We start from the raw sequence: 57,144 nt of genomic DNA, 5'->3' as shown, positions 1-57,144 counted from the left end.
TTATCATTTCCCGATTTCTTTCATTTCTAAAAAATCCTCTTCTCGAATTTCCCTTTTTTCCGTTAGTAAAAGGGATTGGAAGGTTTCGAATAAGTCTTGAATTTCTTTTTGTTCGTTTATTAGTTCCATGCTTTTGTTATAGGTATCTTCATCTTTGTACCTTGTAATTTCTAACCATTTTGTTTCTTCAGTTTTGCTATTTAAATAGACTGTATGGAAATCTAAATAACGATTGTAAATTTCGGAGGCTTTTTCTTGAATGGCTAAATATTGCTCCACTTTATCCTTTTGAATATGGTACTCGTATATTTTGACAAACATTTATTTCCGCCCACTTCCCATCTTCTTGGCTTCCATTGATTTTTCATGCTCAAGTAGCCATTTTTTTCTCCATAGACCACCTGCATAACCGGTTAATGTTCCGTTCGAACCAATGACTCGATGGCATGGGATAACGATACTTAATTTGTTTTTACCGTTGGCGCTGCCGACTGCGCGAATCGCTTTTTCGTTTCCAATCGTAACGGCAAGCTCTTTATATGATTGGGTTTTGGCATATGGGATTTCTGTTAACGTATTCCATACTTCTCTTTGAAAATCCGTTCCTTTTAACTCATACGGGAAAGTAAACTCTTGGCGAATGCCTCGAAAATATTCATCTAGTTGGTTATAACAATCGATTAAAGAAGTAGGTGTTTCTGCTTGTCCCCATTCCGCGCTGCTTTCCTTTTCAATGAATAAAATGGATTGGACTGCTTGTTCTGTTCCAATAATTTCGATTACCCCAATTGGTGATTTGTATTCTACTTTAAACGTTGTCATATATTGACCTCCAAAGATAAAAGGTTGCATAGGCTTGCCAACCTGTCCAGCTAGCCGCATAGTCTTCTATTTCCTCGATTGTCGGTTTCCGCTCCAAGCCTAATTGCTCTTTTAAAGCGTTATGAAGCCCGACATCTGAGATTGGGAATGCAGATGGATCCCGCAAGCATTTCATCATGACATAATGGGCTGTCCATGCTCCAATTCCTCTTATTTGTTTTAATGAAGATTCGATTTGTTCCATGTCTTTTATCTGAAGCAATTTTTTCTTAGATAATTCCCCTTCTGCCATCATTTTTGCAATGCCAATCGTATATTCAGCCTTCCTCGTCGTAAATTGCAATTTCTTTAAATCGTCCACATTTAAAGCAGCGATTTTCTCGTAGGATGGAAATAACCAATACTGCTTACCTTCATAGGTTAAACATTCCCCAAATTGCTCCACAAAACGTTTCTTTAATGTGTAGGCAAAGGTTAAATTAATTTGCTGACCGATAACTGCCCAAACGAGGGCTTCGAATAAATCGGGGATCCCAATAATCCGTAAGCCCTTATATGTTGACACAACATTTTTTAAAATTTTGTCGTTGTTAGCCATTTGGTAAAAGCCTTCTAAATCTTTGTCTAAATCAAACCATTCTGAAACAAACTCCCCTATTTTTTCACGGGCAAACTTAGATGGAACGGTCATCGGAAATTCTACCTTTATGGCGCCGTCACTGAAATTGATTTTACATAAAACCAATTCATCATAGACTTTGATTAATTTATAGACCGCTTCCCCGTTTATTTGATGGAGAATTTCCTGGTCAGACCTACCTAAAAAAATGAGACATTCGTCAAAATGAAAATCAGTTGGTGGATATAACTCGATAGAAAATTCAGCATCAATCCATTTCATAGAGAAGTTCCTTTCGATATTCACTAGGTGAACAGTTTTTTAAAGCTCGAAATACTTTATAGAAATTAGAAGGACTTTGGAATCCAACTTCGTAACAGATTTCTAAATTTGTTAAGTTAGTATTTTTCAATAAATAAGCCGCTTTATCAATACGTATTTTTTCTAAATACGTACGGGGTGTCTCATTCGTTTCTTGTTTAAATAATCGTTCCAAATAGAACGGACTCAGTCCTACTTGCTCTGCTATATCCTTTAATCCAATCGGTTGTTTATAGTGATTTACTAAAAACGTTATAATTGCTCGAACTGTTTCGATATGTGGAGAGTGCACTACTTCCGGTTGACACCTTTTACAAGGACGGTAACCAGCGTTTTCAACTTCATTAATATCATGGTAAAATTCCACATTCACCTTCTTTGGCTTTTTTGATCTGCAAGAAGGACGACAATAAATTTTCGTTGTTTTCACAGCCGTAAAAAAGAGACCATCATACTTCCGATCACAGGCAATGATTTTTTCCCACATCTCTTCAAATGATAGATGAATACTCGTCACCATGTTCCCACCTCTTCCACTTTAGTATCTCCCGTAACCCCTTTGCCTTTAAGCATATTACAATTTACAAGTACTGGTAAAGATAATGTGCTTTTAAAGTTTACTGGATTCATTTTAACAAGGAATCCCCCTTTATTTCGTCCTCATTCTTGCTGTTATGATCTAGTTGAAAGTGGTTGTTTAACTATGGAAATAGAATCTATAATGGAAACAAATGAATAGATTTTTACTGTGGAGGTAGTTATTTGTTATATAGTCCTAAATGGAGTAAAGCAAAGAAACATTTGAAAAGTTTAGTTTGTGATACATTACGATCAAGGGTCGACTTTCAAGTAATCAATTACCGAAGAGCCCATGATCAATTAGGCAGAGCGGTTATTACTATCGATAAAGTAGAAAAACTTAGTATGTGTACAATTACAGCAGAACGAGCGGAACATTACAAAGAGTGGGAGATAAGAGCTCATTTTGATAATTACGATTTCGATGATGTGGAAAACAATATTTCGATTCAAGATGAGGCTCATCAACAATTAAAAAAAGAAGGAATCTATGGTCAATATGACTTCTTCTTTACATTAGAACAATATTTTAACTCATCTATTGAAGACTCATTACAATCTACAGATATTTTAATGAAAATATTATGTTTATTAGATCGCCGTGTCGGAAAAAGAACTTTACTTAAAATGAAAGATTCGATTTTAACGGAACACGAACTCGTTCAGGAGTTTTATAAACTCCGTTGCGAAGCAGAAAAGCTATCTATTACTGCGTAAAAAGTGGGGATACTACCCCACTTTTTTTGTTTTGCATTCAATTTTATTCTAAAAATTAAAACTTGATTTTCTTTATTATTTTCGTTATTATATATCTAAATGATACATATCTTTTAGATAGGTGGTCTGCTAGTGAAAGGTTATAATGAAACGACTTATGCCATTTTAGGAATTTTAACGACGGATTGCCGATCTGGCTATTCGATTAAACAATTTATCGATCGAAGTCTTAATCATTTCTGGAAGATTAGTTACGGACAAATTTATCCAACATTAAAATTCATCGTACAAGAAGGTTTAGCGGAAGTTCATACCGCTACCACTTCAGGTAAACCAGATAAAAACGAATACACTTTAACTCCAAAAGGAATTGAAACTTTAAGAAAATGGCTTGAGCATCCGATTGAACAACTTCCCGCCGAACGCAATGAGATTCTACTAAAATTATTTTTCGGACGATTCCAAACCCGTGAAACGACCATCTCCCTCCTTGAAAATTACAAACAAAAATTACAAACGCGCATGGAAACATATCAATCGATTGAACAGGCCATTATCGATTGTGCAGACGAAAATGATATGGACGCAATGTATTGGTTATTTACTTTAGACTATGGAAAGAGAGTCACGAGAGCTGCAATTGACTGGTGTAATGTTACCCTTGAGAAGTTCATAGCTGAGGAGGAGTCATAATGACCAAAGAGGTTTTCACTGGCCGTTATACGACGGAAAATACAGAGGATATCGTTGTATTCATCATTGGAATGCGAGTTAATAAACGTCTAGCTATTCACAAATGGTTACCAGTATTTAACGCGATGCCTGGGATGATTAAGGAACTTTATTCCCATAAAGATGAATTAGGCTTTTTATCGATGGAAAGTTATTTCGGTTTAAGAACGACGGTCATGATTCAATATTGGCGTTCAATGGATGATCTTCTTGCTTATGCAAAATCAGAAAAACATTTAACTGCATGGAAACATTTTAATCAAAAGGTCGGTAACAATAATGCCGTTGGAATTTACCATGAGACCTATCAACTAAAATCAGAACAATATGAAGCTTTTTATGGCAATATGCCCGCTTATGGCTTAGGAAAAGCATTGAACCCCGTTGCCGTAACTTCAAAACTGAATTCTGCCCGAGATCGACTTAATTTATAAAATTCACGTTAAAAACCTTTAATCTATTCGATTGAAGGTTTTTCCTTTTAATTGAAACAAATATTTTCCCAATATTGTATACAATAGACTACTCCATTATAATTTGTATCACAAGAACAATGAATGGAGGATGAGATGGGATGAATTATGATGTCATTATAATTGGTGCAGGTTCAATGGGTATGGCAGCGGGTTATTTTTTATCGACAAGTGGGAAAAAGACTTTATTATTAGATGCCTGTACCCCACCTCATAACAAAGGGAGTCATCACGGGGAAACTAGAATTATTCGATACGCTTATGGTGAAGGTGAAGAATATGTTCCCTTTGTCCTTAGAGCACAGGAATTATGGAATGACTTAGAAAAAGCAACTGGGAAGCAATTATTTCTCCAGACAGGAGTTTTAAATGTGGGCAAGGAACATTCGGATTTTATCCAAAATACGATTTCGAGTGCGAAAAAATATTCATTACCATTAGATATTCTGTCTTCAAAAGAAGTACATAATCGCTGGCCTGGCATAACACTACCGAATGATTTTATTGGCTGCTTTGAACCAACGTCTGGCGTGCTAAAATGCGAAGAAAGTATAAAAGCTTACCAAGAACTTGCCGAATTAAACGGTGCGACAATCTTAACAAATAGTCAGGTAAAAGACATTTTGATTAAGGATGACAGAGTAACGATAAAGACCGACAATCAGACCTTTTACTCGGATGCATTAGTCGTTTCAGCAGGTGCATGGTCAGGAAGCCTTCTTTCAATGTTAGACTTAGAGCTTCCCCTCTCACCAGTTAGAAAAACGTTTGCTTGGTTTCAGGCGGATGAAAAAATGTATCATCAAGATCATTTCCCTGCCTTTACCTTTGAAACACCAAATGGACAATATTATGGTTTTCCAAGTATTGATGGCGCCGGATTAAAGGTAGGTCGACATGATGGCGGAGATCAAATCCATCCAGATGAATCCATCCTTCCCTTTGGAGAATTACCAGAAGATAAAGGAGATTTAATTCATTTTTTACATCAATACATGCCTAAAATCAGTCAATTACAATATGGAAAAACGTGCATGTATACCCTTACTCCTGATGAGGATTTTATCATCGATTTACATCCTAACTACTCTAACGTGGCCATCGCAGCAGGTTTCTCTGGACACGGATTTAAATTTAGTAGTGCCGTTGGACAAGCATTAAGTCAATTAATCCTTTCTGGTCAATATGATATCGATTTATCGCCCTTTTCAATAAATCGTTTTAAAAATTAATAGATAAAAGCGAATCTTATAGAAAATGGAAGTAGATTCCTCTTATAAATCCATCAAAAAGGGAAACTTTTAAAGTATAATAAGAGTGGTAAAAAATTTTCGGGGGGCCGTAATATTATGGTTTCAGATAAAAAAAGCGCTCAAATATATGCCTATGAATACATTCGGGATCGTATGTTAGACGGCACTTATAAAGGTGGTATGAAGGTCGTTGAAGAACGGCTTGCCGATGAAATTGGGGTAAGTCGTACACCGATTCGCGAAGCAATTCGACGACTTGAACAAGAAGGATTAATTAAGGACAAGCATATTTATGATCCGACCGTTCAAGATTTGATCAACATATATGAAATGCGTATTTTAGTAGAAAGCTTTGCAGCCCAAAAAGCAGCAAAACATATGACTCCAGAAACACTAAAAGAACTTAAAAACACGTTAAAGGAATCTCGAAAAGCACAGTCAAAAAATATATACGCTGCCAATCAACGCTTCCATGATTTGATCGCTGGAGAATGCCGTAATCCAAAAATGATTGAAATATTGGAAAAGGTCCGTACGGTGTTCTATTTATTTAGTTTAAAGTTAGACATTTATAAACGTCCGCAATTACTTGATGAGCACGAAGAAATTTACAAAGCAATCGAGGAGCGAAATGAAGAACTTGCCGGTGAACTGATGGCAAATCATTTAAGAAATGACCGAGACTTTACCCTAGAAGAGCTATCAGCGGTAAGTGGTAAATAAGTTAATTGAAACATAACCTAACTATTCTCGTCTATCGAATAGTTAGGTTTTACTTATGGTCTGCATGTTGATTACTAATTTTCAAAGTCTTCTTTTAATAAGGAATACATATATAGGTTATCAAATTTCCCACTGGTAAACTCGTAATTTCTTAAAAGTCCTTCTTTTATAAACCCTTGTCTTTCCACTAGCTTTTGTGATGCTTCATTTGGTGGTTCGATTAATGCTTGTATCCGTTGTAAGTTAAGCTGTTCGAATCCATATTTAATCACGGCTTCGATTGATTCCTGTGCAATTCCTTGTCCCCAGTAATCCTTGCTTAGTTCAAAGCCAATATCTGAACGAAAATGTTGGGAAACTATATTTAGAAAGCCACAACTACCAATGACTTCGCCTTTGCCTTTTAACGTAATCCCCCATCGAATACCCGTATTGTTTTCTCTTATGGATTGATACCAAGCTATTTCATCTAAAGCTTCGTCTACTGATTGAAATGGTGCTAATCCATAGTATTTCATCACTTCTTTATCAGATAAATAGGTAAAAATATTTTCCGCATCTTCTGGCGTGATTTCCCTTAAAACTAAACGGTCCGTTTCAAGGATAGGAAATTTGTTTTCTATCACTTTCCCACTCCCTACTTTCTTTTGATTGTTTTTATTTGTTCCAATAATTTTTCTCAAAAAATTGAACGATTTCCTCTTTATAATGGTATGTATCATTTATCTTTTGCAATAAATCAAGATTATGAGTATGGGCTTTTCCTGTTTCAAGTAGTTCTCGATATAAATCAAGATACGGTAGTTTTTTCTGAATGGCCCTATTGAATTCTTTTTCTATGTCATAGGAAACTTTTTTAAATTTCACCTCTGCCATCCCTTTATCATCTATTTCAAGAATGGCATATTGGGCACGTTGGTCGGAATGTAAATTGTCCCATCTGTAAAACGGTTGTCCGATTGTTCCCGGGTTAATAATTAATTGATCATTGCTACTATAGCGTAACAATTGATGATGGGTATGCGCATAAATAGCAATATCATAATCTTGATCAAATAACTGATCAAAGTTTTCCTGATGGTTAGTCGGCCATAAATCCCCACCATAACTTTTATTTTGTAAATGATGATTAATACTAATAGATAGATGATTCACTTGTTTTGTTATATGTAATGGTAAATTTTTAAGGCGATTCATATTGTTTTCATTTAAATTTTCACACTGATATTGGGCTAACCGGGAAACATAAATATCCGTCGCGTTATCAAAATCAATTTCTTTATTAAGGACATCAAGGAAGCTGTCTTCCCAGTTCCCCTTTACATAAGTAGTAACTTTAAGCCGATCTAATATTTCAAATAACTCATTTGTCCCTGGCCCAGGCATGATTAAATCTCCTAAAAACCAATAGTCAGTGACACCTTCATGAACCGCATCTTCGACAACCGCCTCTAACGCCGTTGTATTTCCATGGACATCTGCTAATAATGCAATTCTATGTTTCATCTATATTTTCCTCCAGAATGATTAAAAAGATATTATATCCGGACAATGTGACAGTACAAATTTAATAAATGTTAAAATACAATAAAGTGATTTAATTTTAATATTTAAACAATTTTTTTAAAAATAGCACCCGACTGTTGAAAATCATTTTTGACGATTAAGAAAAATACCTTTTCAATAAAGTCTTTTTGTATAACTTTCCTGAAGTCTTTCAGCAATTACATCAACACTAGAGTTTGGAATCTTAGCGTGTTCAAATAAAATTTTAGCAGCAGTTGGTAATGTTTCTTTATTAGCCCAAGAGGACGGTTCCCATAATTTTGACCTCTTAAAGGCTTTTGCACAATGTATGAAACATTCCTCTACTTCCACTACAATACCTACAATAGGTTTTTGTCCTTTAACAGCCATCTTTTCAAGTAGTTCATCATCTTTTACCAAACAAGCCTTCCCGTTAACTCTGAGTGTTTCTCCTAATCCCGGAATAAAAAATAAAAGACCCACTTTCGGATTTAATAAAATATTACGCATAGAATCTATTCTTTTGTTTCCTGGTCTTTCTGGAATAATTAAATGCTTATTATCAAGTACATGAACAAAACCAGGCATATCCCCTCTTGGTGAAACATCACAGAAACCTAAATTATCAGAAGTTGAAATTACTAAAAAAGGTGACATAGAAATAAAATCATAACAATGATGGTCTAAATCTGTAATCATCTTTCTTATTACTAATTCACTCGGAAATCCAATAATAGAACGTAATTCTTCTTCAGTTTCAATAGTATTTTTAAATTTATTATTTTGTTCCAAACAGACTTCGCTCCTTCGATTTACGACTAATATAGGAACTGCTGATATAAATAAAGTGACAATAAGAATTATTTCTTACCTTTTCGTTCTAAAAATATAGGTGCTATATTTAGTAAGATAAAAACAATTGTCATAAACCATAATGCCCTTCCGTAATTAGGTACTTCACCCAAAAGTGACCAATCTTCCTTTTTTACCCACTCCGATACAAGACTGTATTCTGTACAAAGTGTTAATGCTGTAAATGATAACCCCATTGCCATCGCGAACTTGTAATCTTTACCTGTTGCATACATATAAAGATTTACAATAGTGGCTACTAAAGCAAAAAGACCTATTATTAGCCACATAATGATGTCTCCAATTCTTCCCTTTTTTATATAGACTTTAATTGTAATTATATGGTTCCCAATACGTCCTTTGACAACCTTTCATATAATGTTGTTCAACAATCTGACTCTTTAATCGAATAAAACACTTTCCTTATTCTAAAGTGACCCCCAAATGTTAGACACAAATTTATCATTTGGAGTGCAGTTCAATTCAAGGAAAGTGCCCGATTGTGGAAAATCGTTATTTAACAAGCCCCTCATTAGTTATACATAAAGACTTACATAGTAATTACATATCAATATATAATGGATTTCATTAACGTACAGTCACTTCCAATAGAGCATGTCAGCATTATTAGTCATTGAAATTAACTTCAATTACATTGCTTAATTACCTTGTAAAATATGTGACAAGTGAGATTGCCCAGGATATAACACAGAAAAATACTAGTATGACAACTAGATTAAAAAAGGAGAATGCAAATAGTGTAAAGCCTGTGAAAAGTGTTGAAAGAACTAAACTCCACAGTACCCTTCTTTTAATACTCACCATTGCTTGAAAGACAATAAAAACAATTGCAATTAATATCGGCCATCAATAGATGATGGAATTTACCAACATGACAAAAACCCCTTTTAATTCATTATATAGTGATATAAAATAGATAACTACCAAAATATGTATTTCGCTCTAGGTTTTTTTTACACTTCCCTACTTATAAGCACTTCTCAACAATATCGCCCTTTAATTTGAATAAAGCACTTTCCTTATTCAAGGAAAGCGCCCGATTGTGAAAGAACGAAAATTACACTTACTAAGCTTTTCTCCTTATTTAAAATCGCAACCGTTTGTTTAAGTCCATTTCTCACAAATATCTTCTATTCAGTTCATTCTACTTTAAATTTCTAGGGTTATTTCTTTTAAAAATTGTTTCCTCTTCTCATCTGTTGTTAAGTTAACTCCAGAAAAATGAATCCATTTAGTGTGTTCATTTTTAATTCCTAGGTCAGCTAGAGTTCGGTTAATGAAGACCCCCCAAATAGCATTTCCTCCTTCAGATTCAATATAATTTTTATCCGTTGTAGAAGTTGAAATGACAGTTGTTTTTTCTATATTTGTCAATAAACCTTTCAGAGTATTTGTTTTTTTATCCTCTTGGAAAGCAAAGCCACTCAGCATTACTTTATCAATAAATCCTTTTAAAATAGCAGGTAAATCCCACCACCAGACAGGAAAAATAAAAATCAACTCCGTTGCCTGGCTTAATTTTTTTTGATATTCCTTAACTAATTCGTAGGGGGTTTCTCCTCTATTAAATTGCGCCAATTCTTCAGCTGTAAATACGGGATTAAACCCATCTTTATAAAGATCGATCACTTGAACTTTTTCTTCCTTAGCTTCTAAGTCTTTCGTGATAGCGGTTAAGATTGCATGATTATAGCTTCCTTCCCATGGATGTGCATAGACAATGGTTTTCATTATTAATCACCCTTCTCCCTTATTTGCATCATATTTTGATGTACATTCATATTATTGTATGCTATAACATTCTACAAGTACGGTAATTTAAGTATGATACTAACCTAAAGGAGAGTGTTAAATGGAAAAAGAATCTTATGTATTAAAAGGTAATTTGAAGGATACTGGTTTTGGATATACTTTGTCATTAATTGGTGGAAAATACAAAATGACAGTTTTATATGCTTTATATTTAAACAATAACCCTATTCGCTATAACCAGTTGAAACGGATGCTTGGCAATATTTCTTTTAAAACATTAACCAATACACTAAAGGAACTTGAGGGTGATCAACTAATTAATCGAAAAGAATATCCTCAAGTGCCTCCAAAAGTAGAATATAGTTTATCGGAAAAGGGTTTATCACTAATTCCTGTATTAGATGCAATTTGCTATTGGGGAGAAGATCAATTGAATAAAAGAAGTAACGTTAAAAGTAGACAATAACTAAAGCAGGCTGCCTGTCAGCAGCCTGGATATACATACATATAAACTTCATGGTGGTACCTGTTAAATAAGAATCAATTATTTCTTCATTACTTATCTCTAATTTTACAAAGTAGAGTGTTGCGCCAATTTTGGAATAAGAAAATTCAGCAATATAGGATCATCCTTTTATAGTAAAACTCCCATTAGGGTTTATAATTTAATAATATTTTACAAATTAATATTTTCCTCTCACATTCAATGAATGTTCAATGATTAAGTCAAGTAGCTTATGATAAGGAATACCCGCTCCCTGTGCACTTTTGGGAAACAAACTATTTTTCGTCATCCCAGGTAATGTATTTACCTCCATCACATAGGGGATACCATCTTTCAATATCATGTCGACTCGGGCGTAAACACTACATTTCAATGATTTATAGCAAGTCATTGCAGATAAATCAACACGGCTCTGTATTTCGGGAGGGAGCTGGACCACCTCTTCAATGGTAGCCACATCATCATATTTGGACGTATAATCAAAAACTCACCCTGATGACGAATCGAAATCACCGGTAAAAGCTTTCCATCCAAAATGGAGCAAGTAATTTCCTCACCCGTAATTAGCTTTTCAATGATTACTTCGGAATCCCATTTGAACACTTCTTCAATAGCAGGCTTTAGCGTTTCTTTGTCATAAACAATTTTTACCCCTACACTCGAACCACCTGAATTAGGTTTTACGACTAGTGGGAAACCATTTTTTTCTAATTCTTCCAGTTTAAGGTCCTCCATATTTGGAAGGTGAATCCAATCGGGCGTTTGTACACCTTCAAATCGGATGATTTTTTTTGAGATATTTTTATCCATACATAAGCTACTAGATAGGATGCTGCTCCCTGTATATGGAATGCCCATGGTTTCAAAAGCACCTTGAATGGTACCGTCCTCACCGAATTTTCCATGCAACGCCAGTAGTGCAATCTCAATATCTTTTACCTTTTCCACTAGGCCATCTTTGTTCTCTAAGTAGATTGGGACAATTTCATATTTATTTTTATCTAAATGCTCGATTATCTCTTCACCTGTCATAATCGACACTTGCTTTTCGGAAGAAACTCCTCCCATAATTACGCCAACTCTCATTTTTCTAACCTCCATAATTATTTTTTAAGGTATCCCCTATAATTTTAATGCCATCTATAATCTCTCTTTCTGTCAGCCTAGAAAATCCTAATCGTAAGGTATGGTGTCCACTGTTGTCCGTGTGAAAAATATTACCTGGTAAGAAAACAACGCCCTTTTGATAACATTTTTCTAAAAGTTTTCGTGCATCGATGTGGTCTTCTAGTTCTATAAAAAGGTGCAGTCCACCGTCACCAGTTAATCGTTTGAATGGAATAAATTGCTGACAATAATGAACCGTTAATTCATGCTTTCTCTTATAAACGGATTTAGCTTTTTTTAAATACTTCTCAAAGTAACCATCATTCAAATATTGATATAACACGGCTTGATCTAATGTAGACGTATGAATTGTTCGGGCTCTTTTCATACTTTCTAAGAAATTAATTAACTCTTTATCTGCCAAAATCCAGCCAACCCGTAAGCCAGGAAAAAGAATTTTAGAGAAGCTGCTAATATAAATAACATTATTGCCCTGTCCAGCGAAGGATGCCAATGATGCAAGATGTGACCCTGAATAACGTAATTCTTCATTAAATCCATTTTCAATGATTGGTAACTGATATGCGGAAAACAAATCCATAATTTCTTTCCTTTTTTGTGAGGACGTTACTATACCCGTTGGATTATGATAAGACGGAATTAAGTATGCAAAATCATATTCTTTTTTTGATAGTAATGTTTCTAACTGACGAATATTGACGCCGTCATTATCCATTTCAATTCCATCGATTTCGAAGCCATGTAATCGAAAGAGTTTAAGTGCAGAATCATTGGTTGGATTTTCACAAAGAACACGCCCGTTCTTTTTAGTTAAAGAGGATAAAATGAGATCCAGACCTTCAGTAAATCCGTTAGTAATTAATATATCTTTATTTCTAGTGTCTACCCCTTTAATTTCCATATAGTGAAGTAAATATTCGATAAGTGGTTGATAGCCCTTTGCATATCCATAGTTAAGAACGATGTCTCCTTCCATAGACATCCGATTTAAAAAAGCCCTTTTAAAATTTCCCACATCAAAAAGTTTTTCATCTGGTGCGATGCTATTAAATGAAATAAATTCCTTATTCCAGCGCATACCATGCTTTTTAAGGTCCAACTCATCTGCCAACAAGGTTTGTTCATTGACTTTATCAGTCCAATTTAACTGGATAGATAGCGATTTGAATGTCTCAACACGACTTACAAAGTTTCCCTTCCCCTTTACAGCATAGATCAGTCCTTCTTGTTCCAAATCCGCATAAGCAGTTAGAACAGTGTTTCGGCTAATTGATAATAAAGAGCTAAGTTCACGAGTTGATGGAAGTTTTTGGTTCTCAATTAAATGCCCGTTTGTTATCATTCTTTTTAAATATTCCTTAAGTTGAATATATATAGGACGGTTTTCTGTAATCTTAAAATCGTTAAACACGCCATTCATCCCCTTGCTAACATTTTCACATTCCTGCACTCATTCCAAAAGGTCCACCCAAAATGTATTTTTAAGGTCTTGTGGATGGGTGTGGAACTACATCTGTATATGATTATTTCATTTTAATGTAATATTCAGGAAATTTATAGGCATCAAAATGAATTGGAGAAGCGATTAATAGTTCAGCAAGGTTGGACAGTATAAATGTGCTGGAATCATATTGTTTTCTCAACTAAACAATCTGTCCTTTTTTATGAAGAAAGACGCTATCCTTATTCAGGAAAGCGCCCGATAATTAAAGATCGTTACTAACAAATACCCAATTATACTTGTTTGTATATAAACTTTCCCTAATTGAAATGGAGGTACTGGTCATCCACGTTAAACCTATTTAAAATCCACCTGATCGTTTAATAAATTATTTAAGGTATTTCTTTTCTTATCTCATTTTTTCTAGAAGCTTCTTTTAAAAAACGCTTAATCACAATAGCTAATTCCATTGGTTTTTCTATATTTACTTCATGTCCCGCTTGTTCAATCACTGCATATTGAGCCTTCACTAAAGCCTTAATAAATTCTTTAGAAGCCTGTTGATTAACATAGTCTTTTTCCCCACAAATAGCAATGGCTGGACACTGTATTTGTTGAAGGTTTGTTTTTAAATTGAGATTTTTCAATGAGCGACATAATAACAATAATTGTTCTTTATTTAGATTGTGCTTTTCAAAATACGATTTAGGTAAAAGAGAGAAGATAAATTGTTGAAATTTTAATAAATACGGAGGTGGTTTCAGTTGTACTGCAATCAAGAGTAAAGATTTAACCTTCTTTGGATATTGAATCGCATACTGACAAGCCATCACAGCGCCGAGGGAAATGCCACCTAAATGGAAGGGTGCTGGATATTTTTCACATTCCTTTACAAATTCTTCATATAATTGGTTATATGTGGATGCTTCTTCAGTTTTGAATAATTCAGGACAATGAATCTGCCATTCATTTGGTAAATTTAAAATTGTTTCTTGCCAACTAGCTGCAGTTTGGCCCATACCATGTAACAACACTAACTGCATCACTATTCCCTCACACCGTTTTACTTTTAGCAAAATCGACTACTATGGAAATAAAAGATAATACTACCATTACTAATACATGATAAACACTAGAATTTATATCCATAGTAAAATAATTGAGGAAGTGCATACAACTATACAAAATACTAAAAACGAGTGGTATTGTTATTAAAAAAGTGATGCTCATCGCTCGATAGATTTGCTTTTTATACTTCATATAAATACGGTATACACACCATAAAAATAGGCAACTAATTACTGCAATACTACCACCAAGTGAAAAAATGAGCCTTTGTTGAAGTAACATACTTAATATAAATAAAAACGGTAAAATAAGTAATGTGATACTTACCAAACTATCTCTTAAAGGATGATTTGCTTTTAAAGCGACTGTAAACAACACCCCAAATGCTAGAAGCGATAGTAAAACAATAAGTGACCAGTCTAAATCTGTGCTTATCGTATAGTCACAAATTAAACAAACTATTGCTGCGGCAATCGATAGTATCCATAAAACTAAACCCGAAATACGTTTCATTACAATACCTCCTATCTTTTTCATACCTACTAAATGTATGTATAGTTGTAAAAATAAAATGCCTTTTATAAGACATTTTATTTTTCTGCAAGACGATGCAATTGTTGCTGAATAGTACTACTCACCATTTCTTCATCAAATAATGGTAGGCCCATCTTCGTCAACATATCGCTAATAAATATGAATTTATGAATCATTTCTTCTGGACTTGCAGGATAGACTGTTGGCATCAACCATATTTCTAATAATGGCAATAGTTCTGATAATTCTTTTGCATAAGCTGTTTGGATGGAACCATCTGCAATTCCTTCTTGCATTAACTCTAACCAAAGCGGGCTTAAGTTTCTTCGATTAGACTCAATCATCCCTGCCAAAATACGCGGGTTTTGAAGTAATGGCAGTGCCTGCTCTGATATTCGAATTCCTTCCTGATTAGATTGATTCAACGTAACAGCCAATTTCAATTTTTGTAAGCCATTAAGATCACTACGATTGCGTAATTCATCGAATGGATTATGCTCTAAAAACATTCGGTTGATTAACGCCTCCATAATCTCATCTTTAGATTTGAAGTGGTGATAAACCGCACCTCTTGTCATGCCCTCCAGTCCATCTACAATATCTTGAATTGTTGTTTGATCAAAGCCTTTCTCCAGGAAGAGCTTTTGTGCCACATTCAAAATTTTTTCTATTGTTTGCTCCGGATATTTATTGCGTGCCATCCTTGTTCCAACTCTTTTCATACATTCAGTATGTATCTATCATATAAAGAGATATTCTAATTGTCAATAATTTCAATCAGTATAGACTTCAAATCCCATTGTTACCATTACACAATGTTTATACCACAATCTGGCCCGATTGCTGAATCGTTTAAATCATTTTCAACCAATTTTATAATATAGAGTGTCCATTACATAAAATAGAGAAAAGCGATTGCACCGGGCATGCAATCGCTCTTATATTTTCATCGTCTTATCGTATTGTCACTGTAAAGCTTTCAAAGTTTATTTCAGGTCCTTCATATGTTTGGGATTTCGTTATTGCTGTTTCATTGCCTTGCAGGTCGACCTCGACACCCATTTCAGCCTCTGGGAAGATCATATACGGAGTTACTGTTAATTTTTCTACATCAACTTTTTTTGGATCAATTAAGATTGTACCTGTGATACGTTTCTTTTCATGATCGACGATGGCACCGCCTGAATGGGACGAAAGTTCATTCCCCTTCTCATCGATTACTTTAAAGTCGATTCTTCCATTTCCTAAATCTTTATCATAATCTGCTTGATAACTAAACAATAAACTAGCTGGACTGACCTTTACTTCTGATACTTTTAAATCTACGCCATTCGCTTTTTGTTGGTGATTGATAACTACATTTTGAACTTCGTTGTTTTGATTAACTTGAGTTGTGAACTCCCATTGTTTGCCGTCTACCCCAGTAAAAGTTACCCCTAGCGTAAAAGTATCAGGCAAATCTTCCATTGAATCCATATCGACGATTCCCATTTTATGAATAGAAGAAAGTTTCCTTTCGCTATAAGTGCTAGTACCTGAAAAGGCTTTTCCATTGATAGTGATTTCTGGTCCGGAAAATAGATAGAAATCGCCAATTGGTTTTTCTGATACAATGGAAAACCCTATCGTTAAACGAGTCTCATCATAAAACACTTCATCTAACGTCATCGAAGTGTTCCCTACCCTTTCCGAAGTTCCAATGAGTTGAGATAATCCCTGTTCATTTACCTGTTCTAAACCAGGGTCACCTGAATCACTAAACACAGAACCTAATATAGGAATCTTTGAAACGATATGGGCCATAGCTGGTGAGACTGAAGACGTACTAACTAATAGTAGAAAGGCAGCTGCAACAGCGGTTAAGCTATAGACGATTTTGTTGCCTTTTAACTTTTTCCTTTTCCCTTCATATTCGCCAATCGTATTCGAGATAATGGCATCTAGTTTTTCAGTCGGGACATGAATATGATTCATTTCTTCCTGAAACGACCGAGTTTTGTCTGTCATCAAAATAAACCCCCTTTAATTTTGAACGTAAAATTTCTAATCCGCGGCGTATATTCGTTTTCACTGTACCTTCTGGACAATCGAGAAACGTTGCAATTTGTTTAACGGTATAATCTTGATAAAACCGTAATAGTAAGACTGTCTTGTACTTTTCTTCAATGTCATCCATTGCTTGAAGAAGATCTAAATGTTCCTCCGATTGAAAATATGTAACATTCCCTATCTGTTCATAAAGTTCATTGTTCATCAAAACGAACTTTTGTTTCTTTTTTAATGCGGCGATGGCTGTATTTATTAAAATTCTCATTAGCCACGTTGAAAAATAGTCGTTCTGTTTCAATGTACGAATGGAATTTAAAGCTTTATAAAGGCTTTCTTGAAACACTTCGAGGGCATCTTCCTCATTTTTCATATACATATAAGCCATTCTGTACATTTTTTCTTTCTCTTCGTGAATGAGCAACTGAAATGCTTCTGTATCCCCCTTTTTCGCACGCTTTACTAGCTTTGATTTACTCTCCAACGTACAACCTCCTTTCGCTCATACTAATTAGAGAAATGACAACAACAAAACGATTCAACTTTTTATTAAAAAATAAAAAAATCGGCTCCCACTCTCTGGAAGCCGTTATCGATTAACCTTATTATATAGAAAACTTCTTTTATTTTTGTAGATTTTTCTTCATAAGAGAAGCTACTTGTATATTGTCGTGTTGGATGGTATTTTCTAGATTTTTTATAACGAGCCCTTGCCGTTCAACAGGATGATTTTGACTTAATTTCCCTTTCCCATCAATTTTCGTAATATGTATTTTAAACGCTACAATCCCTTTAGTCATTCCTTCGATAAAACTTGGCTCTACACTTTCTAAATTGTATGGACTATCGGGCGCTTCATATTTCTTTACTAAATCATTTAACGAGTTAAAAATGACTTCTTTATCTTCTATAATCTCAAGCTTTCCATATACATGGATTGATACATAATTCCAAGTTGGCACTGCCTTTGTTGTTTCGTACCAAGAAGGTGAAATATAGCAATGGGGACCTTGGAATATCGCAAGCACTTGCTGGTCTCCAGCATCCTTCCACTGTAAATTTGGCCGGGCAAAATGGCCATATAAAGCCTTTTCACCTTTATTTAACATTAGTGGTAGATGGGTTGCATAAGGTTCTCCTTTATGTTGGGAAACTAAAGTGGCAAATCCATATTGTTCGATCAAATCATAAATGACTTCTTCCTCTTCCAATTTGAAATATTTAGGAATATACATTCGAATCCCCCCTTTAATTAGCGAGCGTTTTCGTCATAATATAGTCGATTTGTTCCTCATCCCCCATATAAAACGAGTGGGCACCCGTTTGAACAAACCCCATTTTGTTATAAAAAGCGATGGCGTTTTCATTTTTTTCCCATACACCTAACCAAATTTTCTTTTTATTATATTCCATCGCAATGTCCATCGCTTTATTTAATAAATATTTACCAAGGCCATGTTTTTGAAATGATTCCTTTATATAGATTCGTTCAATTTCAAGGGAGTCATCACCCATTTCTTCCGATTGGGCATCACCAATATTCACCTTCAAATAGCCGGCGACTTCATTTTGAAAATAAACAAAATAATATTGGGAACCTTTATTGGATAATTCCTTTTCTAACTGTTTTAAGTTAAATGCCTTTTCTAAGTAAGTATTCATGTTTTCCGGCGAATTCTGGTCTTTAAATGTATCGTAGAACGTTTCGATACTTACTTCTTGCAACGTTTGTAAGTCTTCTAGCGTACATAATTTTATGTTCACAGTCATTTGCATAGCCCCCTCCTCCATCAATAACTTCTCTTGTTCCCCTTTTTAACAAATTCCCAATCGGTTTCCACATTTTTTCTTACTCGATAAAGGTAATCAAACAGTATTTCTGCTTCTTTTTCGGAAAATCCCTGTAATGCCACACTGTTGGAATAATCATTTTCTCGTTTAATAAAAGGATAAACTTTCTTACCCTTTTCTGTCGGGTAAAGTTTTTTTATTTTTTTGTTCTGTTCATCATCTTTCTTTTCAATAAAGCCATGTAACTCCAGCTTTTTTATTGCACGAGCGGCCGTTGTTCGATCTACCTTTATCATTTCAGCTAATTTTTCTTGAATGATTCCAGGGTTTTCATAGATTCGCACTAAATACAAATATTGTCCTTTTGTCAGGTCATATTCTTTAAATTCGATGTTGCTTATTGAATCCAATGCCCTTGCGATCATACCAATTTCACGAAGAATGTCTTTCATCGTTACCACTCCTACTTTATTGTTGCAAATACAATAAAAAATCATCTATATTTAATGTAGAGTAAATTTGTTGTATTTGCAACAAAAATGATGATAAAGAGGTCGAGTAAAGTGAAAATTGTTTTGTACGTATTCGGAATTTTAATTTTAACCTTTGGTATTTCTTTCACTTTACAATCGGACCTTGGCACTTCCCCTTTTGATGCCCTTTTAGTAGGACTATCAAATAATGTAGGACTAACAGTGGGAAGTTGGGAAATTATTATCGCCTTTTTATTAATCTGTTGTAATGCGTTATTAAAAAAAGAAAGACCTGAAGTTTTAGGATTGGTAACTGCCTTTATAACCGGTATTGGTATCGATCTATGGCTTTTTTTATTGCATGATTTGGTAACACCTGAACTTATGTTGAGCAAAGTTCTTTGCTTTAGCATTGGCTTGGTTACGATTGGATTAGGAACCGCAATTTATTTACATACAAATTTTGCACCGATTCCAATTGACCGACTTACTTTAATCATTCAAGAATTAACGAAAAAGACCCTATTCTTTTCGAGGACAGTTATTTACTTCGTCTTTTTAATACTGGCCATCATTTTTAAAGGACCAATTGGCGTCGGAACAATTTTAACCGTTTGTTTTGGCGGGCTCATACTGCATTTCTTTATGCCTTATACGAAAAAAGTGATAGATCGTTTAGTTTGTCACGATGCAAATGAAAAAGACCATTCGATATAGAATGGTTTTTACTTGTATTACATTATCCCGAATATATCCTTCGTTTCCTTGAACATCATTTTTGTCACATTTCCACTTCAAACAATTGCCTTCAAAGGTTTCAATAATTTTAATACAGCTACCATCACTCGTTAACACAAAAAAGAGCTGATGATCAATTTAACGACCTTCAGCCCTTCCACTCATCCAATTATCCCAATCCATTCCAATGCTTTTTCTTCTATTTCTTTTGCAAGCAATTCTTTTCCTTTTATATAGGAGTCAATATCATACGGAAATTGTTGAGCTAAACGTTCCTTTAACTCACTATAGCGCTCCATTATATCCGGATAACTTTTTAAGTAATCACGAAAAGCTAAATGTCGATGGATTTCTTTACTTCCAACTTGATAAATATGAACATGGTGGGAGCGATTGTCTCCACCTTTTTGAAAGTATCTCCGTCCAGGGATACCATTCTCCCCTTTAGGTTTATATCCAATGTTTTGCATCGCTTGATTGTATTGGTCAATGATGCAATGTCCTGAACGACGGGCATGATGTCGATTATTGGTTTCGCTTTTAGACCTGGAACAGATGTACTACCAATATGATGGATATCTACTATTTCATTTCCAAAAATAAGCTTCAGTTTTGCAGCCTCTTCCGCGAAATCGAAAGACCACTTTTCACTATAGGAACTTACTTCGACCTTTCGCAACGACCTTCCACCTTCCTTTTATTTTATAAGTAATTTTAATGGACGACACGCGAAACCCTCTTGTTCAAATAGTATTAGGAGAATGATGGGTAGTAACCTTTTTGACATTCCACTCATTCAAGGAATAGGCTTCGTACAATTTATGTTTGCTCCTTTCGTTTGAAAACGCTAGTATTGGCAAAGAATAAATATATCAATATGTTCTTTGGAGGTCAGCTATGGCGAAACATCAAATATTGCTTACATCTAGTGAGATTGGATCGATATGGACTAACTTTATGTATGATAGCATGTCTAAGTGTGTATTAGCATATTTCTTAAAAGATGTAGAAGATGAGGAGATTAGGACGATTGTTCAGTTCGCTTATGATAGTTCAGCTGCTCATATCGAAAAGTTAACAAGCCTATTTCAAGAGGAAGAAATGCCAACACCAACAGGGTTTACTACTGATGATGTAAATATGAACGCTCCTCGTATGTATACCGATACCTTTATGATTACTTATTTAAATCATATGGCTAAAATTGCAATGCTTCAATATAGTGGATTTATTTCAATGAGTGCTAGGGATGATGTAAGAAGTTATTTCATTGATAGTTTAGAAGGAGCAGTACAATTGTTTGAACAAAGTTCAAAAGTGCTACTCTCAAAAGGAATATTTGTAAGAGCACCTTATATTCCTTATCCAACTACAAAAGATTTTATCGACAGTAAAAAATATTTAAGTGGACTTAATCCTTTAAGTCATAAACGACCTTTAAATGTAGTGGAAATATCCCATTTATTTATGAACATACAAACGAATCTTTTAGGAAGTAAACTTGCCCTTAGTTTTGCCCAAGCTTCACCAGAACAGAAAATACAAAAATGGATGTTAAAAGGAAGAGATATATCAAAAAAACATATTCAAATCTTTACTAAAACGTTGCTTGAAAATGATGTACAAGCACCTTCCCCATCAGATGTTGTGATAACGGATTCAACTATACCGCCATTTTCGGACAAACTAACGATGTTTCATATGTCCTTAATAAGTGCAGCTGGTATAGGAAATTACGCAACAGCTGCTGCTGCTAGTCAAAGAAGTGATCTCATTCTAAATTATAATCGATTCTCCCTTGAAATTGCTCAATATACAAAAGATGGGGCCGACATCGTAATTGAACACGGATGGCTGGAGCAACCGCCAGGAACGGCAGATAAGGACAGATTAGCGAAGAATAAAGAGATGACCGATTGATAGTGGAAATTACCTATTTTAAAACAAAATATAAGAAGTGAATAAAATGTCAAAATCAGGACAAATCGAGAAAATCCTTTGGAGTATTGCTTTACCTGGTCTCGGCCAACTTTTAAATGGTCAACTTATCAAAGGATTATTTTTGATTATATTAGAATTTATCATCAACGTTCAATCAAATTTAAATACAGTAATTATTTATAGCTTTTATGGAGATATTCCATTAGCCATTGAGGAAACAAATTATCAATGGCTTATGTTTTACCCTTGTGTTTATATGTATTCGATTTGGGATGCTTATCGTTGGGCTGAAGGAAAATCGTCACCCTATTCCTTTTTACCCTTTGTCATTAGTGCTTATATAGGAACTATAGGCGTAATTTATTCCTCGAATTTTAAGCTGTTTGGCGTGCTAATCGGTCCTGTTTTTTTGCCGATATTATGTTTAATTTTAGGTGCAGGTATTGGTATCCTTATCAAAATCCCATTGGGGAATATGAAAATTAAGCAATAAAAAATGACAAGCTTTTTCAAAGAAATCCCTACTTTTATGTTGAAAGAAGGGATTTTACTTTGTATTCCCACTTTTTCAAAAGAACATTTCGTTTATGTAACTAGTGCTGTAATAAAAAGTTCATCGTCATATGAAAAGTTTCTTGTGTAGACTGGATATGATAATTGGAATTGTATGGATCAGTAAATCCGTGTTTCCCTTTTAATTTATGTATGTTTGGATTTGTTTTTTCGATGGATGCGATTAACTCGTCGACGTCAAAAGACTTTTCAGTTTCTGGAAAGAACAGCATTGTTGGACATATTGGTTCAATCTCTAAATGATTTCTAATTCGCGAACCGTAGTAACAAACCACACCATTGATCCCCTCTTCTTCACTACATACCCAAGCAACGGTAGCCCCAACACTAAAACCAACGATAAAAATCTCTTTATATCGATCTTTCACTTCTCGCAATACACTTTTGATTGTATTTGCCCCATTTAATAACCCGATATGCTTCATAAAATGTTGATACGCATCTTCCTCCGATGAATAGTCAAATGGTGTTTCTTTTTCTAATAAGTTTGGACAAATTACATTAAAGCCCCATTGGGACAAAGTAGCGCAAACATCTTTCATATGCTGATTAATCCCATAAATTTCATGAACTACGATCATTTTTATCGGAGTTCGTTTGTATGTTAATCAAATAAAACCTCCTAATCCCATCCATATTAAAAAAGCGACCGCTATTGTTTAGCAATCGCCCACCTCATTTATCGACTAATGTTTTATGAACATAAATTATCGTACACGCACCATAAGCAAGAATGATGGAAGGGGTAAACGAATCTTGATAAGGGATGTGAATAACACCATTTAAAAGTAGGAAAAACCCACTATTTAAAAAGAAAAATCCTGCAATTTCTGCTAGTCGATCCTTGTCCCTAATTCTTTCTTGATTAAAGCCTTTTAAAATCCAAGTTTGCTTTTTAACCCCAACATAATAAGCAACAAATATAAAAAGAATAGCAACCGTTATAGAAGTAACATTCAGTTCTAAATACATTTTGCGACCCCCTCTATCATATTTACGTTCTCTTTATATGAAAGGTTTCATTAACCTTAGCGCCAATTTTTCCTATACCCTCTCCATAATTAATTTAAACCCTTAAAGAGAAAATCACCTCTATTTTTCATATAGAGGTGATTTGTTGAATGTTTTAAATATCCCCATCTTTTACATGATAACGCCCTTTTGGAATGACTAATGGCGTATCAGAAACGGGATCTGGAATGACAACACAGTTTAAGTCGAAAACCGATTCGACTAAATCACTCGTTAGCACTTCTGTCGGTTTTCCCTCTGCAATCAGCTTTCCTTCTTTTACCGCAAAAATATAGTCTGCATACCGGGCTGATAAGTTAATATCGTGCAATACCATAACAATCGTCGTACCATATTTACGGTTTAAATTTGTAAGTAAATCTAAAATTTCAACTTGATACGTAATATCTAAAAAGGTAGTCGGTTCATCTAGCAGTAAAATATCGGTTTGTTGGGCAAGGGCCATCGCAATCCAAACCCGTTGTCTTTGACCACCTGAAAGTTCGTCGATATCGCGATTCGCAAATTCAATAATATTCATAAATTCCATCGCTTCTTCTACCGCTTCATAATCTTGTTTCGACCATCCACTAAATAATGATTGGTGCGGAAATCTTCCCCGACCGACTAAATCGGCCACCGTAATCCCATCCGGAACGACTGGTGATTGCGGGAGAAGGCCTAACATACGGGCCAATTGCTTCGGCGGATATTTGTTAATCACTTTCCCATCTAGCGTGACATCACCTTCTGTCGGTTTAATCAGTTTGGCCATCGTTTTTAAAAGGGTTGATTTCCCACTACCATTTGCACCGATAATGACACTGATTTTATTTTGTGGAATGTCGAGATCAATTCCATGAATGATCGTCTTATGATCATAGCCAGAAACAAGACGTTCTGCTCGAAAAACATGTGTGTTGCTCATTATAATTCTCCTTTTCGGTTCATTCGAATTAGCAGATAAATTAAATAAGGTGCTCCGAGTAATCCGGTAATCACCCCTACTGGGAATCGATATTCAAATGCAAACTGTCCTATTAAATCTGCAAATAATACGAGATTCGCTCCGACTAGACCTGCTGGGAGAATATTTGACACACTAGCACCAACTAGTCGATTCGCAATTGGTCCTGCTAAAAAGGAAACAAAGGCAATTGGTCCCGTTGTTGCTGTCGCAATCGCAATGATAAATACGGCACTTACGATTAAAGTAATACGCAATTTATCGGTAGCGATGCCAAGAGAAGTTGCCATTTGCTCCCCTAATTCTAGCATGTTTAACTGTTTACCAAGGGCAAGTAGTATAGGTGTGAAAATAACGACAATTAAAATTAACGGAAGTACTTCACTCATTTTGGAACCATTTAGACTCCCACTTAACCACCTTAAAGCTACCGTAATATCTTGTTGGGCACTTTTCAGAATCAAGTACGAAATGACCGCATCTAACATCGCTTGCATCCCAATCCCAATAATGATTAAACGACCAATTGAAAAGGAACGACCACGGGATAAAAGATACATCACAATGACTGTAATTACTCCCCCAACGACTGCCGCAATCGATACAACGGTATTACTTGTATGGAGGACGATTATACAAAATACAGCGGCCACACTGGAACCGGATGTAATACCTAAAATATTTGGATTCGCTAATGGGTTACGTAACATCGTTTGAAAAATGTAACCTGCTACCCCAAAGGCAAATCCTGCAAATAAGCCCGTAATCATTCGGGGAAGACGAATTGTATTGATGGCAAAATTAGCCCCTGCAATATCTTCCCCCATTAATGTACGAATAACGACATCTACTGGATAAATCGTGTTTCCTAATAAAAGCATCCCACCACAAAGGATGACTGCTAATATACTTAATAAACTCGTAACAAAAATCCAACGTCTTCTTCGTTGACGCATTCCTTTTACGATAAAATTCGTTTCAACCGTCTGATTTCTCATAATGACCTCACCTTCGATCTTTTTGCTAGTAAGATGAGGATAGGTGCGCCAATAAAGGCTGTCACAATACCAACTTCTAGTTCTCCAGGACTTCCAAGCAATCGACCAAACACATCAGAAATCGTTAAAATAATTGCCCCAGCTAAGGCTGACATCGGAATTAAGAAGCGTAAATCTGGTCCAATTACTAAACGCATCGCATGGGTAGCTAAAAGACCGATAAAACCGATAGGACCGGCTAAAGCAGTTGTTACGCCACATAAAATAACACCCGCACAAATCACAAATACTCGTAGCACACCCGGCCGTACACCAAGACCCGACGCCACATCGTCACCTAATGCTAAGGCATTTAATGCTGGTGCGGATACAAAGGCGATCAATACTCCCATTAGTAGAAAAGGAATGAAGAGCAGGATGGAATCCCATGATCCAGAGCCAACACTTCCTACTTGCCAATAGCGAAATTGATCCATCGCATACTGACTTGGAATCATAATCGCTGTGACAAGTGAAGAAAGAGCTGCAGTAGTTGCAGCTCCAGCTAACACTAATTTAATTGGCGTTGCACCACCACGCCCCATAGAGCCTATTCCAAATACGAAAACTGCTGTGACAGCAGCTCCGATTAAAGCTAACCATATATATTGGCTGGCTGTCGTAATATTAAAAAATGATATACCGACTACTACAAACAGTGCTGCACCAGTATTAACACCTAAAATACTCGGGTCTGCTAATGGATTGCGGGTCACTGTTTGCATCAGGACACCGGCAACCCCTAACGCAACACCACAGCACAAACTAAAAATTGTTCGCGATATTCGCCTTTGCACTACGTTGGCACCGTATGAATCTTGGTTTTGATAAAATAACCCATCCATTAATTCTTGGAAACTAACTACCCGTGCTCCTAATACTAGAGAAGCAATGATTGTGACGATTAATAAAATGAACCCAATCGTTAAAATAAGGGAAAAATATTTCGGCACATGCAAATCTAGTTTCTTTTTTTTAGAGTTGTATTGATTATTCTTCAATTTTATCAATTGCCCCACCAATTAATTTTAAATATTCATCAATTGTATATTCGATTGAAAGTGGATTTGGTGTACCCGCTGCGACTAATGGCGTGTCACTTGTAATGAATGCGACAGAACCTCTTTCAACAGCTGGAATTTTTCCAAGTAAAGGATCCGCTTTAATTGTTTCGTAAAGGGCATCATCGCCATAACCAACGATAATGTCTGCATCAAATAAGGCTTCAACGTTTTCAGCACTTAAATTTAATGAGTAGCTTGAAGGATCCGTAATCAGTTCCGTTACACTTTCTGGATACGTCAGACCTAACTCCTTTAAGAAGGATACACGGGAATCAATTGGCGTATAAATATGTAATTGGGATAAATCATCTGCTGAGAAGTTCACCCACACGACTTTTTTCCCTTCGATTTGAGGGTACGCAGATAATTTTTCATCAATTAAACTTTCGATATCTTGAATTAATTGCTCGCCTTCTTCTTTCATGCCCATACCTTGTGCATTAAGTTCCACTTGTTCACGCCAAGTTGTTGCCCATGGTGCATCTGGATAAGCGACTACTGGAGCAATTTGCGTTAATGTTTCATAATCTTCATCTGTAATACCAGAATATGCAGCAAGAATAACGTCCGGATCTGCATCGGAAATTGCTTCAAAATCTAAACCATCTGTATCTTGGAAAACGTTCGGGTCTGTTGCCCCTAGTTCATCTAACTTTTCTTTTGTCCATGGTAATAAACCGCTATCATCTTGAACACCAAAGTTTGCAGCTGAAAAACCGACTGGTACTACACCAAGGGCTAAAGCGACATCTTGATTTCCCCATTGAATCGTCACAACTCGTTCTGGTTTACTTTCAATCACAGCTTCCCCTAATGCATGTTTAATCGTCATTGGATATTGGGAATCTGTTTCAGTTGAAGTTGTGGATTCTTTTTCTTCTGTCTCCTCTTTTGAAGAATCGCTCGAACAGCCTACTAATGCAAAAATAGCCATAATAGCGAACGTTAACATGAATAAAAATGACTTTTTGTTTTTCATATGTATTCCAACCCTTCTAAACGATTATTTTCAATTGAAAATGATTATCATTATCAAGAATGTAACCCATTTTTTACTAACTGTCAACGAATTAAAATTATAATTCTGAAAAAAATAAAGCCTCTGAACTTTATCGTTACAGAGGCTTTGGTCATGTGTAGACATATAAAAAATAGCATAAGAGGGTGAAACTAAAAAGATAAAAGAGTATGATAATTGCCCTTTGTAGTGATATCTTTTAAATATTATAATACTAATTTTCCGTTTATTCTTATTGAATTAATGAGTTCAAATAATTGAGTATAACAATCTTGTATATTCTTATTTGTTTTTTCGTCATTTAATAGGCTTATACCGAAATAACTATCTTTATAGTAACCGGTAAAATAGTCTTTTGATGTGGAGTCGTGTGATTTTCGTAGGATAATTCTTCTTCTACAAAAGCTAAAAATAGTGAAAGCGACTTTAGCAATAGAAGGTTTGTATTTAACTCTTGAAATGGAAGAACTAGTCTTAGCAACAACAACTGGTAAATTATAATGGAAGAATTTATCAAGAATTATTTGTATGGTATGTTGAATTACTTTTCTTCCAATTTTTCTTTCCTCTTATTTAGTATAAAGAAAACAATTCTAAACAACACTATTAATAATAAAATGTCAATTATATATCTAATTGTCTCTCCCTCTTTGAAGCTTTTATAAAGGTCTGGAAACACTAATCCAATCAATCCGCAAATTACAAAAATTGCCAAAATTTTCATTTACTTACCAATTCTCCTTTTTATGTTATTATCTATATGTTAAATAATAACATATGGGGGTTTTTTTGTGAAAAAATTTATTAGTATAATCTTATCATTTATTTTGTTACTAACTTTTATATCACCTTCTATTAGTCATGCAGCAGAAGGGAATATAAATAATTCAAGATCAATAGAATTGACTGACTTCGAACCGACAATTGAGCCAGTATCTCCTGAAGGAAGAAGCGAGACTATAGAAACTTGTTTAAGACAAGAAATGAAATTACAACAAACTGATGAAGGATTTAACGGCGGCGTCTCTACTTATCAACTACCGGGAGATTTTACAAACCTATGTAAAATTGTATCATCAAAAAATATTGACAATGTAACTTATAATAATTATGAACAAAAAGTACTTCAATTCCTAATTAGTGGAGGAATAGGTATAATTAATTACTTTACGAAGGGCGTACTTGCAAAATTTGTAACTGCAGGTGCACTTGCTGTATTTCCTTCCAAAGTTCCTAAATCACAAAATACTTATGTAACTACTCAACGTAGGGAATGCAAAGATTCTACTGGCATCCATACTTATTTAATTATTAAATACTATAAAGATTCAAAAAGAACCAAACAACTTTATATTCAATACATGGAAGCTTAAATTATAGCTATGCAATTATAAAAATCACTCTAAAAAATAGGGTGATTTTTTATTTTATTTTTTGAGGTTATTAGAGAGGGATAAAATAGAACATGGCATTAGTCAATATAAAATAAGGTACTGACCGAGGGCGGATAAGGAGCAATTTTATATTGACTACCTAATCGCACCCAAACTCTCTTGGCACTGAAAAAATAAAAGGAATGCTATAATCTATATATATGTTTGCATAACGAGGTTCTGCTGCTTCAGCTAAATGTTCTTTTCCAATAAAAATTGCATCAAAATGTTTGAATTGATGATTTTTAATGTCGTCCATTGTTAGAGTAGTAAAATTAACGTTGTTTTCTTCAGATAAAGAAAGATACTTCTTCAATTCCATCACCTTTCGTTTTGAGCTTGCATCAGTTCATAAATTTTACGTGCGGTGTTCACATTCCGTACTGTCATTTGTTTGTATACCTTCGTTCCAATGATCTTTGACTTCCCACTTTTCGTTATATTTTTCTTGTCCACTGACCATAGAACGGCCCCAGGAGTATATTTTACCGTGTCTATATTCGGTTTTATAACGCAATGTTCAAGGACAGATGCATCATCGACTTCTTCCCATAAAAACATTACATCACTTGACATCTCTTTGTCATTTTTCCATGTATCCGGAATCGCGTTCATGATTTCTCTTACGTCATCGATACTTCGTACCATGACTTTAATTTGTAACCCGAAATCATTATGTATTGCTTCTTCCAAAACCATGGATAGTTCATCTTTTGACAAGCTTTCGTTTGAAAAAATAATATTACCTGTATTGATGTAAGTTACCACATTATTCATCCCGACTCGTTCAAAAGTTTGTCTAAGCAACTTCATATCAATTTTATTGTTCCCGCCGACGTTAATTCCCCGAAGAAGCGCAATATAAACCATCCCCATCTCCCTTTCATCCCTTTACATATATATCCATTATATTCTTTCACTTATATGGAAAGCTAACAGTTTCTCGAAAGCAACTCATTTTTTCCCTTTTACTTGATCACGGATTTTATTTAAATCTTCCAAAGTTAATTCACCTAAAGATGCGGCAATCTCATCTTCAATTTTTTTTCGGTTGTTTTCCTGATATTGCGTCCACCATTCTCGTAAACCTTGCGTACTATCGAAAAGATATCCAACATCGATTTCTTCGTTACTGTCATCAGACAAATATTCCAATACAGCTGCTAGCATCCGGGTAAGATCCTCTACTTCTCCTTGATTTTGTTGCGTGTTTGGTAGTGGTATCAATTCGTTTTCAGATTCTTCGTTACTTTGAGCAGATTTTCGTGGCATCGCTTCACACCTCTTTAATTCATTAGATAGGTTCAGTATTTGCTAAAATAAGTATGTTTAAACGGAAGCAGTATTTCTCAAGACAGTAAAAAAGTCGAACCCTCATCGAAGGATTCGACTTTTATTGTAAGGTGTTATTTAAATTAATGGACATTTCCTTTCGTTGCATTTTTCCCCTTCGTTAATTTTAACGTCGCTACGATAAGGAAGCTGACAATGACTAATAAAAGCCAAGAACTTACCTTTCCTAGATGAACAAGACTCCATGTGTCAGTTTGGTTAGGATATTGCCAAGCACCGAAGAATGTGGCAATATTTTCCGCTATCCATATAAAAAATCCAATGAGGACAAAAGAAAGAGCTAACGGCATACGGTAACGTGTTCCATTTACTTCGTATAAAACCCATGAACGACAAAAGACGATGAGAACAAGTGCTGATAACCACCAGCGTATATCAATCAAAAAATGATGGGTAAAAAAGTTTAAATAAATGGCCGCTGCCAATGGGACAACGATGAAAAATGGTGGCCATTTCACTAATTCAACCTTAATCCTTCTCCACGCCTGACATAAGTAACTCGCAACACTTGCGTACATAAATCCACTGTATAATGGAACTCCAAAAATTTTAAAATAGCCTTCTTCTGGATAAGACCAGGAGCCCATATGGACTTTAAAAATTTCAAGGGCAAGGCCTATCAGGTGGAATAATGTAATCACCTTTAATTCATCCTTCGTTTCAAGGCCGGAACGTAACATCCACCATTGCATCAACAAGCAAATGATAAGTAACCAGTCGTACCGTGGTAAAAAAGGTAATGGAATAAATTGGGTAATAGCTAAAGCAGAAAAAATGACGACCGGAAATAAACAAGATAGAGCCTGCTCCCAACCGAAGTGGGTAAGCTGTATGAAAGCTCTTATGACCTTACTTTCCCTTTCCAACTTAACGATTCCAACTTTAGTCATTGTCGTTTCCTTCATCCTTTCGATATTCTAAAATATCTCCAGGCTGACAATCCAACGCTTTACAAATCGCCTCTAACGTCGATAATCGAATTGCTTTTGCTTTGCCATTTTTCAAAATCGACAAGTTCGCCATTGTGATTCCAACCTTTTCAGAAAGCTCCGTTACGCTCATTTTCCGTTTCGCCAACATGACGTCAATATTAATAATAATTGCCATTGTTTTTCACCTCAGACCGTCAAATCATTTTCTAATTTCATATTGATCGCTTCTTGTAAAAGTCTTTGGAGCACAGCGGCAAAGACGGCAATGACCAATGGTGCAAAGATTAAACCTAATCCGACAAGGATAACCCCTGGAGCATCATCCCTCTCCGCAATGAGATAAAAGAGTGGCAATCCTAACACATAGATTACACTAATCGAAATGGCACTATATTTTATTTTCATTAAAGCCTCTACAGAAATTTGAGAAAAGGCATCGTTTTTATCAATATAACTAAGCAGTTTAAAAGCTTGGTACAGCGCAATGTAATACGGTATGGCTGCTGCATACATCACAAGAAAAACAAGATATTTTAAATACGTATGATCGGGATATAGTTCTGCTGCGAAGTTGGCAATCTCAGGCACTAAAAAAATGCACAAAAGAAGAACTGGGACTCCCATCAGAACAACGGCTGTCTTTAAAAAGAGTGTTGACCCTCTTTTCATAAAAAGCACCTCACTTCATGATTTGTCCACTTGAATTTAACATAGTATTTATCGTTTTACAATAAATTATTATTGAATTTAATAAAATAAATTACTACTCTCTATGATTAGAATGGGAGTGAACTATGGTAATTGAATCTGTCCCATTTTGTTCTGCAAACAAAAATGTCCCTAGGATCCGCAAAGGTTTCACTTAGCTTTTTTTAAATAAACTTGCTCATCTTAGTTATTTATTTTTCTCTTAGATCAATATGGAACACATTTTTAATTTTGCTTACCGAACAGGTTGGCCAACTACCCCCCCTCTACTCAAAGTTTTTGAACGAAAAAAAGCCTTATTGCAAGTTAAATTAAACGCAATTAAATGCGTTCACTAAATTGCTAAAGGCTAGTGCTGTTTAACTCCTAACGATATTGCAGTAACTATAAGTTCATATAAAAAATAAAAAATATACCAGACTTCTGCACAACAGCGAATCAGTTTTAACTTTTTAATCGTGAATAAAGACCTAATTTCCTTACTATTGTAGTTTAAGAGATTCATCGGTAACTTTTTACATAAAGCAAAATTACTTTTTTAAATTTTATTTTATATTTTATGTGCGAAATAGAGGGATTTGGATTTATATATAGAATTTAACTATTTTGAGGAACTAAATAAAGAATTACAAGTAATATCTCACATGTTAAGCCATAGGAAAAAGGAGTAAAGTATGTTATCTAGAAAATTGCTTGCAGCTTTTTTTACAACAGTTATTTGTTATTTTATTGTCCCATTTTTCTTTGATGATTTTTCTAATTCTTATTTCCTTATTGGATTAGGAGTAAGTATTATAGCTGTTCCTATTTTGTTTACAGTCGGTATCTTTTCATCAATAGCAATTGAATCATTAAGTAAAAATGAACATATCTTATTTTCTTATATTAAGCATTTGGTTTGCGGAATAATTTTTACACTTATATTTTTATTATTAACAGGGGAAATAAGTTCATTTTTAAGCTACATAGAAATAACAATCATTTATGTTACATTCTTCTTTATTATCGATTATATTATCAAACAAAAAAATAAGAAAAAGAACACATTCTAGGTAGCAATGGACTTACCCCTGTCAAGTAGACAACTTTAAAAAGACTAAGCAGCCATCTGGTGTCGATATTCTATCGGTGCCAAGTGGTTGAGTCTTTTTTGGAATCGTTGGAAGTTATAAAAGTAAATATATTGTTCAACAGCTTGTCTAATTTCTTCTTCGGAATTGTCGTTTATTAGATACAAACACTCGCTTTTAAAATGTGAGAAAAATGATTCAATACAAGAGTTGTCATGACAGTTACCTTTGCGTTGTTATATAAATCTTGTACTGCTGATAGGTATGGAAAGCCACTTTTAGTAGTAAATATGTAATATCCGTAACGAGTACCTCATTTTCTGTACGTTCTTTAAATTTACGGTCTAACACATTATCGAATACACGTGAAATACGATTTCCCCACACATTTACGGATAATCGATTGGATATCTAATTCGCTCATTAATCGATACACTTTTTTATTGAAACCTTTATCGCGTAAAGCCATTTTCATACGAGGACAGCCATACATTCTATGTGTTTGATGAATCGTTAAAATGTGCTCCTTTAATAACGCATCATCATATTTACGTAACGATACCTTGCCGTTTTTTCAACCATTTATAATACCCTGAACATTGTAATTCGCCATTTCAATTAGCCAAGTAATCGGATAACTGCTTTTCATTCCTTCAATAATTTGATAACGATCTGGATAGTGGGCATTCCTCCAATTACAGATTTGGATACTGTTTTTTTAAGTATTCAACCTGCGCTTTGTAATAGTCACGTTCTTCTTCTACATTTTTAAAATGGACACGTTTACCTTTTAACGGATTCTTCACACCCTTTGCCACTGAACCTGTAGATGGAAGACGGTTAAATGATTCAATCGATTCTACTTCTTTAAATTTCTTCACCCAAGCCTTTACCTGCGAAACATTGCGAATCTCGTATCTGTCCGCAATTTTTTGCATACTTTCTTCCCCGTTTAGATAGGCCTGTACGATTTCCAATTTCAATTCATTTGAATACGTATTATTTTTTCTCGACATAGAAAAATCCCCTTTAAGTAAAATGTTATCTACAGCGTACTGTAGTTTTTTTAACATTGTCTACTTAAAGGCGATAATATCAGAATATGTTCTTTTTCTAATTTGCATTATTTGGTTATATCAATAGTTTTATGTCCCAGTAATTCCCAAGCACCTCTATTTCCTTGATTATGAGTATAAATTGTTTTGTAACCTGAACCATCACTTCTGAAGATACCTAGTGAAGGGAATAATGAATGATATCCTCTTATTTTCGTAGTCCCATCTTTATAAATTTGTGAACGGAATTCATATTTGATAGCTGGAGCTGTCGAATGATAAGGATTTTTAGCAGAATGAATAAAATTAATATCAACCATTGAACTTGTTTTTTTAGTAGCCCCCAAATAAACATTGTTAGCCGATGCTTGTTTTCGATCAACAAATGTATATGTTCCATTGGAATTTTTAGTATAACGATTTGTCCAACCAATTGACTTTGTTTGACTAACTGCTAACGTTGACCAATTAATTGTAGCCTCCAATGATGAACGAGTGCTCCCTTGAGAAGTTATTGTAGTTCTTTTATCTGTTCCATAATAATATTTACTATTAGGTAAAGGCGACTTTATATATCCAGGATAACTGGACGTATTTAAAATCATTGTATTAATTTTCACCCATGTTTTACTTACTCCGGCTAAAGCACTGATTTGCGGAGTAACTATAAATTCTGTTAAGGTAGTTGATTTAGTATTCTCCCCTAAGGTTTTTACAGGTGTAGAAAGTTCAACTAAATTAGATAGTTCCTCTTCATCCTCTGTTAAAAAACTCTGAAAATCTTGTACTTGTTCATTTAATATTTTTATTTCATTTGAACTTAAAGGTACCTCAGTGGTAATAGTATATTGATATTTTGTATCATTCGATAAATCAAAGTCTTCGAAATTACTTTCTTCTGTTGTCCCGATAAACTGATTATCTCTATAAACAGTGTATTGATCAATGTTACCTACATCAGGCCAATCCAAAATAATGCTTGATGATGTAGAAAACGTATCTATACCTATTTCCTCACCATTTGATAATTTAGTGTATATCTTTAAATGTGCATTTGATAAAATTAAATCTTTATCGTCAATTGCGGCTATTTCATATTCATTTATACTACCCTCAAGAAGATTATTATCTTTAAATTGTGTTTCTGCTCCCTCATATATTATTTTGTCCCCATATTTCACTATATACTTTTGTGCGTTAGGTAACCCTTTCCAATTAACAATAACTTCATTTGCCCCATTTTTAATTACCTCAAAGTCCGAAAAATCAGAATCTTCGATTTCGTGATTTTCTGCAAAAGTAGTAATAGATGGTGACAATAAAATTGTTAAACAAATTGCTAATAGATACTTAAAAGAAGATTTAAATTTCATATTATTCCTCCCTAATTTGACTTATCTTAAACATAAACTAATATTATGGTAAATTCAAACTAAAATTACATTTTTTTGAATATCTTATATTGAGAGTATTTTAAATAGAACTTCATACCATAAGTAATTGTGTATGGCAAAATAAAAATGCAGAGCTTTGCAAAGGAAAAATGCAGAGTCCTTCACTAATTTTGTGCAAAAAAAATAGACTTGCCAGTCACCCCAAGTCCCCGCTACATTAATTGTGTCGAAGCAATTTTGTAGTGGAGGTTAAGAAAGGATGCTAGCAATGTCTGATATTAATTGTATCAAAAAGTTAAGAAATGAAAAAGGTCTTTCAATCTCTGAGATTCAAAGAACTATGAAAATAAATTGGAGAACCGCTAAGAAGTATGCGGATGAAGATCAAATACCGCAGGAAAAATTATTTAAAAAGAAAGGAATGATGTATGAAGAGAAATGGGGAGAGATTGTATCAGATTGGCTATTTGAGGATTCAAAATTAAAGAAAAAGTCCAGAAGGACAAAGAAGCAAATGTTTGAGGAATTAAAGGATTTAGGGTTTCAGGGATCTTATCGAACGGTTTGTTACTTTATCTCTGAATGGAAAAATACACATCAAGAGGAAAAGGACAACGGTTATGAAAGATTAGAACACCCTCCGGGTGAAGCACAAGTGGATTTCGGAGTTATGGAGGCAGTTCAAGATGGAGAAATTGTCGATATTCATGCTTTAGTGATGTCATTTCCGAATAGTAATGCAGGTTATTCAGTGCCTTTACCTTCTGAAAATCAAGAATGCTTTCTATACGGCCTTAACATTCTATTTAAACAAGTTGGAGGAGTACCAAAAAGGATAAGGATAGATAACTTAACTCCAGCAGTCAAAAAAACTAGAACAAAAATTGAAGAAGCCCAACTAACCGATGAATTTATACAATTTCAAAACTATTACGGCTTCGACGTTCAGGTATGTAATCCTCGCAGTGGGCATGAGAAGGGAAATGTAGAGAATAAGGTAGGGTATGTACGTTATAATTTCTTTACTTCGGCACCAATCATGGAAAGTTATGAAAGTTTGACAGATCAATTATTTCATAGATTGGAAGCTGATCGTAATAGAATCCATTACTCTAAAAACGTACGGATAGAAGATTTATGGCAAGAAGAAAAGAAATATCTACTCGCATTGCCTGAAAAGCCATACCCTGTGTTTAAAGAGGAATTTGTTAAAGTTAATAAATACAATGAAATAAAAGTTGATCAGTCGTTAATTCATGTACCAAAGGGTGCCAATTATAATCAGTTACAAATGATACTCACATGGGATCAATTAAAAATTGTTTCACCTAACGGTGAAATATTATTGGATGACTATCGCCCATATATGAAAAAACGTAAAGCTTTACCATGGCTATCCATCATTAAGACATGGATTCAAAAACCGCGAGTAGTGGAATATTCCCGCTACACTAAGTATCTACCAGGAAGAGTTAAGGAGTTTTTGTTAGTTGATAACTTGATTATTCGTCGAAAAAGATTAAATGGCTTAGCAAATTTATTAGTTACTCATGATATGAAGGGTATTAATGAAAATTTTTATGAATTAATTGCGGAGGAAAAGTTGCCTGGTGAAAATGATCCATATGAGGTAGATTGGATTAAATATGATTCATTAGCCCCTATAGAGGAGGTCGCCAATGAAACAAAATATTAGAGAAATCTGCAAAACTTTAAGACTAGCTTATGTTGCGGATGTATATGAAAAAATTAGTTTTGAAAATCCAGAGCAATTCCTGTATGGGGTACTTGATGAAGAATTAAAATTAAGAGAAAATGCCAAAATTAATCGGTTAATGAAAAAAGCTAAATTCTTAGATAAAAAAAGCCTACATACTTACGAGTGGACCGAACAGATTCGGTTCCCTCCCCATTTAACTAAAGAGGAATTGTGTAGTTTAAAATTTATTGAAAACCGACAAAATATAGTTTTAGTTGGTTCACCAGGAACAGGTAAGACTCATTTAGCTACAGGATTAGGTAGAAAAGCTTGTGAACGAGGGTACGAGGTCCGCTTTTATCGAATTGCACACTTGGTTGAGGAATTAGAACAAGCATTGCATAATCACCGTTTATCAGTATTTAGAAAGCGCATGGAGAAGGTAGATTTAGTTATTTTAGATGAAATGGGTTATTTACCATTTAGTAAAGAAGGAGCTGAATTATTATTTCAAATCATTTCGGAGTTTTACGAGCAAAAAAGCGTGATTATTACATCCAACTTGGAATTTAGTCAATGGAACAAAATATTTACAGACTCTCGATTAACAGCAGCGTTAGTGGACAGACTAATTCATCACGCTCATATTATTTCATTTCATGGTGAGAGTTATAGACTGTCCCACGCACTGTCAAAAAGAAACTAATTGGGTGGCAAACTTCTGCATTTTTAATTGCATTTTTCTGCACTTTTCTATTGCAAAATACAGTAATCTCATAATATATCTTTAATATTTTATTAATAGTATAAATAAAAGTGCAGCCAATTGACTGCTTACTTGAAAAGTGGAAGTATTTTTTTATTGCTATAATTACCATCTATTAAAATTTAACTAAAAGAAAAAAAGCATTTCTCATTACAAAAGAAATGCCCGCAAACTTCCTATAGTATTCTATAAATATAATTATTTAGAACTTAATTTATCATCAATGGATTTTAATAGTTGAATCTGTTCCTTTTGTAGTTTTATTACCGTTAGGGCAAACCAAATCACAAAAACAATCGGTACGACATAAATAATGAATAAAATAAGAAGTGGTATAATACCTGTTAATAACTCTAATGCTCCCATTTGTCATCCTCCTTCACCATTACTAATTCCAACATTAGACATTTATATCAATAAAAAGACAGATAAAAAATACTTGCAATGCTAAAAGTGAAAAAAATGGAGAGATTAACCATTTACTGTGGGGTTCTTATCGTTAAATAAAAAAGCCTATATTTCATGTTTAGTGAAATATAGGCGATTCGGTTAATCGGATTTAAGTTTCGAAAAGATTTTTAGATCAATATACTTCCCCTTTGACTTTTCTGTTTGTCTTAAGGTACCTTCCCATGTAAAGTTCAACTTTTCCAGAACTTTAATGGAATTTATATTTTCAGGTTCCACTTTCGCTTCCACCCTATTTAAGTTCAGCGTATTAAAAGCATTTTCAACAAGGGCACTAATTGCTTCTGGTGCATAGCCATTCCCCCAATGTTCTTTCGCAATATCATACCCTATTTCTGCCTTCTCATTTTCAAAATCTAAAAAGTTATAACCACAAGAACCAATCAATTCATTGGTGCTTAATTTAATAATTGAAAAACGAATCGCTTTGTTATCATGAGCTAGTTTATCAAGATGGGTAATCATATTTACAGCTTGGCTTTCCTCTGTGAATGGATCGATATTCATAAATTTAGCCACTTCTGGGTCCGACCAAATTTTAAATAAACTAGCGGAATCCGTAGTCCTCATTTTTCTTAAAAGTAATCTTTCTGTGTATAAATTTGTCATCAATATCCTTTCCTCCATTTCAATGATTGGGTGAGTTGGAAATATTGATATCTGCGCATAGTTCACTCCCTTCTAGTTACCATTCATATTATGAAAAACGTATTTTACAGTTAGAGTGCTCCCTTTTTAAATAGTTTTTTGAATTAACCTAATTATTAGGTTTCCCTGTTCCAAAATGAATGTAACGCTAAACCTAAAGTTATAATAGGAAATATGTACCATAAAGTATGTTTCTCAAAAATATATTTAAATTCAGGTATAAATACTAAATATTTATAAATAAACATAAACATAAAAAATGAACTGACCAATAAAATTGATTCGGAAACATTAATAACTTTTTTGTTATTCATTTGAATACCTAACCTCTCTTATAAATTTGGACAAAACCATTCATAGCAAAATTCATTTTCAGTTCTTCTGATTTTATATCATTATGAAGAAATACAATAATTTACAATTTAATTATAAATATTTTCTATAAGAATTAAATTAAAAAAAGGAGTGAAGCAAATGAAATTTAAAAAATATTATTTTTACTATTAACTGCTCTATTGTTTGCTATTAATCTTTTAGCACTTCAGTTGAAACTGTTAACTTTTATTCTTTTGGTTTACGACCAATAGTATTTAATACAAATCCAGTTATACACACTAATACGATTAATAAAAGTACTCTGATCATGTAATGAAGTTCAAAATCATCCAATATGCCCGAATAGATACCTGCCAAGATTGCTAATAAAATGATTTTATATGTTTTCATCAAGTCCCTCCTTAAAGTGTTAGTTGCAAAACTACTTCATATATTTTGCAACGAGCTCATAACATCTTTCCTTCGTAAGACTTGCTTGGGTTGCCACATATTCTAATGATTCCGTCGAACCCCCTTTATATTTAAGGGATGATTCTTTTGCAGTTGCATCTCTATGTTCAATCCATTTCCGCTGTTCTTCCCTTAATTGGTCCCTCTGTTTGGTATTAAGCTGTTCCATCAATACCCCATAAATCTCGTTTAATGATTCATCCCATTTTTTATATCTTTCCGCCTCTTGTTCTTCCATTTCAACCATCGTTGTTTTTGCTTCTTCATTTCGATCTGCTTCTTCCATCTCATTAAGTTGCTTAAGATATTCATCCTTTTGATTACTAGGCGTTGACCCTAGAGATGAATTAGAAGCATTGTCTTCTTGGTTATTTAACTCGCTGTTGTCCGCACTTTCCGTGACCGTTTCGGCATTCTCATTTGTATCTGCTGTATTATTATCTACACTTTGTGTCGAGTTACTATTGGATGACTCGTTGTTCGCTTCAACCTTTGACTCATCAGATGAATTGCCACAGGCAGCTAAAAGCGTGACTACTACAGTTAGTATTGCGATGAAATATTTTCGATTGGTTGTCATTATTAAAACTCCTTAAACTTACATAATTACGTCTAAATTTTTTTATGTTCTTATTTTTATACGATAATTTTTAAAATAAGTTTCAAGAAAATACCAAATCATTTATAGACTCCAGTTTAGAAAAGAAAATTGGCGCTTATCCTCGTTCCAAGGATAGCGCCAATCTTTAAATAACTATTCTTACTTAACGTCTTTTCCATTAGCAATTTTATTATCAATCCGTCTTTATATTTCTTTTATACATCCATTTTTGGTGGTTCTTCAAACCATCCTTTAGACACCATGAGCTTAACCCCGTCCATTTGATATTGATAGATGTCTTTACCAAACGTCATATTTTTGGCGTGTAGATCATTGCGTAAACTAAAGCCTGCACTAAAGCCACCGCCTCCGAGGGAAAATCCACTCAACAGGTAATTACAGAACATCATTAATTTTTCCGAAAAAGGAGCTATTGTTGAATTTGTAACGGTTCCTCCAGGTGTTGCAGGCGGTTGGATATTATCCTCAAGAAGAAAATTAGAAGTTTCGCCTATAATTTTTTTGGAAAGCTCTATTCCTTGCATAAAATACTTTTTAACATCTTCGTCCTCAGTAGTTTGGATGAAACCATTTAGTAGTTGCATACCCGTTATATTTGTTTCAATCATACGATATAAATTCCCAAACTCAACTGTATTTAATGTACGCTTATTCCCAAAATTGTTGGTACCTTTTAAGTAATCCTCACCCGATATATAATTGGTTGATGTTGGCATCACAACAAAAGTCGGGCGTGTATAAAGGTTTTTATCAAGCAAATACTGTGTAAAATGGCCATAAAAGTTTTCCGTTACTTCAGACATTTTCTTGTAAAGTTTGATAATGTCTTGACGGTATGCCATTGTTAAGTGGAGTACGTACATCCCCATGCTGATTTCCTTCAGTACTCGGCAAAGCATAATGTCAAAACCATTGTCCCATAACTTTGGTGCGTCTAAATTTACATCCTCTTTAGTAAAACCTTCTGGAATAACTGCCCCTTCATTTTCAAGCGTAGTCTTCATTTCCATAATGATTGGGTGAAGTTGATTCCAGAGATCCGACATGAGATCCTTTGCTCTTTGATCATCCGATTTCTCGATAAAATATTCCAATATACGCAAAATCATTGATTTTTTTGATAAGTCATCCATAGTGCTCCAAGCTCAGAGGAACTCATTTTCGGTTTTTCAATCATAAGATGATACACTCCTATTTTCCGCATTTTTCACTGAAAATAGTATTTGTATTTACATGTTGGTTATACAACTAAAGAGTAGAAAAATGAATATGTATTTACAATCTCCAATACACTGGAAGAGGCACATTTCTTAAAGAATTGCGCCAAATTGTTCATAGATTATTAATAGTTATAAGTGATTAAATATGCTTACCCTCAAGTAAATTTACTAATTTTTTCTTTCACCGATATATCTCCATTAAACTCGAGATAGCATAGTTCGACGTCATCAAGTACAAAAAAGCCTTTTAATCGTAAAAGTGCAAGTAGTTCATCTTCGGACATTCTTTCTTTTTCTAAAGCCTCCTTATTGATTTCACCATGCTTTATTAAAAGGAGAGGCTCCCCGATAAACATTTTTTCTGCCCTTTTTGACTTCGTTGTGATCCAATCAAATAGATAAATGGTTACTACTAATAGAATAAAAAGTACGATTGTAAACCATAAAGGATAATCTTGGTTAAGCGTTACGTCCCATCCGATACTTGTCATCAGTACCATAAACGCAAAGTCAATTGGAGTTGATTGATTTAACTCCTTATTCCCCATAAAACGAAAAACGATAAACATTAAAATGAGTACAAGCGGAAATTCAACTAAAATCTGACTCATTTTATCCATAGATTTCCCCTTTCAAAATATCGAAATTTATTTTTTATTTATATACCTCCTTAATTTATTTGATAAACTTTACGTTTATTGTAATTAAAATGGGCATAATTACTAATTTCCACAATCTTGCCGTCAATAAAAAAACCCTTTCCTTCCTCTAGGAAAGCGTTATGCACGTTTATTTAAATTGAACATAAACGTTAAAATAAAAAAATCGGCTTATCGAAGTTCAATAAGCCAATTTCAACATAGTGTACTATTTTGATAATGCAATTTTTATATGGGCTAAGTGATGCTCTTCGTGCCAAGCTAATTTTGCAACTTTTGTTGCGACGGTTATTTTACCGTTTTTTTGGTGGGTAAAAGCTCGATCTAATTGCTCTTCCGTTAAACTTTGTCCTAAAGATACGATGCGCTCATTTATACCTTCTAGCATTTTAATCGAACTTAGTACAGGGAGCTTTGTATCTGGTTGTATAGCCCATTTCTCTTCATCAAAAGCTGGTACTATTGGATTGTCATCTGTTAAAGCCAGCTTCAAACGTTGATACATATTCAGTTGAGAATCTGCAATGTGATGAACAAGTTGACGAACTGTCCAGCTTCCATCACGATACGTTTTGTTGAATTCCTCTTCACTTAATGAGCTAACCGTTTCCCTTAATCGAATCGTATAAGATTCAATTTCCTTTAGCCATTCTCGAACATTTTCTAGTGTCACTTTTTCAGGAACCTGCAATTGTCCAATCGGGTATTTTACGTCCATTTTCAATCCCCTTTTCCACTTATTAAATGAAGTTTGCAACTGCCCATCATTATGTTCTTAATTTCACATTAAGAAGAACAATCTCTCTATGTTACTTCTTCAAAAGAGATATATAATCCTTTGATTTTCTTGGATTTTCGTCAGTAAAATATATAAGCTGATGGGTTATAAAAATAACTCATCAGCTTTTTTAATTACTCTTCTGTCACAACGTGGGACTTTTTATTAATTAAATAAATACTTAGTATGATGAGGGCCATTCCTAAAATTAAAGATATGGTAAATGGTTCATCTAAGAAAATCGTACCGAGTAGCACTGCAATTAAAGGGACTAAAAATGTGAAAGAGCTGACTTTTCCCGCCTCTCCTTTACTCATTAATCGATTATATAAAACAAATGCTATAGCTACACCAAAAATTGCACCGTATATTAAACAAACGATAAATGACGCGTTCCATTCAATTGTCCGAATGTCTTCTGCTCCTAAACCATAAAACAACATACAAAAACCACCAATTATATTTTGTAAAGCAACTAACCAAAACCCATGTACGACATTGCTCTTGACTTTTACATAAATGGTGCCAATCGCCCAACCAATAGCGGTAATTAACGCAAATACAAATCCAATCGGTGCAACCTTCCCGCTAATTCCATCTAAACTTACCATCACAACCCCTAAAAATCCTATAAACACACCGATCATTTTGTTTCGAGTAAGCGGTTCTTTTAGGAAGGGCCATGCTAGCACAACAACAAGCACCGGTTGGAAATACACAATGACCGAGTATAAGCCAGCCGGTAAATATTGCAACCCAATCGACTGCATACCATAAAAGAGAATGACATTAAATATACTCGAAATCACATAAATGGACCAATTTTCTCTCCATTTTATTTGTCTCCATTGTGGTAGTAGGATTAAAGCAAATAACAATCCTGCGATTATTGAACGGATTCCTGAAAATAATACTGGTGGCGAAAACTGTAAAGCATATTTATAAATCGGCCATACCGATCCCCATATACAGACTAGTGAAATTAGACTAATGATCGTTTTACTATTACTATTTTTCACGTTATTTATTCCTTCCCCAAAAATGATACTTTACTATTTTCCTATAATTAAAATTTAAATGCAAAATGTTAGTAACAACGTTCCTCCTTGGAGAATCGAATAACCCCCTCCTTACTAGACAGACTAGTATTATGAGGGGGCTATAATTAAATTTTATTTTCTACGGTTTTCTTCTGAAAATTGCTATTTACAAGATAGATTCCAATAATAATAAACATGCCGCCTACGATAATGGAAGGGTATAATGGCTCCCCTAATAGTAACCAGCCAGATATGACACCAAAGAAAGGTGCTAAAAATAAATAAGCACTCGTTCTTCCAGGATCGCCTTTTTGTAAAAGATAATACCAGACGGCAAATTGAACAATTGAAGACATAATACTTAACCATAATAAAATAAGTAATGAATGACTGTTTAAAATAAAAAATGATTTTTCAAACATAAAGCTGCTAAGTAAAAGCAGTAATCCACCAAAAAGCATTTGATAGGCGGATAAAACCCACGTATCGAAATGTACTCCCCATTTATTCGCTAATAATGTGGCGATTGCCCAAAAAACTGCAGAAAGAATTCCATAAAAAATCCCAATCTTCAATTCTAGTTGTGCGCCCATTGTAATACTTACCCCTACTAATCCAAAAAGAACACCTATCCATTGATAAAATTTATAATGTGTTTTTAAAAAAATCGTACTGAATACAACAACAAGTAACGGATTCGTAAATGTAAGAATAGAAGATTCACTCGCTGTGATGGTCCGTAAACTTAAAAAAATACACCCCATAACACCAGCCGTTTGAAAAGCACCAATCGTAAACATTTTCATCCAATTTTTGATAGATGTCGGATGCGGTCTTTTTAAAATAAACACAATTACCGCCATAATAAGTCCGGCAAGGGTAAAGCGAAGTGCTGCTAATAACAACGGGGACGAGTATGGTAAACCAAACTTTACGACAGCAAAAGAAGAACCCATTAAAAATGTGGTTAAAAGTATTAACAGTGTAAATTTGAACGTATTCATTTTTTTATCTCCCTACTTCATTGAATGACCAATCTGTCTGTTCATTATAACAGCCCTATATTTCAACTATAATCGAAATATTGATGTAGATGGAAATAACTTTAAGAAGACAAGGAAAAAATTTACACCCTAACAAACTAACCCATGCAACGAGTAGGCCCACCGTTTGCCCTAGAAATATAAAAGGGTTAGACTTAACAATTGAATAGTGAAAATATGGAAGGTTGGATATGAATGATTAGAATGGCCACCCAAAACGATCGTATGGAAATTGCAAAACTGTTATGGGTAATCTTTGAGGATATGGAGTTACCTTTACTTAAGAAAATTTCTAAAAATAAATTACTTGAAATGGTAGCAGAATCCGTTGCCGACCCTACATATCGATTTGGTTTTAAAAGAGGCTTAGTATATGAGGTAAATGGCGAAATTGCTGGGATTATTTTTGGCTATCCCGCAGAAGACGAACCAATCATTGATGAGCCATTTAGAAACGTATTACTGAAAAACGGTTTTGATCCTAATGATAATTTATTTGTTGATAAAGAGACACTTCCAGATGAATGGTATATCGATTCCGTCGTCGTAAACGGAAAATTTAGAGGAATGGGGATTGGCTCTGCTTTACTGAACGAAATGAGTAAAACGGCGTTGGATGCCGGTTATCATACGATTGGTCTTAATGTTGATATGGCGAATCCGAAAGCGAGAAAATTATATGCTAATTTAGGATACAAGAAAGTTGCTGACTTAGTCATTAGTGATCATCAATATGAACATATGTGTAAAACTTTATCTGTTGATTCATTTAGAAAATAAGATACCCACCACCAAGAAACCAGAGTAGCCTGTACTGCTCTGGTTATTTTCATTTACAATAGGCCTACAACTTTACATTCCTTTAGTAATTCCCCTTCCTGAATCCGCCCTTCCACCTACATATAATGTCTTTGCTTGAATTTCCGAAAAAATATTTTTATAACCGAAAGGATAATTTTAAATAAAGTTAGATTTCTTTCCTCATTTATAAAGGGATTGTGAAATTATATAATATACTTTAGTAATAGCAGCTCAGTGTTATGTTCGGATTCATACAAGGAGGTTCACTAGTGAATATATTAATTTTAGGTGGAACTGGACGAGTTGGAAGCCAAATAGTTTCTTATGCCCTTCATGACGGACATCAGGTTACTGTACTAGTTCGCACTCCAGAGAAGATTCAAACAAATCAAGAAAATTTAACTATAATTGAAGGTAATGTTTTAAATAAAGATGATATCATACGTGCGATGCATGGGATTGATGTCATTATTAGTGCACTCAATACTGATGGAGGAAACACTTTATCAGAAAGTATGCCACTTATTATAGAAGCTATGGAAAAAGAAGGTATAAAACGAATTATCACTATAGGAACTGCCGGAATCCTGCAAAGTAGAATTAGCCCAAAATTATTGCGTTATCAGTCAAGTGAATCAAAACAAAAGTCCGTACGTGCTGCCGAAGAACATAATAAAGTGTACGATATGCTCCAACAATCAAACCTCGAATGGACAATCGTCTGTCCTACATATTTGCCGGATGGAGAAAGATTAGGTAACTATCGAATAGAACGCCATTTTTTACCGGAGGGTGGTAGTAAAGTTTCAGTCCCGGATACAGCAGAATTTGCATTTAGCCAAATACAAAGTAACGATTATATAAAAACGCGTGTAGGTATCGCCTACTAATATCATAGTTATTCCATTAAAGGGTTACTTTTAAGTAAATATATTCCACAATTGGGTGCGATTTTCATTAAAGAAAATCGCTTTTTTCCGTTATAGGGCAAATCGCTTTCCGTTCCATAAGGAAATCGGCTTTTTAGCTTGATTTCCCCTTGCTATCAAGCTTTTTACTTTAGTTTCTTTAATTATTTTTGAAATTTGTTGACTATTCAGTTGAACTGTATTATATTCTTATTAAGTTGAACTATATAGTCGAACTGAATAAAGGATGAGAAGATGAAACATAAATTATTACCATTGTCTGAAACGATGCATTATATTTTATTAGCTTTGCGTGAGCCACTCCATGGCTATGCCGTCATGCAAAAGATAGAACAGATGAGTAACGGTACTGTTATTTTAGCAGCTGGTACATTATACGGTGCAATTGAAAACTTAAACAAACATGGTTGGATCGAACCTGTTGGAGAGGAAGGGCGGAGAAAAGTTTATATGATAACTGAAGAAGGAAGCGCGATTTTGAAATTAGAACAAAACAGGTTACTGCATATTTTATCTCTGTACGAAGGAAGTGAATCGAATGAAGAGATTTAAGATGTTTTTTGATATCGAAAAAGAGGAACAATGGCTGAACGAGCAATTACAAAAAGGTTATCGATGTACAAATACTAGCGGATTCGGAGTATATACTTTCGAAAAAACCGACAAAAAATATGTGATGCGACTGGATTATCAAGATTATTTATCAAAGAAAAAGTACGAAGAGTACAAAGGAATATATGAAGATTTCGGTTGGCATTATATAAATGGCTCCTGGCTTGGTGGCATTCAATATTGGCAAAAAGAAGACGATAATCAAAATGAAATCTTCTCGGATCGCCAATCGAAGAGTAATTATTATAAAAGATTGATGGGTTATTCATCTAGTTTATGTGTACTGTTATTGTTTGTCTCTTATTTGCTTTTTAAAGATTCAGGTTTATATTTAACAGAAGGTCTTTGGAGCATGGAAGGTTCCTTATTCTGGAAAGCATTGTTATTTGAAACTCCATTTGCCCTTTTAAGATTGCTTCCTGCCCTTATGCTCGTTTTCTTTGGTTTCAGTTTTTATAAAGCATATCGTAAATATTCAATGTTAAAAGAATAATCCGAGGAGTTCATTTCGAACTTTTTTGATTCAAAGAAGTAGCCGAAGATAAAATAAACTACCCATGATGCGCTTTTCTAAAAATAGGAAAAGCGTTTTTTATTTTTCTCAAACTGAGGAAATATGAAAAGATATAAATCAATAAATTTTGGACATTTTAAGATAAGTACCAATAAATCAACAAGGAGGCTTTTCGATTGGCTGATAACAAAAACGAACATAGCCAAAAATCGAAACCAAAGTTGAAGAAAGAAGAAATTACCATCGTTGACACGAAATCAGCACGGAAGGCCGTTGTAGCAACTGCTGTTGGTAATGGAATGGAATGGTTTGATTTTGGTATTTACTCTTATCTCGCTGCAACAATTGGACAAGTATTTTTCCCTGAAGTAAGCGGTCCTATGCAATTAGTATTTTCTTTTGCAACCTTTGCCGTTGCCTTTGTTGCTCGCCCACTTGGTGGCATTTTCTTTGGGATGCTTGGGGACCGGTTAGGCCGTAAAAAGGTTTTAGCCATCACCTTAATCATGATGGCTCTGGCTACGTTAAGTATTGGTTTAATCCCAAGTCATGCATCGATTGGCTACACTGCTACTGTCCTTTTACTCATCGCTCGTTTAGTTCAAGGATTTTCATCGGGTGGTGAGTATTCAGGGGCTATGACATTTATTGCCGAATCCACTCCTGATAAGAAAAGAGGATTTATGTCTAGTGCTCTTGAGGTCGGTACCTTAGTTGGCTATATCGCAGGAGCTGGCCTGGTTACATTACTCACCTATATTTTAGGGGAAGAAACCATGTTAGATTGGGGTTGGCGTATTCCCTTCTTCTTATCTGCCCCAATTGGGTTAATTGGCTTTTATTTGCGAAATAATTTAGAAGAAACCCCTGCTTTTGAGGCAATGAAGGAAGAAAAATCAGAAGATGAAGATGTATCTGTAAAGGATATTTTACTGTTCCATTGGAGAGCTATCCTGATCGGTATGTTCGTTGTTTTCTTTTATATCGTTGTAAACTATACCGTTTTATCTTACATGCCGTCCCATTTAACGGCTGTTCTTGGCTATGGAGAAACAGAAGGACTTTTGTTAATTGTCATTGTGATGGTGATAATGATTCCAATAGTTCTATTAATGGGTTATTTTAGTGACCGGATTGGAGCAAAGAAAATCATTCAAGGCGGTTTAATTGGGTTGATCCTTTTAAGTATACCTGCCTTTAATTTGATTGCTAGTGATAACACCATACTTGTATTTTTAGGATTAATGATTCTCGGCATATTTTCCTCTTCTTTTCAAGGGACCATGCCAGCGTTATTACCTTCCCTATTTTTTACGAATGTACGCAATGGGGCATTAGCGATTACATTTAATATTTCCGCATCATTGTTCGGTGGTACGACACCATTACTTATTTCTTGGTTAATTAGCAAAACGATGAATGAAATGATACCTGCCTACTATCTCATTTTTGCATCGATTGTCGGAATTATTGTAGTAACCATCTTTCTAAAAGAGACTTCCGGTAAGGCTCTTCGAGGTTCACCGCCAGCGGTTGAAGAGAAAATTGAAATAAAAGAAATTTTAGAAGAACCAGAAGAAGCATTATGGTGGCACGATGAAAAGAAAGAACTAGATGAGCGTATTGAAAATCGTTCAGAAGATGAGAAGTAGCAGCATAACCCCCGTTCTACAATTTAGGACGGGGGTATGCTTATATTAGGTAAAAAAGCATACATCCTTTATGGATCAATGCTTTTTTGATGACATGCCATTAACTTTTACTGACTTAGGATGGCTATCTATGAATTATATTCCTAATAGTTGTTTCTTCTTTGCTTCAAATTCTTCTTGTGTAAGAATACCTGCATCTAATAACTTTTTAAATTTTAAAATCTCATCTGCAGCAGAAATGGATGGGTTTGTAGCCTGTGGAATATTTCCTTGAGAACTGGCAGATTTTAAGTTATCGAATACCTCGTGAATTTTGTTATTAATAGAAGTTGCACAACCGGCATCTAATCCAACATTAAATTTTTCTTGAGGCGTATCGATTGTTAGTATCCCGAACACTAACCCTTTTTGAAAAGTAATGTCATTGATTTTGTCGAACTGAACAGCTTTGAATTTCTCTCCAGTTAAAGACTTCTGACCAAAAAGGATTCTTTTATTCGTAATAGCATAGGCGTAGTTACTGTCGTGTTTGGTAGCTGATATATAATTATGTAATCCTATAAACGTCATTAATACCTTTTCGCCCCGTAAAAGATTGTCTTGTAATACTTTAAAATGTTTAACTCCCCACTTATCTGTAAATCCTGAGCCGAAATTATTGTCTTTACAATATTGGTACATATTTTCAGCTCGTGACATTGGATCGTCGCCTAGTTTGTCTTCTTTTTCTTGGATAATGTTTTGGATTTCTTCTGCTGTGATTTTATTTAAATTAACAACCGTAACACCACCAGCTTTTTTTAAGCAACTCGGACAGATCCAAGCATCGGATTTCTTAATTTTAAACCGATTTAACCCTACTTCTTCATTACATACCCCACAAATAGCCTTTAAGTCAAAGAACCCCATCAAAACATCTCCTCTAAATTTTTATTCTGTTAAAATATTCAATTTAAGTCTATCATAGGTATCATATTTTGAGAATAAATAGTCATACATTACCACTTACGTTTAGGTCATTTAGAATGTCCAAAATAAGCGAAAACAAAAAACCTATAAACAATCAATAGGATTGAATGTTTATAGGTTAATTAAAGGTTTACTTCTTACTATCCCCATATAGCGAGTCTTCTGCTAATTGGGCTAGTTCTAAAGCTTTTCTATTAATTTCTTGGATTGTAGCGGAAAATTCTTGAATTGAGCCTGATTGAGTATCTGTTAATGAATTAATCTCGGAAAAGGCTTGATTCAACGTTGTTAAAAGTTCGTGGATATCTTTTGTAATAACGTTAATTTGATTTACATTTTCCTTTGAATAGGTAGCAAGTTTACGGATTTCATCGGCTACTACGGAAAAGCCTTTTCCGACTTCCCCTGCTCTTGCTGCTTCAATCGCCGCATTTAACCCTAACAAGTTACTTTGGTCAGAAATTCCTTTTACAACGGCAGAGATTTCACTAATTTGTACAGCACTTGAGCTAACGTCTTTCATTTGTCCCGTAATGTCTGTTACACGACCTGAGAGTTGGGTAACCGAATCACTAATATCTTCAATCGATGCAGCCGTTTGTTCAACGATGGCAGAGAAGCTTTCCGCCATTTCAAATAGCTTGTTCGCCTTTTCTAAACTTGTTCCGATACCAACTCCGCCGATGACTTTCCCTCTCTCATCTCGCAATGGAATGGCACGAGCAACTAATGGGAATCCGAATAACTCTTTCGGAACAATCGCCGATAAACTAGAGTTTGTTCGAATTGCATCTGTTACAATATCCCCTTCTACTAATGGATCACCAGGGGTTACATTTAACGAGAATGTTTTTCCAGGAATATTTAACAGAAGTTTTTCAGTATCATAAATCCCTACCGTAATATCGTCTTGAATAAGGTCATTTAACAATGGTGCTACTTTTAAAAAGGCATTAATTAATTCATGTTGTGACATCAATTTTCACTCTTTTCCTCTTAATATGGTAAAACTCTTTGACCGTAGTTCACCGAAATCCATTTTAAAGTCGTAAATTCTTCTAGACTCCATTCACCGTTTAAACGGCCTAAACCGGATTGTTTCTCTCCACCAAAGGCAACGTTTGGTTCGTCATTGATTGTTAAATCATTAACATGGATCATTCCGGTATGTACTTTCTTCGCCATTTCCACTCCCCGCTCAACGTTGGACGTATGGATTGCACCACTTAAACCAAAACGGGTATTGTTGGCAATTTCAATTGCCTCTTCTTCCGTTTCAAATGGAATGACACATACGACTGGTCCGAATAACTCTTCTTGAGCTACCGTCATATCCGGCGTTACATCCGTTAAAATCGTTGGCTCTAGCAATCTTCCATTCACTTTTCCTTTAAGAAGTAGTGTTGCCCCTTCTGCCATTCCTTTTTCCACTAAAGCAACGAGATTGTTCACTTGGCGGTCGTTAATAATTGGTCCGATAATTGTTTCCGGATCTTTTGGATCGCCTACTTTCAACGAAGCAACTTTTTTCGCGTATCTTTCAATGAACTCGTTATAAATAGATTGTTGAACAAGAATTCGGTTAGCGGACATACAAATTTGCCCCTGATGAGTAAATCGGCTGAATGTAGCTGCATTGACCGCATATTCTAGATCAGCATCTTCTAATATAATAAAGGCACTGTTCCCGCCTAATTCGAGTAAAGGCTTTTTAAAGTTTTTCACAGCTAGCTGTCCGATGTAACTTCCTACTTGGGTTGAACCCGTAAAGGAAATAATTCGAGGAATTGGGTGTTCTACAAAGGCATCGCCAATTTCGTTAATATCCGTTACTACGACGTTGATTAACCCTTTAGGAACTCCCACTTCTTCAAAAATTTTCCCAATTAATGTTCCGCCCATAATTGGTGTATCTTCATGGGGTTTTAACACGACACCATTACCTGCACCAAGGGCTGGGGCAACAGATTTCATCGATAGGAAAAATGGGAAGTTAAATGGACTAATGACGCCTACTACTCCAGCAGGAATTCGATATAAGCGATTTTCCACATCATCGATTGTAGACGGTAAAATTTTGCCTTCCATTCTTAATGGGAACGTAGCCGCTTCTTTAATAATGTTCTTAACAAGACCAATTTCAAAGGCTGCTTTTAGTCTTGTTCCCCCTAGTTCGTCCATAATAATGGCCGTAATCTCTTCTTCATGATCTTCGATATACTGAACAGCCTTTTCAAGAATATCCCGTTTTTTATACGGGTTTACTTTATCCCACTTTAACTTTGCCTTTGCAGCGGCTTTGTAAGCTCCATCGATATCGTCAACATTTGCGATCTTGTAAGTTGTAATGATTTCATCGTTGTACGGATTAATATTGTTGAGCGTTCGACTACTTTGCCCGTCTCTCCATTCACCTGCAATAAACTGTTTGCCAAGCTGTTGAATGTCCATGTTAAAACCTCCCGAATGAGTATGTTTTTCAATAAGAATATCGACATAAGTAGAAAATACTTTACTAAAAGAGGAAAAAACGATTGATATTTAGCCCTATGCTATACCGAAAGGATAGTTCTTTTAGCATAAGAACAAAACAAAAAATCACCCCATCCCTATCGAAATGATAGAGTTGAGGTGATTTGTATCGTTTATATCAAATTAGCTATGAGATAATTCTTTATCGTTTAAACCAAGTACTTCTGCAGTAGATGATTGAACCTCTTGGATTAACTCTGGTTTGTCAGTTAAAGAAACGCCGTAAGTAGGAATCATTTCTTTAATTTTTGGCTCCCATTGTTTCACGTGTTGAGGGAAGCATTTTTCGATTACTTCAAGCATTACGTGAACAGCTGTTGATGCGCCCGGAGAAGCTCCAAGTAATGCAGCTACTGAACCGTCCGCAGCTGTTACAACTTCTGTACCGAATTGAAGTGTACCTTTACCGCCAGCTTCTGTATCTTTAATAACTTGAACACGTTGACCAGCTACTACAATATCCCAATCTTCCAGTTTCGCATTTGGAATAAACTCTCGTAACTCTTCTAAACGTTGTTCGTTTGATAACAATACTTGTTGGATCAAGTATTTTGTTAGAGACATTTCTTTCATACCTGCTGCTAACATTGTAAATACGTTGTTAGGTTTTACAGATGCGATTAAATCCATATAAGAACCTGTTTTTAAGAACTTCGGAGAGAAGCCTGCAAATGGTCCGAATAATAATGATTTTTTGTTATCAATATAACGAGTATCAAGATGCGGAACAGACATTGGTGGTGCACCCACTTTTGCTTTACCGTAAACTTTCGCATGGTGTTGTTCTACGATTTCTTGGTTGTTACATACCATGAATAATCCACTTACAGGGAAACCACCGATATGTTTTGACTCAGGAATACCTGTCATTTGTAGTAATGGTAAGCTTCCGCCACCAGCACCGATGAAGACGAATTTTGCTTTATGGTATTCCATACGGCAACCGTCAAGATCGTGTACTTTTACTTCCCACATACCGTCTTTTGTACGTTTAAGATCTGAAACCGAATGTCTGTAGTTTACTTCTACGTTTTGGTTTTGTAAGTGATCAAATAACATACGAGTTAAATTACCGAAGTTTACGTCCGTACCAGAGTCGATTTTCGTTGCAGCAATCGGTTCGTCTGTATTACGACCTTCCATAATAAGTGGAATCCATTGTTTTAGTTTTTCTGGATCCTCAGAATATTCCATGCCTTGGAATAACGGATTGTTCGAAAGTGCTTCAAAACGTTTTTTCAAGAACTCTACATTTTTATCTCCCATTACTAAGCTCATGTGTGGGATTGGCATAATGAAGTCTTGCGGATTGCTAATTAAGTTACTTTTTACAAGGTAAGACCAAAATTGTCTAGAAAGTTGGAACTGCTCATTAATTTTAATCGCTTTTGCAATATCGATAGAACCATCTGGTTTTTCAGTAGTATAGTTAAGCTCACATAATGCAGAGTGCCCTGTTCCCGCATTATTCCATTCGTTCGAGCTTTCTTCACCTGGTTTATCCAGTGCTTCGAACACTTTAATTTCCCAATCTGGTGCTAACTCTTTAAGTAAAGCTCCCAAAGTCGCGCTCATGACTCCGGCACCAATTAAGATAACGTCTGTTTTTTCATATCTAGTACTCATAATAACCTTCCTTATCTCCCCTATATTTGCAAAAAAGATGTAGGCGCTTTCGCTTTGGTGTTACAATTCCTAGGAAACCTAGAGACTCACCTTTTCTGTATTTATTATAATCATACCATAGTCTATTATAAATATTATGGTTAAAATATCTACTATTATCTAACAATAATAATACTCCTTTTATGTCAAATAAGTAAGAGAAAATTCCTTCCACTATCTCCAAAGAACGCTTAAAAACCAAAGATTTAGACGGGTTTTGCGGAAGGGGTTCCATCACATTTACGGTTATATGCTACTTAACGTAATTGAATTTCTCGTATAGATTCATTCCTTATTGAAAGCGGTTTATTTAGGAAGGGATTAAAATTTTTTTAGAAGTTGAAAAAATTTTTAAACAAGGAGATTTATTTTCGATAGATTCCATCTTTCCCACAAATGTACAAATAGTTCCCGCGCATGAATGTGTGGCCTAATACCCGTTTACCCGTTTCATCGACAAACTGAACTTTGTCTTTGGAAGCAAAGGTTTTCCCCTTTAAACGATAACGGATAAGCGTAGACTGATCTAATTGGCCGATGATTCCTTCTTCATCGACTAAAAATTGATGGATCATCGGGCTACCTTCTATACGGTTTCGTTGGACTTCTTTCAGATCGGACAGCTGAACGAACCAAAAATCATCATAATAATAGAAGTAAACTTCCTTTGAGCTCACGACATTCATCGCATAACAATCACAAATGTCATAGTGTTGGGCACCCCAAAATTTTTCTCCATTCTGAGTGTAAGCAATGAGTCCGTCACTTCCCATCGGTTCTTCCCAGCCAAAATTACCAAATACGCCTTCATCAAAATAGCTGACCCAAATTGTGTCCTTCTCATCGATTTGAACTTGATTGATGCCATCTCCTAATGTAAAGGCGTCGATTAATTGACCGTTTTGATTGTATCTGCGGGCATTTCTTTCAACGTAATCACCATCTTTTACACAGCGCCCTTGAACAAGTAAAAGTGTCCCATCAGAAAATAAATCAACTTCCGTCGGCATGAGTGGCACATGAGGTAATATCACCGTTTCAATCGTTTCTCCGTTTATAATGCGAATCGTCCAATCATTTTTAGGGACCGGGCGATTGAAAAAATCCAATTCTTCCAAACTACTTTCAATGAGCAATAATGTTCCATCATGGGCGATTTGACCACCTACAAAGTTGAATTGTGAATCGTATTCCATCCACTTATGTACAGTTATCTTTTCCATATGAATTCATTCCTATCATTCTTTTTTCGACTAGTTGATTCCTTTTCGATAATCATAAGATTGTTCAGGTAGTTCTAATGTCACATCGTTAATGCGAACCGTATCATCATCGATCCATTCGATTTCTGCGTCCTCTTCCCGATATTGCCAATAAATTTTTTTCGATTTCCTCTCTTCTTTATTAAAGATGAGTTCTCCAAGAACCGCATAGGAAATCGTCGCCCCTGAGTCTGATCGATAAGCATGAATAGTATAAGTGCCTTGAGGAGATGTGGATTCTGTGATGAAATCTTGTTTAAAACGGCTCCAATCAAAGAAAAGCCAGTAAACCCCATATCCAATTATCCCCGCTATTAGCAAACAGATAGTAAGTAATACGAGGAGCACCCGTTTTAAGATTCGTTTTTTTGTTTGGTTTGCGTTCTTCTTTGCTGTCACGCCTATCACCTTTCGTTATGTAGTTTATGCATCGGCCGTATTTTCGGGCATGAAAAAGGGAGTAGTAAGTAAAGAAAAAGTATTAGTTCTATTTGCGTATAGAGACGTTGTAGGAAGTTGGTAAGTTTCGGAATTTGGCTATTTTAACAATAAATAACAAACGCAGTTTTAATGGAGCTAAAAAACCCCAGGGAGACATAGGTTTCACTGCGCACTGACCTAAAAAAATGAGACAAATAAAAACACCTTTCGTTGAAAAACGGGTATTAAACCTATAAATCCAACGTGGAGGTGTTTTTTCTATGGGAACAAGAGTTAGTTATCCAGTAGAAATTAAAATGAAAGCAATCGAAATGAGATTAGCAGGAATACCTGTTAATCAAGTTTTAGAAGAATTGAATATTCGAAA

66 protein-coding genes and 4 pseudogenes (1 of these 70 running past the window's edge) are annotated in these 57,144 nt (G+C 34.9%); 19 read left to right on the top strand and 51 right to left on the bottom strand.

The genetic code is table 11. The annotated features are described in order from the left end of the window. Nucleotides 1-3: 3 nt before the first annotated feature. Genes MHH69_RS02665 through MHH69_RS02650 form a run of 4 tightly spaced genes read right to left on the bottom strand, consistent with a single transcriptional unit; the run spans nt 4 to nt 2,282 of the window. A complete protein-coding gene (locus tag MHH69_RS02665) occupies nt 4-321 on the bottom strand; it encodes a hypothetical protein (RefSeq protein ID WP_341361689.1) in 318 nt (105 codons plus the stop codon). Further along, nucleotides 322-822: a methylated-DNA--[protein]-cysteine S-methyltransferase gene (locus MHH69_RS02660; protein WP_341361688.1), complete on the bottom strand. Its 501-nt coding sequence runs from the start codon at nt 820-822 to the stop codon at nt 322-324. Next, nucleotides 809-1,723, bottom strand: a complete 915-nt coding sequence (locus MHH69_RS02655) for a DNA-3-methyladenine glycosylase family protein (RefSeq protein WP_341361687.1) — start codon at nt 1,721-1,723, stop codon at nt 809-811. The genes MHH69_RS02660 and MHH69_RS02655 overlap by 14 nt, the downstream gene beginning before the upstream one ends. After that, nucleotides 1,710-2,282 carry a bifunctional transcriptional activator/DNA repair enzyme AdaA gene (locus MHH69_RS02650; RefSeq protein WP_341361686.1) on the bottom strand — a complete coding sequence of 191 codons (573 nt, stop codon included), beginning with the start codon at nt 2,280-2,282 and terminating at the stop codon, nt 1,710-1,712. The genes MHH69_RS02655 and MHH69_RS02650 overlap by 14 nt, the downstream gene beginning before the upstream one ends. Nucleotides 2,283-2,524: 242 nt before the next feature. Between MHH69_RS02650 and MHH69_RS02645 the strand changes: the two genes are divergently transcribed. From MHH69_RS02645 to MHH69_RS02625, 5 genes are all read left to right on the top strand, one after another. Then, on the top strand, nt 2,525-3,058 hold the full coding sequence (locus MHH69_RS02645; RefSeq protein WP_122973178.1) for an SF0329 family protein: 534 nt from the start codon (nt 2,525-2,527) through the stop codon (nt 3,056-3,058). A 132-nt stretch (nt 3,059-3,190) separates the two neighbouring features. Further along, on the top strand, nt 3,191-3,751 hold the full coding sequence (locus MHH69_RS02640) for a PadR family transcriptional regulator (RefSeq protein WP_122973176.1): 561 nt from the start codon (nt 3,191-3,193) through the stop codon (nt 3,749-3,751). Then, complete coding sequence (locus MHH69_RS02635; protein ID WP_122973174.1) at nt 3,751-4,224, top strand: DUF4188 domain-containing protein; 474 nt, start codon at nt 3,751-3,753, stop codon at nt 4,222-4,224. The genes MHH69_RS02640 and MHH69_RS02635 overlap by 1 nt, the downstream gene beginning before the upstream one ends. Before the next feature lie 140 nt (nt 4,225-4,364). Further along, entirely contained in the window at nt 4,365-5,495 is a 1,131-nt protein-coding gene (solA, locus tag MHH69_RS02630; RefSeq protein ID WP_122973172.1) for an N-methyl-L-tryptophan oxidase, read from the top strand. 117 nt (nt 5,496-5,612) lie between these two features. Further along, a complete protein-coding gene (locus MHH69_RS02625) occupies nt 5,613-6,239 on the top strand; it encodes a GntR family transcriptional regulator (RefSeq protein WP_122973170.1) in 627 nt (208 codons plus the stop codon). A 74-nt stretch (nt 6,240-6,313) separates the two neighbouring features. Here the strand turns inward: MHH69_RS02625 and MHH69_RS02620 are convergent, their stop codons facing one another. The 5 genes from MHH69_RS02620 to MHH69_RS02600 form a co-directional block, all read right to left on the bottom strand. After that, nucleotides 6,314-6,862, bottom strand: coding sequence for a GNAT family N-acetyltransferase (locus MHH69_RS02620; protein ID WP_122973202.1), 549 nt, complete (start codon nt 6,860-6,862; stop codon nt 6,314-6,316). 34 nt (nt 6,863-6,896) lie between these two features. After that, on the bottom strand, nt 6,897-7,745 hold the full coding sequence (locus MHH69_RS02615) for a metallophosphoesterase family protein (RefSeq protein WP_341361685.1): 849 nt from the start codon (nt 7,743-7,745) through the stop codon (nt 6,897-6,899). 174 nt (nt 7,746-7,919) lie between these two features. Then, nucleotides 7,920-8,558, bottom strand: a complete 639-nt coding sequence (locus MHH69_RS02610; RefSeq protein WP_122973167.1) for a pyridoxamine 5'-phosphate oxidase family protein — start codon at nt 8,556-8,558, stop codon at nt 7,920-7,922. Between the two features lie 68 nt (nt 8,559-8,626). Next, nucleotides 8,627-8,908, bottom strand: coding sequence for a hypothetical protein (locus MHH69_RS02605; RefSeq protein WP_122973165.1), 282 nt, complete (start codon nt 8,906-8,908; stop codon nt 8,627-8,629). Between the two features lie 880 nt (nt 8,909-9,788). Next, nucleotides 9,789-10,370: an NAD(P)H-dependent oxidoreductase gene (locus tag MHH69_RS02600; protein ID WP_122973648.1), complete on the bottom strand. Its 582-nt coding sequence runs from the start codon at nt 10,368-10,370 to the stop codon at nt 9,789-9,791. Nucleotides 10,371-10,491: 121 nt separating this feature from the next. Between MHH69_RS02600 and MHH69_RS02595 the strand changes: the two genes are divergently transcribed. Beyond that, entirely contained in the window at nt 10,492-10,857 is a 366-nt protein-coding gene (locus tag MHH69_RS02595; protein ID WP_341361684.1) for a winged helix-turn-helix transcriptional regulator, read from the top strand. Nucleotides 10,858-11,074: 217 nt separating this feature from the next. Here the strand turns inward: MHH69_RS02595 and MHH69_RS02590 are convergent. The 10 genes and pseudogenes from MHH69_RS02590 to MHH69_RS02545 all read right to left on the bottom strand — a co-directional run bounded on the left by MHH69_RS02590 (nt 11,075) and on the right by MHH69_RS02545 (nt 19,356). Next, a pseudogene (locus MHH69_RS02590) lies at nt 11,075-11,982 on the bottom strand (D-alanine--D-alanine ligase). Between the two features lie 4 nt (nt 11,983-11,986). Then, nucleotides 11,987-13,435: a MocR-like pyridoxine biosynthesis transcription factor PdxR gene (gene pdxR, locus MHH69_RS02585; RefSeq protein WP_122973651.1), complete on the bottom strand. Its 1,449-nt coding sequence runs from the start codon at nt 13,433-13,435 to the stop codon at nt 11,987-11,989. 422 nt (nt 13,436-13,857) lie between these two features. Beyond that, on the bottom strand, nt 13,858-14,508 hold the full coding sequence (locus MHH69_RS02580) for an alpha/beta fold hydrolase (protein ID WP_122973652.1): 651 nt from the start codon (nt 14,506-14,508) through the stop codon (nt 13,858-13,860). 10 nt (nt 14,509-14,518) lie between these two features. After that, on the bottom strand, nt 14,519-15,046 hold the full coding sequence (locus MHH69_RS02575; RefSeq protein WP_122973653.1) for a hypothetical protein: 528 nt from the start codon (nt 15,044-15,046) through the stop codon (nt 14,519-14,521). A 77-nt stretch (nt 15,047-15,123) separates the two neighbouring features. Then, nucleotides 15,124-15,768 (bottom strand): TetR/AcrR family transcriptional regulator, encoded by a 645-nt coding sequence (locus MHH69_RS02570; RefSeq protein ID WP_122973654.1) that lies wholly within the window; start codon nt 15,766-15,768, stop codon nt 15,124-15,126. 253 nt (nt 15,769-16,021) lie between these two features. Further along, nucleotides 16,022-17,074 carry a DUF4179 domain-containing protein gene (locus MHH69_RS02565; protein ID WP_122973655.1) on the bottom strand — a complete coding sequence of 351 codons (1,053 nt, stop codon included), beginning with the start codon at nt 17,072-17,074 and terminating at the stop codon, nt 16,022-16,024. Continuing rightward, a complete protein-coding gene (locus MHH69_RS02560) occupies nt 17,016-17,597 on the bottom strand; it encodes a sigma-70 family RNA polymerase sigma factor (RefSeq protein WP_122973656.1) in 582 nt (193 codons plus the stop codon). The genes MHH69_RS02565 and MHH69_RS02560 overlap by 59 nt, the downstream gene beginning before the upstream one ends. A gap of 139 nt (nt 17,598-17,736) precedes the next feature. Further along, nucleotides 17,737-18,348 carry an FMN-binding negative transcriptional regulator gene (locus tag MHH69_RS02555; RefSeq protein ID WP_341361683.1) on the bottom strand — a complete coding sequence of 204 codons (612 nt, stop codon included), beginning with the start codon at nt 18,346-18,348 and terminating at the stop codon, nt 17,737-17,739. Nucleotides 18,349-18,361: 13 nt separating this feature from the next. Further along, nucleotides 18,362-18,883: a GNAT family N-acetyltransferase gene (locus MHH69_RS02550; protein ID WP_341361682.1), complete on the bottom strand. Its 522-nt coding sequence runs from the start codon at nt 18,881-18,883 to the stop codon at nt 18,362-18,364. Nucleotides 18,884-18,903: 20 nt separating this feature from the next. Continuing rightward, nucleotides 18,904-19,356: a MarR family winged helix-turn-helix transcriptional regulator gene (locus MHH69_RS02545; protein WP_341361681.1), complete on the bottom strand. Its 453-nt coding sequence runs from the start codon at nt 19,354-19,356 to the stop codon at nt 18,904-18,906. 111 nt (nt 19,357-19,467) lie between these two features. Here MHH69_RS02545 and MHH69_RS02540 point away from each other — a divergent pair, with 111 nt between their 5' ends. After that, nucleotides 19,468-20,094, top strand: a complete 627-nt coding sequence (locus MHH69_RS02540; RefSeq protein WP_122971695.1) for a YczE/YyaS/YitT family protein — start codon at nt 19,468-19,470, stop codon at nt 20,092-20,094. Between the two features lie 182 nt (nt 20,095-20,276). Here MHH69_RS02540 and MHH69_RS02535 read toward each other — a convergent pair. Beyond that, nucleotides 20,277-20,794: pseudogene (locus tag MHH69_RS02535) on the bottom strand (GrpB family protein). A 218-nt stretch (nt 20,795-21,012) separates the two neighbouring features. On the opposite strand from MHH69_RS02535, the gene MHH69_RS02530 reads away from it, so the two are divergent. Both MHH69_RS02530 and MHH69_RS02525 read left to right on the top strand, forming a co-directional pair. After that, nucleotides 21,013-22,035, top strand: coding sequence for a DUF3231 family protein (locus MHH69_RS02530; RefSeq protein WP_122971694.1), 1,023 nt, complete (start codon nt 21,013-21,015; stop codon nt 22,033-22,035). Between the two features lie 46 nt (nt 22,036-22,081). After that, the gene (locus tag MHH69_RS02525) at nt 22,082-22,549 is read left to right on the top strand and encodes a hypothetical protein (RefSeq protein ID WP_122971693.1); all 468 of its coding nucleotides are present in this window, start codon (nt 22,082-22,084) and stop codon (nt 22,547-22,549) included. Between the two features lie 100 nt (nt 22,550-22,649). On the opposite strand, the gene MHH69_RS02520 is transcribed toward MHH69_RS02525, so the two are convergent. The 6 genes from MHH69_RS02520 to MHH69_RS02495 all read right to left on the bottom strand — a co-directional run bounded on the left by MHH69_RS02520 (nt 22,650) and on the right by MHH69_RS02495 (nt 27,687). Further along, nucleotides 22,650-23,171 (bottom strand): dienelactone hydrolase family protein, encoded by a 522-nt coding sequence (locus MHH69_RS02520; RefSeq protein WP_241559299.1) that lies wholly within the window; start codon nt 23,169-23,171, stop codon nt 22,650-22,652. A 133-nt stretch (nt 23,172-23,304) separates the two neighbouring features. Then, on the bottom strand, nt 23,305-23,601 hold the full coding sequence (locus MHH69_RS02515) for a DUF3784 domain-containing protein (RefSeq protein ID WP_122971691.1): 297 nt from the start codon (nt 23,599-23,601) through the stop codon (nt 23,305-23,307). 154 nt (nt 23,602-23,755) lie between these two features. Continuing rightward, nucleotides 23,756-24,568: an ABC transporter ATP-binding protein gene (locus MHH69_RS02510; protein WP_122971690.1), complete on the bottom strand. Its 813-nt coding sequence runs from the start codon at nt 24,566-24,568 to the stop codon at nt 23,756-23,758. After that, the gene (locus tag MHH69_RS02505; protein WP_341361680.1) at nt 24,568-25,605 is read right to left on the bottom strand and encodes a FecCD family ABC transporter permease; all 1,038 of its coding nucleotides are present in this window, start codon (nt 25,603-25,605) and stop codon (nt 24,568-24,570) included. The genes MHH69_RS02510 and MHH69_RS02505 overlap by 1 nt, the downstream gene beginning before the upstream one ends. Next, the gene (locus tag MHH69_RS02500; protein WP_341361679.1) at nt 25,602-26,654 is read right to left on the bottom strand and encodes a FecCD family ABC transporter permease; all 1,053 of its coding nucleotides are present in this window, start codon (nt 26,652-26,654) and stop codon (nt 25,602-25,604) included. Before MHH69_RS02500 ends, MHH69_RS02505 begins: the two co-directional genes overlap by 4 nt. Then, complete coding sequence (locus MHH69_RS02495; protein ID WP_341361678.1) at nt 26,635-27,687, bottom strand: iron-siderophore ABC transporter substrate-binding protein; 1,053 nt, start codon at nt 27,685-27,687, stop codon at nt 26,635-26,637. Before MHH69_RS02495 ends, MHH69_RS02500 begins: the two co-directional genes overlap by 20 nt. Nucleotides 27,688-28,517: 830 nt before the next feature. On the opposite strand from MHH69_RS02495, the gene MHH69_RS02490 reads away from it, so the two are divergent. Beyond that, nucleotides 28,518-29,099, top strand: a complete 582-nt coding sequence (locus tag MHH69_RS02490; protein WP_341361677.1) for a hypothetical protein — start codon at nt 28,518-28,520, stop codon at nt 29,097-29,099. A 160-nt stretch (nt 29,100-29,259) separates the two neighbouring features. Here MHH69_RS02490 and MHH69_RS02485 read toward each other — a convergent pair whose 3' ends face one another. The 6 genes from MHH69_RS02485 to MHH69_RS02460 form a co-directional block, all read right to left on the bottom strand. Continuing rightward, nucleotides 29,260-29,475 (bottom strand): hypothetical protein, encoded by a 216-nt coding sequence (locus MHH69_RS02485; RefSeq protein WP_341361676.1) that lies wholly within the window; start codon nt 29,473-29,475, stop codon nt 29,260-29,262. A 5-nt stretch (nt 29,476-29,480) separates the two neighbouring features. Next, nucleotides 29,481-30,029 carry a DUF1697 domain-containing protein gene (locus tag MHH69_RS02480; protein ID WP_341362944.1) on the bottom strand — a complete coding sequence of 183 codons (549 nt, stop codon included), beginning with the start codon at nt 30,027-30,029 and terminating at the stop codon, nt 29,481-29,483. Nucleotides 30,030-30,113: 84 nt separating this feature from the next. Further along, a complete protein-coding gene (locus tag MHH69_RS02475) occupies nt 30,114-30,431 on the bottom strand; it encodes a hypothetical protein (RefSeq protein WP_341361675.1) in 318 nt (105 codons plus the stop codon). Nucleotides 30,432-30,574: 143 nt separating this feature from the next. After that, nucleotides 30,575-31,357 carry a DUF817 domain-containing protein gene (locus MHH69_RS02470; RefSeq protein ID WP_341362943.1) on the bottom strand — a complete coding sequence of 261 codons (783 nt, stop codon included), beginning with the start codon at nt 31,355-31,357 and terminating at the stop codon, nt 30,575-30,577. Between the two features lie 37 nt (nt 31,358-31,394). Further along, a complete protein-coding gene (locus MHH69_RS02465; protein ID WP_191708489.1) occupies nt 31,395-31,619 on the bottom strand; it encodes a helix-turn-helix domain-containing protein in 225 nt (74 codons plus the stop codon). Between the two features lie 11 nt (nt 31,620-31,630). Then, on the bottom strand, nt 31,631-32,113 hold the full coding sequence (locus MHH69_RS02460; RefSeq protein ID WP_122971684.1) for a DUF2975 domain-containing protein: 483 nt from the start codon (nt 32,111-32,113) through the stop codon (nt 31,631-31,633). Nucleotides 32,114-32,826: 713 nt separating this feature from the next. On the opposite strand from MHH69_RS02460, the gene MHH69_RS02455 reads away from it, so the two are divergent. Continuing rightward, nucleotides 32,827-33,204 carry a hypothetical protein gene (locus MHH69_RS02455; protein ID WP_341361674.1) on the top strand — a complete coding sequence of 126 codons (378 nt, stop codon included), beginning with the start codon at nt 32,827-32,829 and terminating at the stop codon, nt 33,202-33,204. Between the two features lie 44 nt (nt 33,205-33,248). On the opposite strand, the pseudogene MHH69_RS19305 reads toward MHH69_RS02455, so the two are convergent. The 4 genes and pseudogenes from MHH69_RS19305 to MHH69_RS02445 form a co-directional block, all read right to left on the bottom strand. Continuing rightward, nucleotides 33,249-33,440: pseudogene (locus MHH69_RS19305) on the bottom strand (IS3 family transposase); the annotation flags it as partial. Nucleotides 33,441-33,574: 134 nt separating this feature from the next. After that, a pseudogene (locus MHH69_RS19300) lies at nt 33,575-33,757 on the bottom strand (transposase); the annotation flags it as partial. A gap of 160 nt (nt 33,758-33,917) precedes the next feature. Continuing rightward, nucleotides 33,918-34,238, bottom strand: coding sequence for a transposase (locus tag MHH69_RS02450; protein ID WP_341361673.1), 321 nt, complete (start codon nt 34,236-34,238; stop codon nt 33,918-33,920). A gap of 107 nt (nt 34,239-34,345) precedes the next feature. Next, complete coding sequence (locus tag MHH69_RS02445; protein ID WP_341361672.1) at nt 34,346-35,650, bottom strand: DUF3238 domain-containing protein; 1,305 nt, start codon at nt 35,648-35,650, stop codon at nt 34,346-34,348. Nucleotides 35,651-35,939: 289 nt separating this feature from the next. Here MHH69_RS02445 and istA point away from each other — a divergent pair, with 289 nt between their 5' ends. Both istA and istB read left to right on the top strand, forming a co-directional pair. After that, nucleotides 35,940-37,367, top strand: coding sequence for an IS21 family transposase (gene istA, locus MHH69_RS02440; protein ID WP_338322908.1), 1,428 nt, complete (start codon nt 35,940-35,942; stop codon nt 37,365-37,367). Continuing rightward, nucleotides 37,351-38,076, top strand: a complete 726-nt coding sequence (istB, locus tag MHH69_RS02435) for an IS21-like element helper ATPase IstB (protein WP_122973751.1) — start codon at nt 37,351-37,353, stop codon at nt 38,074-38,076. Before istA ends, istB begins: the two co-directional genes overlap by 17 nt. Nucleotides 38,077-38,334: 258 nt before the next feature. Here the strand turns inward: istB and MHH69_RS02430 are convergent, their stop codons facing one another. The 9 genes from MHH69_RS02430 to MHH69_RS02390 form a co-directional block, all read right to left on the bottom strand. Next, nucleotides 38,335-38,502 carry a hypothetical protein gene (locus MHH69_RS02430; RefSeq protein WP_341361671.1) on the bottom strand — a complete coding sequence of 56 codons (168 nt, stop codon included), beginning with the start codon at nt 38,500-38,502 and terminating at the stop codon, nt 38,335-38,337. A gap of 183 nt (nt 38,503-38,685) precedes the next feature. After that, nucleotides 38,686-39,216, bottom strand: a complete 531-nt coding sequence (locus MHH69_RS02425) for a GNAT family N-acetyltransferase (protein ID WP_341361670.1) — start codon at nt 39,214-39,216, stop codon at nt 38,686-38,688. A gap of 597 nt (nt 39,217-39,813) precedes the next feature. Next, complete coding sequence (locus MHH69_RS02420) at nt 39,814-39,978, bottom strand: hypothetical protein (RefSeq protein WP_341361669.1); 165 nt, start codon at nt 39,976-39,978, stop codon at nt 39,814-39,816. 31 nt (nt 39,979-40,009) lie between these two features. After that, nucleotides 40,010-40,618 carry a lysozyme inhibitor LprI family protein gene (locus MHH69_RS02415; protein WP_341361668.1) on the bottom strand — a complete coding sequence of 203 codons (609 nt, stop codon included), beginning with the start codon at nt 40,616-40,618 and terminating at the stop codon, nt 40,010-40,012. 236 nt (nt 40,619-40,854) lie between these two features. Beyond that, the gene (locus tag MHH69_RS02410; protein WP_341361667.1) at nt 40,855-41,793 is read right to left on the bottom strand and encodes a DUF3231 family protein; all 939 of its coding nucleotides are present in this window, start codon (nt 41,791-41,793) and stop codon (nt 40,855-40,857) included. A 242-nt stretch (nt 41,794-42,035) separates the two neighbouring features. After that, on the bottom strand, nt 42,036-42,500 hold the full coding sequence (locus MHH69_RS02405) for a DUF421 domain-containing protein (RefSeq protein WP_122971670.1): 465 nt from the start codon (nt 42,498-42,500) through the stop codon (nt 42,036-42,038). Between the two features lie 247 nt (nt 42,501-42,747). Continuing rightward, nucleotides 42,748-43,257, bottom strand: a complete 510-nt coding sequence (locus MHH69_RS02400) for a YfiT family bacillithiol transferase (RefSeq protein WP_122971669.1) — start codon at nt 43,255-43,257, stop codon at nt 42,748-42,750. 194 nt (nt 43,258-43,451) lie between these two features. Further along, a complete protein-coding gene (locus MHH69_RS02395) occupies nt 43,452-44,336 on the bottom strand; it encodes a DMT family transporter (RefSeq protein ID WP_122971668.1) in 885 nt (294 codons plus the stop codon). Nucleotides 44,337-44,482: 146 nt separating this feature from the next. Further along, entirely contained in the window at nt 44,483-45,361 is an 879-nt protein-coding gene (locus tag MHH69_RS02390) for a DMT family transporter (protein ID WP_341361666.1), read from the bottom strand. A 234-nt stretch (nt 45,362-45,595) separates the two neighbouring features. Between MHH69_RS02390 and MHH69_RS02385 the strand changes: the two genes are divergently transcribed. From MHH69_RS02385 to MHH69_RS02365, 5 genes are all read left to right on the top strand, one after another. Then, a complete protein-coding gene (locus MHH69_RS02385; RefSeq protein WP_341361665.1) occupies nt 45,596-46,180 on the top strand; it encodes a GNAT family N-acetyltransferase in 585 nt (194 codons plus the stop codon). 290 nt (nt 46,181-46,470) lie between these two features. Beyond that, nucleotides 46,471-47,091 (top strand): NAD(P)-dependent oxidoreductase, encoded by a 621-nt coding sequence (locus MHH69_RS02380; RefSeq protein WP_341361664.1) that lies wholly within the window; start codon nt 46,471-46,473, stop codon nt 47,089-47,091. A gap of 273 nt (nt 47,092-47,364) precedes the next feature. Continuing rightward, complete coding sequence (locus MHH69_RS02375) at nt 47,365-47,682, top strand: PadR family transcriptional regulator (RefSeq protein WP_341361663.1); 318 nt, start codon at nt 47,365-47,367, stop codon at nt 47,680-47,682. Continuing rightward, nucleotides 47,669-48,235, top strand: coding sequence for a DUF2812 domain-containing protein (locus MHH69_RS02370; protein ID WP_341361662.1), 567 nt, complete (start codon nt 47,669-47,671; stop codon nt 48,233-48,235). Before MHH69_RS02375 ends, MHH69_RS02370 begins: the two co-directional genes overlap by 14 nt. 197 nt (nt 48,236-48,432) lie before the next feature. Then, nucleotides 48,433-49,908, top strand: a complete 1,476-nt coding sequence (locus MHH69_RS02365; protein WP_341361661.1) for an MFS transporter — start codon at nt 48,433-48,435, stop codon at nt 49,906-49,908. A 135-nt stretch (nt 49,909-50,043) separates the two neighbouring features. Here the strand turns inward: MHH69_RS02365 and MHH69_RS02360 are convergent, their stop codons facing one another. From MHH69_RS02360 to MHH69_RS02335, 6 genes are all read right to left on the bottom strand, one after another. Continuing rightward, a complete protein-coding gene (locus MHH69_RS02360; protein ID WP_341361660.1) occupies nt 50,044-50,817 on the bottom strand; it encodes a PH domain-containing protein in 774 nt (257 codons plus the stop codon). Between the two features lie 190 nt (nt 50,818-51,007). Continuing rightward, a complete protein-coding gene (locus MHH69_RS02355; protein WP_122971660.1) occupies nt 51,008-51,853 on the bottom strand; it encodes a methyl-accepting chemotaxis protein in 846 nt (281 codons plus the stop codon). Between the two features lie 20 nt (nt 51,854-51,873). Beyond that, nucleotides 51,874-53,328, bottom strand: a complete 1,455-nt coding sequence (locus tag MHH69_RS02350) for an aldehyde dehydrogenase family protein (RefSeq protein ID WP_122971659.1) — start codon at nt 53,326-53,328, stop codon at nt 51,874-51,876. A 204-nt stretch (nt 53,329-53,532) separates the two neighbouring features. Then, nucleotides 53,533-55,035 (bottom strand): malate:quinone oxidoreductase, encoded by a 1,503-nt coding sequence (locus MHH69_RS02345; protein WP_122971658.1) that lies wholly within the window; start codon nt 55,033-55,035, stop codon nt 53,533-53,535. A gap of 404 nt (nt 55,036-55,439) precedes the next feature. Further along, nucleotides 55,440-56,297, bottom strand: coding sequence for a hypothetical protein (locus MHH69_RS02340; protein WP_241559297.1), 858 nt, complete (start codon nt 56,295-56,297; stop codon nt 55,440-55,442). A gap of 30 nt (nt 56,298-56,327) precedes the next feature. Further along, nucleotides 56,328-56,735 carry a DUF5412 domain-containing protein gene (locus MHH69_RS02335; protein ID WP_241559296.1) on the bottom strand — a complete coding sequence of 136 codons (408 nt, stop codon included), beginning with the start codon at nt 56,733-56,735 and terminating at the stop codon, nt 56,328-56,330. A 302-nt stretch (nt 56,736-57,037) separates the two neighbouring features. Here MHH69_RS02335 and MHH69_RS02330 point away from each other — a divergent pair. Then, nucleotides 57,038-57,144 (top strand): IS3 family transposase gene (locus MHH69_RS02330; RefSeq protein ID WP_341361548.1); it runs 1,041 nt beyond the window's last position. Within the gene, nt 57,038-57,144 belong to an annotated coding region that runs on past the window's edge; the region does not span the whole gene.

The sequence above is a fragment of the Ureibacillus sp. FSL E2-3493 genome, from assembly GCF_038077515.1.
Taxonomy (GTDB): Bacteria; Bacillota; Bacilli; order Bacillales_A; family Planococcaceae; genus Ureibacillus; species Ureibacillus halotolerans.
The sequence above is the reverse complement of the archived record's forward strand: the minus strand, read 5'-3'. Positions and strand labels throughout refer to the sequence as shown.

Coding starts and splice junctions, on each gene's coding strand:
- MHH69_RS02665 (WP_341361689.1), bottom strand. CDS start 321: ATGTTTGTCAAAATATACGAGTACCATATTCAAAAGGATAAAGTGGAG.
- MHH69_RS02340 (WP_241559297.1), bottom strand. CDS start 56,297: ATGGAAAAGATAACTGTACATAAGTGGATGGAATACGATTCACAATTC.
- MHH69_RS02345 (WP_122971658.1), bottom strand. CDS start 55,035: ATGAGTACTAGATATGAAAAAACAGACGTTATCTTAATTGGTGCCGGA.
- MHH69_RS02650 (WP_341361686.1), bottom strand. CDS start 2,282: ATGGTGACGAGTATTCATCTATCATTTGAAGAGATGTGGGAAAAAATC.
- MHH69_RS02510 (WP_122971690.1), bottom strand. CDS start 24,568: ATGAGCAACACACATGTTTTTCGAGCAGAACGTCTTGTTTCTGGCTAT.
- MHH69_RS02475 (WP_341361675.1), bottom strand. CDS start 30,431: ATGCCACGAAAATCTGCTCAAAGTAACGAAGAATCTGAAAACGAATTG.
- MHH69_RS02415 (WP_341361668.1), bottom strand. CDS start 40,618: ATGACAACCAATCGAAAATATTTCATCGCAATACTAACTGTAGTAGTC.
- MHH69_RS02390 (WP_341361666.1), bottom strand. CDS start 45,361: ATGAATACGTTCAAATTTACACTGTTAATACTTTTAACCACATTTTTA.
- MHH69_RS02515 (WP_122971691.1), bottom strand. CDS start 23,601: ATGTATTTAGAACTGAATGTTACTTCTATAACGGTTGCTATTCTTTTT.
- MHH69_RS02400 (WP_122971669.1), bottom strand. CDS start 43,257: ATGGACGTAAAATACCCGATTGGACAATTGCAGGTTCCTGAAAAAGTG.
- MHH69_RS02660 (WP_341361688.1), bottom strand. CDS start 822: ATGACAACGTTTAAAGTAGAATACAAATCACCAATTGGGGTAATCGAA.
- MHH69_RS02545 (WP_341361681.1), bottom strand. CDS start 19,356: ATGAAAGACATTCTTCGTGAAATTGGTATGATCGCAAGGGCATTGGAT.
- MHH69_RS02410 (WP_341361667.1), bottom strand. CDS start 41,793: ATGGATGACTTATCAAAAAAATCAATGATTTTGCGTATATTGGAATAT.
- MHH69_RS02450 (WP_341361673.1), bottom strand. CDS start 34,238: ATGTCGAGAAAAAATAATACGTATTCAAATGAATTGAAATTGGAAATC.
- MHH69_RS02430 (WP_341361671.1), bottom strand. CDS start 38,502: ATGGGAGCATTAGAGTTATTAACAGGTATTATACCACTTCTTATTTTA.
- MHH69_RS02530 (WP_122971694.1), top strand. CDS start 21,013: ATGGCGAAACATCAAATATTGCTTACATCTAGTGAGATTGGATCGATA.
- MHH69_RS02385 (WP_341361665.1), top strand. CDS start 45,596: ATGATTAGAATGGCCACCCAAAACGATCGTATGGAAATTGCAAAACTG.
- MHH69_RS02505 (WP_341361680.1), bottom strand. CDS start 25,605: ATGAGAAATCAGACGGTTGAAACGAATTTTATCGTAAAAGGAATGCGT.
- MHH69_RS02465 (WP_191708489.1), bottom strand. CDS start 31,619: ATGGCAATTATTATTAATATTGACGTCATGTTGGCGAAACGGAAAATG.
- MHH69_RS02565 (WP_122973655.1), bottom strand. CDS start 17,074: ATGACAGACAAAACTCGGTCGTTTCAGGAAGAAATGAATCATATTCAT.
- MHH69_RS02550 (WP_341361682.1), bottom strand. CDS start 18,883: ATGACTGTGAACATAAAATTATGTACGCTAGAAGACTTACAAACGTTG.
- MHH69_RS02575 (WP_122973653.1), bottom strand. CDS start 15,046: ATGAAACGTATTTCGGGTTTAGTTTTATGGATACTATCGATTGCCGCA.
- MHH69_RS02520 (WP_241559299.1), bottom strand. CDS start 23,171: ATGAAAGATGTTTGCGCTACTTTGTCCCAATGGGGCTTTAATGTAATT.
- MHH69_RS02350 (WP_122971659.1), bottom strand. CDS start 53,328: ATGGACATTCAACAGCTTGGCAAACAGTTTATTGCAGGTGAATGGAGA.
- MHH69_RS02580 (WP_122973652.1), bottom strand. CDS start 14,508: ATGCAGTTAGTGTTGTTACATGGTATGGGCCAAACTGCAGCTAGTTGG.
- istB (WP_122973751.1), top strand. CDS start 37,351: ATGAAACAAAATATTAGAGAAATCTGCAAAACTTTAAGACTAGCTTAT.
- MHH69_RS02495 (WP_341361678.1), bottom strand. CDS start 27,687: ATGAAAAACAAAAAGTCATTTTTATTCATGTTAACGTTCGCTATTATG.
- MHH69_RS02595 (WP_341361684.1), top strand. CDS start 10,492: ATGGAAAAAGAATCTTATGTATTAAAAGGTAATTTGAAGGATACTGGT.
- MHH69_RS02480 (WP_341362944.1), bottom strand. CDS start 30,029: ATGGTTTATATTGCGCTTCTTCGGGGAATTAACGTCGGCGGGAACAAT.
- MHH69_RS02360 (WP_341361660.1), bottom strand. CDS start 50,817: ATGGGGTTCTTTGACTTAAAGGCTATTTGTGGGGTATGTAATGAAGAA.
- MHH69_RS02605 (WP_122973165.1), bottom strand. CDS start 8,908: ATGTGGCTAATAATAGGTCTTTTTGCTTTAGTAGCCACTATTGTAAAT.
- istA (WP_338322908.1), top strand. CDS start 35,940: ATGTCTGATATTAATTGTATCAAAAAGTTAAGAAATGAAAAAGGTCTT.
- MHH69_RS02555 (WP_341361683.1), bottom strand. CDS start 18,348: ATGTATATTCCTAAATATTTCAAATTGGAAGAGGAAGAAGTCATTTAT.
- MHH69_RS02420 (WP_341361669.1), bottom strand. CDS start 39,978: ATGAAAACATATAAAATCATTTTATTAGCAATCTTGGCAGGTATCTAT.
- MHH69_RS02600 (WP_122973648.1), bottom strand. CDS start 10,370: ATGAAAACCATTGTCTATGCACATCCATGGGAAGGAAGCTATAATCAT.
- MHH69_RS02635 (WP_122973174.1), top strand. CDS start 3,751: ATGACCAAAGAGGTTTTCACTGGCCGTTATACGACGGAAAATACAGAG.
- MHH69_RS02445 (WP_341361672.1), bottom strand. CDS start 35,650: ATGAAATTTAAATCTTCTTTTAAGTATCTATTAGCAATTTGTTTAACA.
- solA (WP_122973172.1), top strand. CDS start 4,365: ATGAATTATGATGTCATTATAATTGGTGCAGGTTCAATGGGTATGGCA.
- MHH69_RS02375 (WP_341361663.1), top strand. CDS start 47,365: ATGAAACATAAATTATTACCATTGTCTGAAACGATGCATTATATTTTA.
- MHH69_RS02370 (WP_341361662.1), top strand. CDS start 47,669: ATGAAGAGATTTAAGATGTTTTTTGATATCGAAAAAGAGGAACAATGG.
- MHH69_RS02625 (WP_122973170.1), top strand. CDS start 5,613: ATGGTTTCAGATAAAAAAAGCGCTCAAATATATGCCTATGAATACATT.
- MHH69_RS02525 (WP_122971693.1), top strand. CDS start 22,082: ATGTCAAAATCAGGACAAATCGAGAAAATCCTTTGGAGTATTGCTTTA.
- MHH69_RS02405 (WP_122971670.1), bottom strand. CDS start 42,500: ATGGATAAAATGAGTCAGATTTTAGTTGAATTTCCGCTTGTACTCATT.
- MHH69_RS02355 (WP_122971660.1), bottom strand. CDS start 51,853: ATGTCACAACATGAATTAATTAATGCCTTTTTAAAAGTAGCACCATTG.
- MHH69_RS02570 (WP_122973654.1), bottom strand. CDS start 15,768: ATGGCACGCAATAAATATCCGGAGCAAACAATAGAAAAAATTTTGAAT.
- MHH69_RS02460 (WP_122971684.1), bottom strand. CDS start 32,113: ATGAAAAGAGGGTCAACACTCTTTTTAAAGACAGCCGTTGTTCTGATG.
- MHH69_RS02655 (WP_341361687.1), bottom strand. CDS start 1,723: ATGAAATGGATTGATGCTGAATTTTCTATCGAGTTATATCCACCAACT.
- MHH69_RS02455 (WP_341361674.1), top strand. CDS start 32,827: ATGTTATCTAGAAAATTGCTTGCAGCTTTTTTTACAACAGTTATTTGT.
- MHH69_RS02615 (WP_341361685.1), bottom strand. CDS start 7,745: ATGAAACATAGAATTGCATTATTAGCAGATGTCCATGGAAATACAACG.